General features: G+C 69.3%; 44 protein-coding genes (2 of these 44 cut by a window edge). 24 read left to right on the forward strand and 20 right to left on the reverse strand.

The window, feature by feature from the left end:
• The 5 genes from ftsH to folD all read left to right on the forward strand — a co-directional run.
• Positions 1–308, forward strand: partial view of an ATP-dependent zinc metalloprotease FtsH gene (ftsH, locus tag PVT71_RS19555; protein WP_353474124.1) — the 3' portion only. It extends 1,606 nt beyond the left edge of the window; only the last 308 of its 1,914 coding nucleotides appear in the window; the start codon falls outside the window, past its left edge; the stop codon is at positions 306–308.
• Positions 309–476: 168 nt separating this feature from the next.
• Positions 477–1,076: a sulfurase gene (locus PVT71_RS19560; protein ID WP_353474125.1), complete on the forward strand. Its 600-nt coding sequence runs from the start codon at positions 477–479 to the stop codon at positions 1,074–1,076.
• A 76-nt stretch (positions 1,077–1,152) separates the two neighbouring features.
• Positions 1,153–2,823: a formate--tetrahydrofolate ligase gene (locus PVT71_RS19565; protein ID WP_353474126.1), complete on the forward strand. Its 1,671-nt coding sequence runs from the start codon at positions 1,153–1,155 to the stop codon at positions 2,821–2,823.
• 175 nt (positions 2,824–2,998) lie between these two features.
• The gene (locus tag PVT71_RS19570) at positions 2,999–3,295 is read left to right on the forward strand and encodes a chorismate mutase (RefSeq protein WP_353474127.1); all 297 of its coding nucleotides are present in this window, start codon (positions 2,999–3,001) and stop codon (positions 3,293–3,295) included.
• A 5-nt stretch (positions 3,296–3,300) separates the two neighbouring features.
• Entirely contained in the window at positions 3,301–4,203 is a 903-nt protein-coding gene (folD, locus tag PVT71_RS19575; protein WP_353474128.1) for a bifunctional methylenetetrahydrofolate dehydrogenase/methenyltetrahydrofolate cyclohydrolase FolD, read from the forward strand.
• Positions 4,204–4,240: 37 nt separating this feature from the next.
• Here folD and pdeM read toward each other — a convergent pair whose 3' ends face one another.
• From pdeM to PVT71_RS19590, 3 genes are all read right to left on the reverse strand, one after another.
• Complete coding sequence (pdeM, locus tag PVT71_RS19580) at positions 4,241–4,906, reverse strand: ligase-associated DNA damage response endonuclease PdeM (protein WP_353474129.1); 666 nt, start codon at positions 4,904–4,906, stop codon at positions 4,241–4,243.
• Positions 4,907–4,950: 44 nt separating this feature from the next.
• Positions 4,951–6,375, reverse strand: a complete 1,425-nt coding sequence (locus PVT71_RS19585; RefSeq protein ID WP_353474130.1) for an inorganic phosphate transporter — start codon at positions 6,373–6,375, stop codon at positions 4,951–4,953.
• Between the two features lie 189 nt (positions 6,376–6,564).
• Complete coding sequence (locus tag PVT71_RS19590; RefSeq protein WP_353474131.1) at positions 6,565–8,973, reverse strand: ligase-associated DNA damage response DEXH box helicase; 2,409 nt, start codon at positions 8,971–8,973, stop codon at positions 6,565–6,567.
• 249 nt (positions 8,974–9,222) lie between these two features.
• Here PVT71_RS19590 and yghU point away from each other — a divergent pair, with 249 nt between their 5' ends.
• Positions 9,223–10,080, forward strand: a complete 858-nt coding sequence (gene yghU / locus PVT71_RS19595) for a glutathione-dependent disulfide-bond oxidoreductase (RefSeq protein ID WP_353474132.1) — start codon at positions 9,223–9,225, stop codon at positions 10,078–10,080.
• An 85-nt stretch (positions 10,081–10,165) separates the two neighbouring features.
• Here yghU and hisG read toward each other — a convergent pair whose 3' ends face one another.
• From hisG to hisS, 3 genes are read right to left on the reverse strand one after another with little or no spacing between them, the layout of a single operon-like run.
• On the reverse strand, positions 10,166–10,858 hold the full coding sequence (gene hisG, locus PVT71_RS19600) for an ATP phosphoribosyltransferase (RefSeq protein WP_353474134.1): 693 nt from the start codon (positions 10,856–10,858) through the stop codon (positions 10,166–10,168).
• The gene (locus tag PVT71_RS19605) at positions 10,855–11,937 is read right to left on the reverse strand and encodes an ATP phosphoribosyltransferase regulatory subunit (protein ID WP_353474135.1); all 1,083 of its coding nucleotides are present in this window, start codon (positions 11,935–11,937) and stop codon (positions 10,855–10,857) included. The genes hisG and PVT71_RS19605 overlap by 4 nt, the downstream gene beginning before the upstream one ends.
• Positions 11,928–13,400 carry a histidine--tRNA ligase gene (hisS, locus tag PVT71_RS19610; protein WP_353474136.1) on the reverse strand — a complete coding sequence of 491 codons (1,473 nt, stop codon included), beginning with the start codon at positions 13,398–13,400 and terminating at the stop codon, positions 11,928–11,930. Before hisS ends, PVT71_RS19605 begins: the two co-directional genes overlap by 10 nt.
• 230 nt (positions 13,401–13,630) lie before the next feature.
• Here hisS and PVT71_RS19615 point away from each other — a divergent pair, with 230 nt between their 5' ends.
• From PVT71_RS19615 to glnT, 5 genes are all read left to right on the forward strand, one after another.
• Positions 13,631–14,269 (forward strand): XRE family transcriptional regulator, encoded by a 639-nt coding sequence (locus PVT71_RS19615; protein ID WP_353474137.1) that lies wholly within the window; start codon positions 13,631–13,633, stop codon positions 14,267–14,269.
• A 142-nt stretch (positions 14,270–14,411) separates the two neighbouring features.
• Positions 14,412–15,299, forward strand: coding sequence for a glutamine amidotransferase family protein (locus PVT71_RS19620; protein WP_353474138.1), 888 nt, complete (start codon positions 14,412–14,414; stop codon positions 15,297–15,299).
• 3 nt (positions 15,300–15,302) lie between these two features.
• A complete protein-coding gene (locus tag PVT71_RS19625; RefSeq protein WP_353474139.1) occupies positions 15,303–15,986 on the forward strand; it encodes a GXGXG domain-containing protein in 684 nt (227 codons plus the stop codon).
• A 10-nt stretch (positions 15,987–15,996) separates the two neighbouring features.
• The gene (locus tag PVT71_RS19630) at positions 15,997–17,334 is read left to right on the forward strand and encodes an FMN-binding glutamate synthase family protein (protein WP_353474140.1); all 1,338 of its coding nucleotides are present in this window, start codon (positions 15,997–15,999) and stop codon (positions 17,332–17,334) included.
• Between the two features lie 75 nt (positions 17,335–17,409).
• Entirely contained in the window at positions 17,410–18,714 is a 1,305-nt protein-coding gene (glnT, locus tag PVT71_RS19635) for a type III glutamate--ammonia ligase (RefSeq protein WP_353474141.1), read from the forward strand.
• 13 nt (positions 18,715–18,727) lie between these two features.
• Here glnT and PVT71_RS19640 read toward each other — a convergent pair whose 3' ends face one another.
• From PVT71_RS19640 to hutG, 3 genes are read right to left on the reverse strand one after another with little or no spacing between them, the layout of a single operon-like run.
• Complete coding sequence (locus tag PVT71_RS19640; RefSeq protein WP_353474142.1) at positions 18,728–19,477, reverse strand: IclR family transcriptional regulator; 750 nt, start codon at positions 19,475–19,477, stop codon at positions 18,728–18,730.
• 9 nt (positions 19,478–19,486) lie between these two features.
• Positions 19,487–20,914, reverse strand: coding sequence for a formimidoylglutamate deiminase (locus PVT71_RS19645; protein ID WP_353474143.1), 1,428 nt, complete (start codon positions 20,912–20,914; stop codon positions 19,487–19,489).
• Positions 20,911–21,741, reverse strand: a complete 831-nt coding sequence (gene hutG, locus PVT71_RS19650) for an N-formylglutamate deformylase (protein ID WP_353474144.1) — start codon at positions 21,739–21,741, stop codon at positions 20,911–20,913. The genes PVT71_RS19645 and hutG overlap by 4 nt, the downstream gene beginning before the upstream one ends.
• Before the next feature lie 139 nt (positions 21,742–21,880).
• Here hutG and PVT71_RS19655 point away from each other — a divergent pair, with 139 nt between their 5' ends.
• The 5 genes from PVT71_RS19655 (at position 21,881) to PVT71_RS19675 (ending at position 33,026) form a co-directional block, all read left to right on the forward strand.
• Positions 21,881–22,855, forward strand: a complete 975-nt coding sequence (locus PVT71_RS19655; protein ID WP_353474145.1) for a TAXI family TRAP transporter solute-binding subunit — start codon at positions 21,881–21,883, stop codon at positions 22,853–22,855.
• Positions 22,855–23,358, forward strand: a complete 504-nt coding sequence (locus tag PVT71_RS19660) for a DUF1850 domain-containing protein (RefSeq protein WP_353474146.1) — start codon at positions 22,855–22,857, stop codon at positions 23,356–23,358. Before PVT71_RS19655 ends, PVT71_RS19660 begins: the two co-directional genes overlap by 1 nt.
• A complete protein-coding gene (locus PVT71_RS19665; RefSeq protein WP_353474147.1) occupies positions 23,355–25,589 on the forward strand; it encodes a TRAP transporter permease in 2,235 nt (744 codons plus the stop codon). Before PVT71_RS19660 ends, PVT71_RS19665 begins: the two co-directional genes overlap by 4 nt.
• Before the next feature lie 393 nt (positions 25,590–25,982).
• Positions 25,983–26,291 carry a hypothetical protein gene (locus PVT71_RS19670; protein ID WP_353474148.1) on the forward strand — a complete coding sequence of 103 codons (309 nt, stop codon included), beginning with the start codon at positions 25,983–25,985 and terminating at the stop codon, positions 26,289–26,291.
• 603 nt (positions 26,292–26,894) lie between these two features.
• On the forward strand, positions 26,895–33,026 hold the full coding sequence (locus PVT71_RS19675; RefSeq protein ID WP_353474149.1) for a hypothetical protein: 6,132 nt from the start codon (positions 26,895–26,897) through the stop codon (positions 33,024–33,026).
• Positions 33,027–33,073: 47 nt separating this feature from the next.
• Here PVT71_RS19675 and PVT71_RS19680 read toward each other — a convergent pair whose 3' ends face one another.
• From PVT71_RS19680 to PVT71_RS19700, 5 genes are all read right to left on the reverse strand, one after another.
• The gene (locus tag PVT71_RS19680) at positions 33,074–34,180 is read right to left on the reverse strand and encodes a P1 family peptidase (protein ID WP_353474150.1); all 1,107 of its coding nucleotides are present in this window, start codon (positions 34,178–34,180) and stop codon (positions 33,074–33,076) included.
• Positions 34,177–34,995, reverse strand: a complete 819-nt coding sequence (locus tag PVT71_RS19685) for an ABC transporter permease (protein ID WP_353474151.1) — start codon at positions 34,993–34,995, stop codon at positions 34,177–34,179. Before PVT71_RS19685 ends, PVT71_RS19680 begins: the two co-directional genes overlap by 4 nt.
• Positions 34,992–35,876, reverse strand: coding sequence for an ABC transporter permease (locus tag PVT71_RS19690; RefSeq protein WP_353474152.1), 885 nt, complete (start codon positions 35,874–35,876; stop codon positions 34,992–34,994). Before PVT71_RS19690 ends, PVT71_RS19685 begins: the two co-directional genes overlap by 4 nt.
• The gene (locus PVT71_RS19695) at positions 35,873–36,871 is read right to left on the reverse strand and encodes an ABC transporter ATP-binding protein (RefSeq protein WP_353475567.1); all 999 of its coding nucleotides are present in this window, start codon (positions 36,869–36,871) and stop codon (positions 35,873–35,875) included. The genes PVT71_RS19690 and PVT71_RS19695 overlap by 4 nt, the downstream gene beginning before the upstream one ends.
• A gap of 122 nt (positions 36,872–36,993) precedes the next feature.
• A complete protein-coding gene (locus PVT71_RS19700; protein ID WP_353474153.1) occupies positions 36,994–38,016 on the reverse strand; it encodes a spermidine/putrescine ABC transporter substrate-binding protein in 1,023 nt (340 codons plus the stop codon).
• A 112-nt stretch (positions 38,017–38,128) separates the two neighbouring features.
• On the opposite strand from PVT71_RS19700, the gene PVT71_RS19705 reads away from it, so the two are divergent.
• The 3 genes from PVT71_RS19705 to PVT71_RS19715 all read left to right on the forward strand — a co-directional run bounded on the left by PVT71_RS19705 (position 38,129) and on the right by PVT71_RS19715 (position 42,420).
• On the forward strand, positions 38,129–38,995 hold the full coding sequence (locus PVT71_RS19705; protein ID WP_353474154.1) for a MurR/RpiR family transcriptional regulator: 867 nt from the start codon (positions 38,129–38,131) through the stop codon (positions 38,993–38,995).
• 167 nt (positions 38,996–39,162) lie between these two features.
• A complete protein-coding gene (locus PVT71_RS19710; RefSeq protein ID WP_353474155.1) occupies positions 39,163–40,632 on the forward strand; it encodes a NarK family nitrate/nitrite MFS transporter in 1,470 nt (489 codons plus the stop codon).
• 21 nt (positions 40,633–40,653) lie between these two features.
• Positions 40,654–42,420, forward strand: coding sequence for a bifunctional protein-serine/threonine kinase/phosphatase (locus tag PVT71_RS19715; protein WP_353474156.1), 1,767 nt, complete (start codon positions 40,654–40,656; stop codon positions 42,418–42,420).
• Here PVT71_RS19715 and PVT71_RS19720 read toward each other — a convergent pair.
• The 5 genes from PVT71_RS19720 to PVT71_RS19740 all read right to left on the reverse strand — a co-directional run bounded on the left by PVT71_RS19720 (position 42,403) and on the right by PVT71_RS19740 (position 49,922).
• Entirely contained in the window at positions 42,403–45,021 is a 2,619-nt protein-coding gene (locus tag PVT71_RS19720; protein WP_353474157.1) for a molybdopterin-dependent oxidoreductase, read from the reverse strand. The two genes, PVT71_RS19715 and PVT71_RS19720, sit on opposite strands and share 18 nt — an antisense overlap.
• The gene (gene nirD, locus PVT71_RS19725; RefSeq protein ID WP_353474158.1) at positions 45,021–45,350 is read right to left on the reverse strand and encodes a nitrite reductase small subunit NirD; all 330 of its coding nucleotides are present in this window, start codon (positions 45,348–45,350) and stop codon (positions 45,021–45,023) included. Before nirD ends, PVT71_RS19720 begins: the two co-directional genes overlap by 1 nt.
• Complete coding sequence (gene nirB / locus PVT71_RS19730) at positions 45,347–47,785, reverse strand: nitrite reductase large subunit NirB (protein WP_353474159.1); 2,439 nt, start codon at positions 47,783–47,785, stop codon at positions 45,347–45,349. The genes nirD and nirB overlap by 4 nt, the downstream gene beginning before the upstream one ends.
• A gap of 32 nt (positions 47,786–47,817) precedes the next feature.
• Positions 47,818–48,759, reverse strand: a complete 942-nt coding sequence (locus tag PVT71_RS19735; protein ID WP_353474160.1) for a GAF domain-containing protein — start codon at positions 48,757–48,759, stop codon at positions 47,818–47,820.
• Between the two features lie 839 nt (positions 48,760–49,598).
• Positions 49,599–49,922 (reverse strand): H-NS histone family protein, encoded by a 324-nt coding sequence (locus PVT71_RS19740; protein ID WP_353474161.1) that lies wholly within the window; start codon positions 49,920–49,922, stop codon positions 49,599–49,601.
• 405 nt (positions 49,923–50,327) lie between these two features.
• On the opposite strand from PVT71_RS19740, the gene yghX reads away from it, so the two are divergent.
• Together yghX and PVT71_RS19750 are read left to right on the forward strand one after the other, a co-directional pair.
• Positions 50,328–51,221 (forward strand): YghX family hydrolase, encoded by an 894-nt coding sequence (gene yghX / locus PVT71_RS19745; protein WP_353474162.1) that lies wholly within the window; start codon positions 50,328–50,330, stop codon positions 51,219–51,221.
• Positions 51,222–51,234: 13 nt separating this feature from the next.
• Complete coding sequence (locus tag PVT71_RS19750) at positions 51,235–51,738, forward strand: cytochrome b/b6 domain-containing protein (protein ID WP_353474163.1); 504 nt, start codon at positions 51,235–51,237, stop codon at positions 51,736–51,738.
• Between the two features lie 31 nt (positions 51,739–51,769).
• On the opposite strand, the gene PVT71_RS19755 is transcribed toward PVT71_RS19750, so the two are convergent.
• On the reverse strand, positions 51,770–52,741 hold the full coding sequence (locus PVT71_RS19755) for a GlxA family transcriptional regulator (RefSeq protein ID WP_353474164.1): 972 nt from the start codon (positions 52,739–52,741) through the stop codon (positions 51,770–51,772).
• Positions 52,742–52,848: 107 nt separating this feature from the next.
• Here PVT71_RS19755 and PVT71_RS19760 point away from each other — a divergent pair, with 107 nt between their 5' ends.
• The 3 genes from PVT71_RS19760 to PVT71_RS19770 form a co-directional block, all read left to right on the forward strand.
• The gene (locus PVT71_RS19760; RefSeq protein WP_353474165.1) at positions 52,849–54,114 is read left to right on the forward strand and encodes a sarcosine oxidase subunit beta family protein; all 1,266 of its coding nucleotides are present in this window, start codon (positions 52,849–52,851) and stop codon (positions 54,112–54,114) included.
• An 86-nt stretch (positions 54,115–54,200) separates the two neighbouring features.
• Positions 54,201–54,491 (forward strand): sarcosine oxidase subunit delta, encoded by a 291-nt coding sequence (locus PVT71_RS19765; RefSeq protein WP_353474167.1) that lies wholly within the window; start codon positions 54,201–54,203, stop codon positions 54,489–54,491.
• On the forward strand, positions 54,488–57,395 hold the 5' portion of the coding sequence (locus PVT71_RS19770) for a sarcosine oxidase subunit alpha family protein (protein ID WP_353474168.1). Its footprint extends 38 nt past the window's final position; 2,908 of the gene's 2,946 nt are visible here — the first part of the coding sequence; the start codon lies at positions 54,488–54,490; the stop codon falls past the right edge of the window. The genes PVT71_RS19765 and PVT71_RS19770 overlap by 4 nt, the downstream gene beginning before the upstream one ends.

Here is a 57,395-nt window from a genome sequence, read left to right on the forward strand (position 1 = left end):
TCTCGGCGCATACCAAGGAGCTGATCGAGGAAGAGGTCCGCACCTTCATCCAGAACGCCTACGAGCGCGCCTACCAGATCCTCTCCGAGCACAACGCGGAGTGGGAACGGCTGGCGCAGGGTCTGCTGGAATACGAGACGCTGACCGGCGACGAGATCAAGCGCGTGATGAAGGGCGAGCCGCCGCAGGCCTCGGGTGACGAGGGCAGCGGGTCCGACGACGCCCCGAGCGTGACCTCGATCCCGAAGACCAAGCCCAAGGCCAAGCCCGCCGAAGAAGGCGGCATGGAGCCCGAACCCTCGGCGTGACCTGCGCCAGGCGATGAAACGGAAAACCCCGGAGCCCCGCGCTCCGGGGTTTTGCCTTTCCGGCTCGCACCTTCCGGGCAGGGCGACAGGGGCGATACCCCCTCGACGCCGCCGCCGATCTGTGGCCCAACTCGGTCCCGTAACGTCAGTCTCCGAAGGATCCCGCCCATGCCCGCGCTCATTCCCACCAGCTTCTCCGCCCGCATCACCTGGCTCGGACAGGTGCCGCTCGAGGGCGACAGCATCCGCTCGCAGGCGACCCAGGCGCTGGATCTGGGCTGGGGCGGACCCGAGGGCGAGCGGCATTCCGGGCGCACCCGCCCGTCCTGCTCGCGCGTGACCTCGCAGCACCCGCGCGGCACCGAGATCGCCAACGTCCGCCAGCTTGCCGTCATGTCGGCCGAGGAGATCGCCGAGATCGCCCGCACGCTGGGCCTCTCCGAGCTCGACCCGCAGCTGGCCGGGGCCACGCTGGTGCTCGAGGGCATTCCCGACTTCAGCCACCTGCCGCCGTCGTCGCGGCTGCAGGGCCCGGACGGGGTGACGCTGGTCATCGACATGGAGAACCGTCCCTGCAACCTGCCCGCCCGCGAGATCGAGACCGAGCACGCGGGCCACGGCAAGGCGTTCAAGGCCGCGGCCAAGGGCAAGCGCGGCGTCACCGCCTGGGTCGAGCGCCCGGGGCGGCTGGCGCTGGGGGACGAGATGCGCCTGCACGTGCCCGACCAGCGCGTCTGGGCACACCTCAAGGCCTGCCGCAAGGGCTGAGCGCTTCGCGCGTGACCGGCGCGCGGCGAGCGGCTATGGAGGGGCGGACGACCAGACGGGAAGGAGGCCCCCGCCCATGACCACCGACATCGAAATCGCCCGCGCCGCCGAGAAGCTGCCGATCCAGGAGATCGGCGAGAAGCTCGGCATCACCGGGACGGACCTCATCCCCTATGGCCATGACAAGGCGAAGGTTTCGGCGAGCTTCATCGCCGGGCTCGCGGGCCGCAGGCACGGCCGGCTGATCCTCGTCACGGCGATCAACCCGACCCCCGCGGGCGAGGGCAAGACCACCACCACCGTCGGCCTCGGCGACGGGCTGGCGGCGATCGGCAAGAAGGCGGCGGTCTGCATCCGCGAGGCCTCGCTCGGGCCGAACTTCGGGATGAAGGGCGGGGCCGCCGGCGGCGGCTACGCGCAGGTGGTGCCGATGGAGGAGATGAACCTCCACTTCACCGGCGACTTCCACGCGATCACCGCCGCGCACAACCTGCTCGCGGCGATGATCGACAACCACATCCACTGGGGCAACGCGCTCGACATCGACCTGCGCCGGATCGTCTGGCGGCGGGTGCTCGACGTCAACGACCGCGCGCTGCGCGACGTGGTGACGGGGCTCGGCGGCGTGCCGAACGGCTTCCCGCGGCAGGGCGGCTTCGACATCACCGTCGCCTCCGAGGTCATGGCCTGCCTCTGCCTCGCCGACGACCTCGTGGACCTTGAGCAGCGGCTCGGAGACATGATCGTCGCCTATCGCCGCGACAAGGCCCCGGTGCATGCGCGCGACCTCAAGGCGGACGGCGCGATGGCGGTGCTCTTGAAGGACGCGCTGCAACCCAACCTCGTGCAGACGCTCGAGCACACCCCGGCCTTCGTGCACGGCGGGCCCTTCGCCAATATCGCGCATGGCTGCAACTCGGTGATCGCCACCAAGACCGCGCTCGCCCTTGCCGACTACGTGGTGACCGAGGCGGGCTTCGGCGCCGATCTCGGGGCCGAGAAGTTCTTCGACATCAAGTGCCGCAAGGCCGGGCTGCACCCCGACTGCGCGGTGCTGGTGGCGACGGTGCGGGCGCTCAAGATGAACGGCGGCGTGGCGCGGGCCGAGCTTGGCACCGAGGACGTGGCCGCGGTCAAGAAGGGCTGCGCCAACCTCGGGCGCCACATCGAGAACCTGCGCCAGTTCGGCGTTCCGGTGGTGGTGGCGATCAACCATTTCGCCGGCGACACCGAGGCCGAGATCGCCGCGGTCAAGGCCTATGCCGAGGCGCGCGGCGCCGAGGCGCACCTCTGCCACCACTGGGCCGAGGGCTCGAAGGGGATCACGAAACTCGCCGAGCGCGTCGCCCATATCGCCGACGGCGACGCCGCACAGTTCGCGCCGATCTACCCCGACGAGATGCCGCTCTGGGAAAAGATCGAGACCGTCGCCAAGCGCATCTACCACGCCGAGGAGGTGACCGCCGACCCGCGCATCCTCGCCCAGCTTGCCGAATGGGAAGAGCAGGGTTTCGGCACCCTGCCGGTCTGCATGGCCAAGACGCAGTATTCCTTCTCGACCGATCCCAAGAAGCTCGGCGCGCCGACCGGTCACATGGTGCCGGTGCGCGAGGTCCGGCTCTCGGCCGGGGCGGGCTTCGTCGTGGCGATCTGCGGCGACATCATGACCATGCCCGGCCTGCCGCGCGTGCCCGCGGCCGAGACCATCCGGCTCAACGGAGCGGGCGAGGTCGAGGGGCTGTTCTGACGTCTCCTGCCCGATGACGCGCGGGGGCGGTTCCCAAAACCGCCCCCGGGTTTCCGATGCGGCGCGCGCTTTGTCGTCTTTGTACCGGGCTTTGCCGCACTGGTACGTTGATCATCGCGCCGCGTCGCGGCATAGGGGGCGCACCGGACCACGGTCACCCTGCAAGGAGGCGCCCATGCGCGATCCCGCAAGCCTTGGCGACATGACGGCGCTGCGCGCCGAGATCGACGCCACCGACAAGAGCCTGAGCGCGCTTCTGGCGCATCGCCAGCGCCTCATCGACCGTGCCGCCGAGATCAAGACCGGCGCGGGACTTCCCGCCCGGATCAAGGCCCGCGTCGACGAGGTCATCGCCAATGCCCGGACCAATGCCGAGGCCGAGGGGATCGATCCGGATCTGAGCGAGACGCTCTGGCGCGAGCTGGTGGAGTGGTCGATCCGCCGCGAAGAAACCGTTCTGGGACAGGAGTGAGGCGCATGAGCGCAACGATCATCGACGGCAAGGCGTTTGCCGAAAAGGTGCGGACGCAGGTCGCTGCCCACGTGGCGCGGCTGAAGGACGAGCACGGCATCACCCCCGGCCTCGCCGTGGTGCTGGTGGGCGAGGACCCGGCCTCGGAAGTCTACGTCCGCAACAAGGGCAAGCAGACGCTCGAGGCGGGGATGAACAGCTTCGAGCACAAGCTCTCGGCCGACACCTCGGAAGCGGACCTTCTGGCGCTGATCGACCAGCTGAACAACGATCCCGCCGTGCACGGCATCCTCGTGCAGCTGCCGCTGCCGGGGCACCTGAATTCGGATCTGGTGATCAACTCGATCGACCCGGCGAAGGACGTCGACGGCTTCCACATCTCCAACGTCGGCCTGCTGGGAACCGGGCAGAAGAGCATGGTGCCCTGCACCCCGCTCGGCTGCCTGATGATGCTGCGCGACCAACTCGGCTCGCTCTCGGGGCTGAACGCCGTGGTCGTGGGCCGCTCGAACATCGTCGGCAAGCCGATGGCGCAGCTGCTGCTGGGTGACAGCTGCACGGTGACCATCGCGCATTCGTGCACCAAGGATCTGGCCGAGGTCTGCCGCCGCGCCGATATCCTCGTCGCCGCCGTCGGCCGCCCCGAGATGATCCCCGGCGACTGGGTGAAGCCCGGCGCCACGGTGATCGACGTGGGCATCAACCGCATTCCCGCGCCGGAGAAGGGCGAGGGCAAGTTCCGGCTGGTGGGCGATGTCGCGTTCGCCTCGGCCGCCGAGGTCGCGGGCGCGATCACCCCGGTGCCGGGCGGCGTCGGGCCGATGACCATCGCCTGCCTGCTGGCCAACACCGTCACCGCCTGCTGCCGCGCCAACGGCCTTGCCGAGCCCGAGGGGCTGACGGCCTGAGAAACGCGCGCGCCGGGCGGCTCTCTGCCCGGCGCGCCTAGCGCGGCATCGGCAGCGCCAGCGGCGCCTCGCCGGTGAGGATCGCCTGCGCATCCGCCGCCATGAGCCCGACGAGCGCCGGGCTGTCCGTCCGCAGTCCCCCGGTATAGGCGCCATAGGCGGGCATCAGCAGCCGCGCCGCGTCGAGCAGGAAACAGGGGCGCGAGATCACCCGCCCGCCGCGCAGCACCAGCCGCGCCTTGGGGTGGTAGTGGCCGGAGATCTCGCCGGAAGCGCCGCGCTCGGCGATGTGGCGCAGCACCAGCCCGCCCAGCTCCAGCGCCGCGAGGTGCCTGCCGCCAAGGGAGACCGGCCCCGGATCGTGGTTGCCCTCGACCCAGATCCAGTCGCGCCCGGCCTGCAGCCGCGTGATCCAGAGCTGCTCGTCCTCGGGCAGCATGAGGTCGATCCCCGCGCTGTCGAAACTGTCGCCGAGGCAGACCACGCGCTTGGCGCCGGTGGCCTCGAGGTCGCGCTCGAGCCGCTGCAGCGTCTCGCGCCCTTCGTAGGGGGGAAGCAGCGCGCCGCCCTGCGCCGCCATCCGAGCCGACTTTCCGAGGTGCAGGTCCGAGACCACGAGCAGCCGCTCGGCGGGCCAGAACAGCGCCCCCGACCCCAGCGCCCGCAGCGCGGCCCCGCAAAACTCCACGTCGATCCAGCTCATGCCCGAGGCAATGCCAGAGCGCCGCGCCGCCTGCAAGCCGGGGCTCAGACCAGCATCACGTGCAGCAGGAGCGCCGCGCCGAACGACAGGATCACCGTGCCGGGCAGGGTGGTGACCCAGGCCAGCAGGATGCGCGAGATCATGTCCCACTGCATCCGGTCGCCCGAGGACTGCACCGTGCCGGCGACGCCCGAGGTCAGCACGTGGGTGGTCGAGACCGGCACGCCGCCGAAATCCGCCGCGGCGATCGAGGCCATGGCGGCGGCCTGCGCCGCCAGCCCCTGCGCCGGGCTCATGTGCCTGCTGCCCATCTTCTCGCCCAGCGTCTCGACGATCCGCCTGTAGCCGATCATCGTGCCGCAGCCGAGGGCGAGGGCCGAGAGCATCACCAGCCATGTGGGCACCTTCTCGATCAGCCGTTGCAAAGCGGTATAGGCGTCGTTCAGCCGGGCGATCTCGGTGCCGGTCAGGATCGCGGTCAGCTGCGGGGTGTCGAGCGCCCGGCCGAGTGCCTCGTGGATGTCGAGGATCTCGGCGCGGAAGCGGATGCGCTCCTCTTCCGTCACCGGTGTCGCGGCGCCGTCGAGCTCGACCACCGCGCGCAGGTGCTCGAGCTCGGTCCGGTAGCGCGCGGCGGCGGGCACCTGCGGGTCGGCAAGATGCGCGTCCACCACCTGCCGCAGCTCGGCGATCACCTGCAGGCTGCGGGCGTAGCTTGCCGGGTCGTGCACCGGGTCGAGCGCGAAATTGCCCGGCGCGAGGCCCATCAGCGCCATCAGCATCAGCCCGATCGACTTCTGCCCGTCGTTCGAGCCGTGCAGGAAGGACACGCCCGCCGCCCCGACGATGAGCGCGGCGCAGATGCCGCCGGGCGGGCGAAGCCCTTCCTCGTGCGGGCGGTAGATCTCTGGGCTCCGCACCAGCCGACGGATCAGCCGGTAGATGAGCCATCCGACGACGAAGCCGAAGACCGGCGAGACCAGCAGGGTGAGCAGGATCTTCCGCCCCTCGTGAAGGTTCAGCTCCTGCGCGACGGGCGCGCCGACCAGCAGCGCATGGGCCATCGACACGCCGATGACCGCGCCAATGTAGGTGTGCGTGGTCGAGTTGGGGATGCCGAAATACCAGGTCGCAAGGTTCCAGGTCACCGCCGTGGCGATCAGCGCCAGCATCAGCGAGGCCTCGTGCGCGGTGTTGATCCCGGCGATCATCTCCTTGGGCAGCAGGAAGACGATCGAGAAGGCCACCGCCGTGCCGCCGAGGATCACCCCGAGGAAGTTCATCACCGCCGAGAGCGCGATGGCCGGAACCGGTTTCAGCGCGTTGGCGTAGATCACCGTCGCGACGGCGTTGGCCGCGTCGTGGAAGCCGTTCACCGCCTCCTGCAGCACGATCAGCACGAAGACGAGGAGGAGGGTCAGCGTGGCCACCTGCGGCAGGTTGTGCAGGATTTCCTCGATCGCGGTCATGCCCCCTCCTTCCGCCGTCGGCGGGCGGATGACCCGCCTGCAAAGGCACCCGGAATAAAATCTTTTAAAACAATGTAGAGGGCAGGATTGCCCGGCGGCGCGGGCGAGTCATCCCCTTTCATGCGCCGCGCGGCCCTTCCGGCTGATCTTCGCCCATGCCGCGTGCGGTTACTCCCCGGAGCGGCCGCCTCAGATCGCGCCCAGCCCGGCCTCGCGCAGGAGCGCGCCCACCTCCTCCTCGAGCAGCCGCGCCTCGGCGCTGCCGCGGATCGGCACCTTGCCCGGCTCGAGGAAGAGTGGCGCCGAGAGCGGCGAGAGCCGGTCCAGCCGCACGAGGTCGATCCGCCCCTGCACCCGCGCGCACATCTCGCGGATGCGGGCGAAATCGACCAGCCCGCGCATCGCCTCCTCGCGGGTGATCTGCAGGAGCAGGTGGTCGGGGTCGTATTTCACCAGCGTGTCGTAGAGGATGTCCGAGGACATGGTCGCCTGCCGCCCGGTCTTGCGCTGCCCGCCGACGTTGCGCTCGATCAGCCCGGCGATGGTGGCCGAGGCGCGGAAGGTGCGCTTCATCACCGCGTTGCCGGCGAGCCAGCCCTCGAGCCCCGCCTCGAGCGCCGCGAGGTCGAAGAGCGGCGCGGGGTCGACCACCGCGTCGAGCCCCCAGATCAGCGTGGCATAGTCGGTGGCGACGAAGCCCATCGGGGCGAGCCCCTCCTCCTCCATGCGCTTGGTGAGCAGGAGCCCCAGCGTCTGCATCGCGTTGCGCCCGGCAAAGCCGTAGATCACCAGCTGCTCGCGCCCGTCATGCGGGAAGCTCTCGATCAGCAGCCGGCCGGGCTCGGGCAGGCGCGAGACCTCGCGCTGCAGGCGCAGCCAGTCGGCGGTGTGGCGCGGCAGGCCGGGCCAGTCCTCCTGCCGGAACATCCGCAGGATGCGCTCGGACAGCTGCGTCGAGGTGGCGAACTTGGTGCCCATGAAGGTGGCGATCTTCGGCTTGCGGTGGGCGTCGGGGCTGACCTGCACCACCATCTCGCGCAGCCCCTCGTAGCGCACGATCTGCCCGCCGATGAGGAACGTGTCGCCCCTGGTCAGCTGCGCGGCGAAACCCTCCTCGATCTCGCCTAGGGGCGCGCCGCCGCGGCCGCGGTAGCGCACTTTCAAGGTGTCGCTGTCCTGGATGGTGCCGATGTTCTGCCGGATGCGCGCCGCCGAGCGCGGGTCGCGCAGCTGCCAGAGCCCGTCCTCGCGCTGCTTCAGCCGCTGCCACTGGTCGTAGGCGCGCAGCGCGTAGCCGCCGGTGGCGCAGAACTGCAGGCAGGCGTCGAACCCGGCCCGCGTCAGCCCGGCATAGGCCCCCGCCGTGGTCATCTCGGCGTAGAGCTTGCCTGCGTCGAAGGGCCCGGCGCAGGCGGCGATGAGGATGTGCTGGCAGAGCACGTCGCGCGGCCCGGGCCCGCGGCTCTCGCCGTCGAGTTCCCGCGCCCGCACCGCCTCGAGCGCGGCGAGGCATTCCACCACCTCGAAGCGGTTTGCGGGCACCAGCAGCGCCTTCGAGGGCGCGTTGTAGCGGTGGTTGGCGCGGCCGATGCGCTGCACGAGCCGTTTGACGTTCTTCGGCGCGCCGATCTGGATCACCAGGTCCACGTCGCCCCAGTCGATGCCGAGGTCGAGCGAGCCGGTGCAGACGATGGCGCGCAGATCGCCGCGCACCATGGCGGCCTCGACCTTCTCGCGCTGGCCGCGGTCGAGGCTGCCATGGTGGATGCCGATCGGCAGCGAGTCCTCGTTGGCGAGCCAGAGCCGGTGGAAGAAGATCTCGGCCTGCGCGCGGGTGTTGTGGAAGATGAGCGTGGTGCGGTGCCGCTTGACCTCTTCGAGCACCGCCGGGATCGCGTAGGCCGCCCCGCCGCCGGACCAGGGCGGGGCGGCCTCGGTCTGCAGCATCGAGATGTCGGGCTCGGGGCCGGGATCGGCCTCGACGATCTTGCAGGGATCCGGGTGCCGCGCCAGCAGCCGGGCGATCGCCGCCGGATCCTCGACCGTGGCCGAAAGCCCGACCCGCCGCAGGTCGGGGCAGAGCGTCTGCAGCCGCGCCAGCGCCAGCATCAGCTGGTCGCCGCGCTTGCTCTCGGCGAGGGCGTGGATCTCGTCGACCACCACCCGGCTCAGCCCGGCGAAGATGCGCGGCGCGTCCTCGTAGGAGGTGAGCAGGGCAAGGCTCTCGGGCGTGGTCAGCAGGATGTGCGGCGGATCGGCCCGCTGCCGCCGCTTGCGCGAGGAAGACGTGTCGCCGGTGCGGTCCTCGACGCGGATCGGCAGGCCCGCCTCCTCGATCGGGATGAGCAGGTTGCGCCTGATGTCCGCCGCCAGCGCCTTCAGCGGCGAGACGTAGAGCGTGTGCAGCCCGGTCCGCGGCGCCTCGGTCAGCTCGGCGAGCGTCGGCAGGAACCCGGCCAGCGTCTTGCCGCCGCCGGTCGGCGCGATGAGCAGCAGCGCGGGCGCGCCGGCCCGCTCGAGCATGGCGCGCTGGTGCGGGTGCAGGCTCCAGCCGCGGGCGGCGAACCAGGTCTGAAGGGAGGCGGGCAATCCGGACATGTCCGCAAAGATAGGCGCGCCGCCCGGCTTGGGAAGCCGCCTCGGCACGCAAGCCCCGGCCCCTTCTTCTCTTTCCAAATACGCCGGGGGAGTCCGCGCGGAGCGCGGGCGGGGGCGGAGCCCCCTCCCTTTCCTCACACATCCCGCGCGCCTCACACCCCCATGTGCCGCCACGCACAGCCCGCGCTCTGGCCTTTCCGGTTCAAACCGCTACGGTTCGGGCCAATCAGACAATGGAGTCCCTCTCTCATGAACGTCGAATACACCCCTCCCAAGGTCTGGACATGGGACGCCGAGAACGGCGGCCAGTTCGCCTCGATCAACCGCCCCGTCGCCGGCGCGACCCATGACAAGCCGCTGCCGGTCGGCAAGCACCCGTTCCAGCTCTACAGCCTCGCCACGCCGAACGGCCAGAAGGTCGGCGTGATGTTCGAGGAACTGCTCGCCGCGGGGCATAACGCCGAGTACGACGCCTGGCTGATCCGCATCGGCGACGGCGACCAGTTCGGCTCGGGCTTCGTCGAGGTGAACCCCAACTCGAAGATCCCGGCGCTGATGGACCGCTCGGGCGAGAAACCCGTGCGCGTCTTCGAGTCCGGCGCGATCCTGCTGCACCTTGCCGAGAAGTTCGGCGCCTTCCTCGGCAAGCCCGAGGACCGGGCCGAGATGCTGAGCTGGCTGTTCTGGCAGATGGGCAGCGCGCCCTATCTCGGCGGCGGCTTCGGGCATTTCTACGCCTATGCGCCGTCGAAGATGGAATACCCGATCAACCGCTTCGCGATGGAGACCAAGCGCCAGCTCGACGTGCTGAACCGCAACCTCGCGGACCGCAGGTTCATGACCGGCGACGAGTACACCATCGCCGACATCGCGATCTGGTGCTGGTACGGCAACCTCGTGCTCGGGCGCGCCTACAGCGCCGGCGAGTTCCTCGACGTGGAGAGCTACGAGCACGTCCAGCGTTGGGCGAGGGAGATCGACGCGCGCCCGGCGGTGAAGCGCGGCCGCATGGTCAACAAGGCCACCGGCCCGCTGGAAGAGCAGCTGCGCGAACGCCACGACGCCTCGGATTTCGAGCTGCGCACGCAGGACAAGCTGGAAGCCTGAGGGGGGAGGGCAACGTCCTTCGAAGGACGTTGCAAATCTCTTCGAAGAGATTTGGCCCCCGCCGCGGCGGGGGCCTTTTCGTTGATCAGACGCCGAGCATTTCGGAGAGGACGCGCAGCGCCTCGCGGTCGGCCTCGGTCATCTTCGCGGTGCGCGAGCGGAAGAGCGTCGCCTGGCTGCGCAGGACCGGCTCCTCGGCCAGCACCTTGAGGTGGTTGGCGCGCAGCGTCTCGCCGGTCGAGGTGATGTCGGCGATGGCCTCGGCGGTGAGGTTCTTCACCGTGCCCTCGGTCGCGCCCTGGCTGTCGACGAGCTGGTAGTCGGCGACCCCGCCCATCCGCAGGTAATCGCGCACGAGGCGGTGGTACTTGGTGGCGATGCGCATGCGGAAGCCGTGGCGCGCGCGGAAGGCGGCGGCGGCGCCGTCGAGGTCATCGAGCGTGTCGACATCCACCCAGGCGGCGGGCACGGCGACGATGAGGTCCGCCTGCCCGAAGCCGAGCTCGGCCATCTGCTCGACCTTCTGGTCCCACTGCACCAGCTTCTCGCGGATGAGGTCGGTGCCGGTGACGCCGAGATGGATGCGCCCGGCGGCGAGCTCGCGCGGGATTTCCCCGGCCGAGAGCAGCACCAGCGACACGCCCTCGACCCCGTCGACCGCGCCCGCGTATTCGCGGTCGGAGCCGGTGCGCGAGAGCGTCACGCCGCGCGCGCCGAACCAGTCGAAGGTCTTCTCCATCAGGCGGCCCTTGGAGGGCACGCCGAGCTTGATGGTCATCGTGCCACCTCCAGAAGGATGCCCGGCCGGATCACGCCGCCGACGGCGGGGATCTCCTGCCCGCCGCCGAGCCGCCGGGTGAGCGCGTCGTAGCGCCCGCCGGTGGCGATGGGGGGCAGGTCCGGGCGGCTGTCGCAGACGAAGCCGAAGGCGAAGCCGTCGTAATATTCCATCGAGCTGCGGCCGTAGCTGGCTTCGAAGTCGAGCTCTCCGACATCGACGCCAAGCGCGGTGAGCGCCTCGCAGCGGCGCTCGAAGGCCTCGAGCGCGGGCAGCAGCGCGGGCATGTCGACCGCGATGTCATGCAGGTGCTCGAGCGCGAAGGAGCAGGTCTCGCGCACCGCGAGCACGGCGTCGATCAGCTCGACCTGGCCGCGCGGCAGGGCGGGCTCGGCGGCATCGGCACGCAGCGCGGCGATGCGCGCCTCGATCTCGCGCTCGCTGCGCAGGCCGATCACCGGGCCGGCCCTGGACAGCGGGTCGTCCTGCGCCAGCATCGCGGCGCGGGTGGCGGGCACGGCGCTCTTGCCCGAGTAGCGGTCGAGCAGGGCGCGGAAGCGGCGCGGCCGCCAGATATGGCGCAGCAGCGCGTCGCGGCGCTTCTGCGAGGTCTGCAACCCGGCCACGGCGGCGGTCAGGATGCCGATGTCGCCGGTCACCGGGCGCAGCGCATAGGGCTTCAGCACCCCGGCAAAGAGCGCGAAGACCTCGGCGTCGAGCTGCGCCTGGTCGCCGCGGTCAAAGACCTCGTAGCCGACCTGGTAGTATTCCGAGGGGCGCTCGGGATGCTCTTCCTGGCGGCGGAAGACCTCGCCCGCGTAGGTGTAGCGGGCGGGGTCGGCGCCGTGCGACATGTGCATCTCGACCACCGGCACGGTGAAGTCGGGACGCAGCATCATCTCGCCGCGGCTCGGGTCGTGGGTCACGTAGGCGCGGGCGCGGATGTCCTCGCCGTAGAGGTCGAGCAGCGTCTCCGCCGACTGCATGATCGCGCAGTCCAGCGGCTGCGCCCCGGCCTCGGCGAAGATCGCCTTCAGCCGCTCCGCCTCGGCCTTCTCGGCGGCGAAGCTCACGCCCATTGGCTCAGGATCTCGCGCACCTTGGCGACCAGCTGGTCGCGCGGCACCTCGTATTGCGAGGGACGCTCCTTCCACTCCTCGAGGCTGGCGCTCTGCGCCAGCTTGGCGCCGAGGATCAGGTCCTTGATCTGCAGCACGCCGCGCGCCTTCTCGTCGCCGCCCTCGATGACGGCCACGGGGGATTCGCGCTTGTCGGCGTACTTGAGCTGGTTGCCGAAGTTCTTCGGGTTGCCGAGGTAGACCTCGGCGCGGATGCCGGCATTGCGCAGCTCGGTCACCATCGCCTGGTAGTCGGCCATGCGGTCCTTATCCATGACCGTCACCACCACCGGGCCCTGCGCCGTGCCGCCGATGCGGCCCTTGGCGCGCAGCGCGGCGAGCAGCCGGTCGACACCGATCGAGACGCCGGTCGCGGGCACCGACTGACCGGTGAAGCGCTTGACGAGGTCGTCGTAGCGTCCGCCACCCGAGACCGAGCCGAACTGCCGCTTGCGGCCCTTCTCGTCGAGGATCTCGAAGGTCAGCTCGGCCTCGAAGACCGGGCCGGTGTAGTAGCCAAGGCCGCGCACGACCGAGGGGTCGATCTCGATGCGGCTCGAGCCGTAGCCGCCCGCGTCGAGCAGGGTGGCGATTTCCTCGAGTTCCGAGACGCCCTCCTCGCCGATCGCCGAGGCGCCGATCGCGGCGCGCAGGTTGGCGAGCGTCGCGGCGGCATCCGCGCCTTTCGAGGTCAGGAAGGCCAGCACCGGGGCCGCCTGATCGTCCGAGAGGCCCACGCCGTCGATATAGGCGCCCGAGGCGTCGAGACGGCCCTTGCCCAGAAGCTCGCGCACGCCGCTCTCGCCGACCTTGTCGAACTTGTCGATGGTGCGCAGGACCGCCTGCTGCTGCGCGTCATCCGACAGGCCCATGGTCTCGAGCACGCCGTTCAGAACCTTGCGGTTGTTCACCCGCACGAGGTAGTCGCCGCGCGGGATGCCGACCTCTTCCAGCGTGTCCGAGAGCATCGCGCAGATCTCGGCGTCGGCGGCCACGGAAGGCGCGCCCACGGTATCCGCGTCGCACTGGTAGAACTGGCGGAACCGCCCCGGACCGGGCTTCTCGTTGCGCCAGACCGGCCCCATGGCATAGCGCCGGTAGGGGGTCGGCAGATCGTTGCGGTGCTGGGCATAGACCCGCGCCAGCGGCGCGGTCAGGTCGTAGCGCAGCGCCACCCAGCCGTCGTCATGGTCTTCCCAGGCGAACACGCCCTCGTTCGGGCGGTCGACATCCGGGAGGAACTTGCCGAGCGCCTCGACGGTCTCGACGGCCGAGCTTTCCAGCGCCTCGAAGCCGTAGCGATGATAGACCCCGGCGATGGTATGCAGCATATGTGCACGCTCGGACACTTCCGTGCCGAAATAGTCGCGGAACCCCTTGGGCGTTTGCGCCCGGGGGCGGGGGGCTTTCTTTTCCTTGGCCATGGCCTCGCTCCGGCTTTCCAGATTGCGCGCATCCCATAGCCGCTTGACCACAAAGGAGCAAGCAAAGGCCTCGGGTTTGGGGTCGCGGAGCGTCCCGCGGGGGCAAATGTGGCCGGTTGGGCGCGGCGGCGCGGTGCCGCGGAGATCGGTCTTGCCGAGACGGCGGCGCTGTGCGCAGCCTTGCGGGCCATGGGGGAGCCCCCTTGAGACGGCAGGACGAAGGAACACCGATGGCCAAGCGGGACGAGAAGGCGCTGCAGCAGAATCCCCATGCGGTGCGCGAGCTGCGCGAGAAGAACCTCGAGGTGGCGATCGGTCGGCAGGTGCGCGAGCTGCGCAAGCGCCAGCGGATGACCGTGGCCGATCTCGCCACCCAGACCGGCCTGTCGGTGGGGATGCTCTCGAAGATCGAGAACGGCGTCATCTCTCCGTCGCTCACCACCATCTCGACGCTCGCCCATGCGCTGCGCGTGCCGCTGGTGCAGCTCTTCTCGGGCTACGAGGAAGAGCGCGGCTGCATGCACGTGAAGGCGGGCGAGGGGGTGGAGATCGAGCGTGCCGGCACCCGCGCCGGGCACCAGTACCACCTGCTCGGCCATATCGGGTCGAACAACTCGGGCGTGGTGGTCGAGCCCTACATGATCACCCTCGACAGCGAGAGCGACCAGTTCCCGGTCTTCCAGCACGAGGGGATCGAGCTGCTCTACATGCTCGAGGGCGAGATGGGCTATCGACACGGCGACCGGCTCTACCGGATGGAGCCGGGCGACTCGCTGCTTTTCGATTCCGACGCGCCGCACGGGCCAGAGGAGCTGGCGCGCCTGCCGATCCGCTACCTGTCGGTCATCACCTACCCGCAACAGCGCTGATCTGCCCAAATCCCCGGCATTCATTCCCGTGCGGAAGATATTCTTCCCTGTAAGGATGATTTTCTTGGAGGGAATAAAGTTTTCTCGATAGTGATCTGGTGAGAGGGCGCCCGCGCCCGTCCCGGAACCCTATGGAGGACCCATGTGCGGCATCGTTGGCCTGTTCCTGAAAAAGGATGACCTGCGCCCGAGGCTGGGCGACATGCTCACCGACATGCTCATCACCATGACCGATCGCGGCCCCGACAGCGCCGGGATCGCGATCTACGGCGATGCGGCGGGCGGGCTGAAGATCACCGTCCAGTCGGACACGCCGGAGGCGGATTTCGCCGGTCTCGACGCGGCGCTGTCGGACGCGCTCGGCGCAGAGGTGACGATGCGCGTCGCCAGCACCCACGCCGTGCTGACCCTGCCGCTGGAGCAGGAGGCCGAGGCGCTTGCCGTCCTCGAGGCGCGCGGCCTGCGGGTCATGGGCTCGGGCGAGAGCATGGAGATCTACAAGGAAGTCGGCCTGCCCAAGGACGTCGCCGCCCGCTTCGGCATCCGCGCGATGGGCGGCAGCCACGGCATCGGCCACACCCGCATGGCGACCGAAAGCGCGGTGACCACGCTCGGCGCGCATCCGTTCTCGACCGCCGGGGACCAGTGCCTCGTGCACAACGGCTCGCTGTCGAACCACAACGCCATGCGCCGCAAGCTGGCGCGCAAGGGCGTCTTCACCAAGACCGAGAACGACACCGAGGTGGGCGCGGCCTACATCTCGTCGCGCATCGCCGAGGGGGCGACGCTGGGCGAGGCGCTCGAGGGCACGCTGAAGGACCTCGACGGCTTCTTCACCTTCGTCACCGGCACCAAGACCGGCTTCGGCGTCGTGCGCGACCCCGTCGCCTGCAAGCCCGCCGTGATGGCCGAGACCGAGGATTACGTCGCTTTCGCCAGCGAATACCGCGCCTTCGCCGACCTGCCGGGCATCGAGGCCGCCCGTGTCTGGGAGCCCGAGCCCGCCACCGTCTACTTCTGGGAGCGCTGATCCATGCCCGTTCTGGATATGCTGAAAACCGAGCTGCGCGAGGTCAACGCCACGCTGCAGGCCGCCGCGAAGGCCAAGGGCAACGAGGCCTTCACCATCGAGAACCCGCGCGGGGCGCATGCCATGGCGGTCGGGCTCGACGGGCCGCTGCGCGTCACCGTGAAGGGCTCGACCGGCTATTACTGCGCCGGGATGAACCAGCACGCCACGGTGCATGTCGAGGGCTCGGCCGGGCCGGGCGTGGCCGAGAACATGATGTCGGGCGAGGTGATCATCGAGGGCGACGCCAGCCAGTACGCCGGGGCGACCGGCCGGGGCGGGCTGCTCAACATCAAGGGCAACGCCAGCTCGCGCTGCGGCATCTCGATGAAGGGCATCGACATCGTCGTGCATGGCAGCATCGGGCACATGTCGGCCTTCATGGCGCAGCGCGGCAACCTCGTGGTGCTGGGCGACGCCGGGGACGCGCTGGGGGACAGCCTCTACGAGGCGCGGCTCTTCGTGCGCGGATCGGTGAAATCGCTGGGCGCCGACTGCGTCGAGAAGGAGATGCGGCCCGAACATATCGAGATCCTGCGCGGCCTGCTCGCGCGGGCGGGCGCGGAGGCGCGGCCGGAGGAGTTCCGCCGCTACGGCTCGGCCCGCAACCTCTACAATTTCAACATCGACCACGCCGACGCCTACTGAGGAGCGGACCATGGACAAGACACCCCAGCACACGCCCCAGACCGAGCCGCGCCAGTCCTGGACCTTCTCGCGCGAGGTCAACGCCGAGATCCGCCGCGCGGCGGCGACCGGCATCTACGACATCCGCGGCGGCGGGGCGAAGCGCCGCGTGCCGCATTTCGACGACCTGCTGTTTCTCGGCGCCTCGATCAGCCGCTACCCGCTCGAGGGCTACCGCGAGAAATGCGACACCTCGGTGGTGCTCGGCACGCGCTTTGCCAAGAAACCGATCGAGCTGAAGATCCCGATCACCATCGCGGGCATGTCCTTCGGCGCGCTCTCGGGTCCGGCCAAGGAGGCGCTCGGCCGCGGCGCGACGCTGGCCGGCACCTCGACCACCACCGGCGATGGCGGCATGACCGAGGAAGAGCGCGGGCACTCGGAAAAGCTGGTCTACCAGTACCTGCCGAGCCGCTACGGCATGAACCCCGACGACCTGCGCCGCGCCGACGCGATCGAGGTGGTGGTGGGGCAGGGCGCCAAGCCCGGCGGCGGAGGCATGCTGCTCGGCCAGAAGATCACCGAGCGCGTCGCCGGGATGCGCGACCTGCCCGTGGGGATCGACCAGCGCTCGGCCTGCCGTCACCCCGACTGGACCGGGCCGGACGATCTGGAGATCAAGATCCTCGAGCTGCGCGAGATCACCGGCTGGGAAAAGCCGATCTACGTCAAGGTCGGCGGCGCGCGGCCCTACTATGACACTGCGCTGGCGGTGAAGGCCGGGGCCGACGTGGTGGTCCTCGACGGGATGCAGGGCGGCACCGCCGCGACGCAGGACGTGTTCATCGAGAACGTCGGCCTGCCGACGCTGGCCTGCATCCGCCCGGCGGTGCAGGCGCTGCAGGACCTCGGGCTGCACCGCGAGGTGCAGCTGGTGGTCTCGGGCGGCATCCGCAGCGGCGCCGACGTGGCCAAGGCGCTGGCGCTCGGTGCCGACGCGGTGGCCATCGGCACCGCCGCGCTGATCGCGCTGGGCGACAACGACCCCAAGTGGGAGGACGAGTACCGCAAGCTCGGCACCACCGCCGGGGCCTATGACGACTGGCACGAGGGGCGCGACCCGGCGGGCATCACCACGCAGGATCCCGCGCTCATGGCGCGGCTCGACCCGGTCGCCGCGGGCCGCCGCCTGCGCAACTACCTCAACGTGATGACGCTCGAGTGCCAGACCATCGCGCGGGCCTGCGGCAAGAGCCATGTGCACAATCTCGAGCCGGAAGACCTCTGCGCGCTCACTATGGAGGCCGCCGCGATGGCGCAGGTGCCGCTTGCCGGCACAAGCTGGTGGCCGGGCAAGGGCGGGTTCTGACCCGCTGCACCGGAAGCGATGCGGCGAGGGCGGCCAACGCCCCGCCGAGCTCAACAGGGAATGAAAGGGACTGTCATGGCTGACCTGGCCGAATTCGCCCGTGCGCGTGGCGTGAAGTACTTCATGATCTCCTACACCGACCTTTTCGGCGGCCAGCGCGCCAAGCTGGTGCCGGCGCAGGCCATCACGGCCATGCAGGAGGAGGGGGCGGCCTTCGCGGGCTTTGCCACCTGGCTCGACCTCACCCCGGCGCATCCCGACATGCTGGCCGTGCCCGATGCCGAGGCGGCGATCCAGCTGCCGTGGAAGCCCGAGGTGGCCTGGGTACCCTCGAACTGCGTGATGGAGGGCGACGACGTCGAGCAGGCCCCGCGCAACGTGCTGCGCCGCCTCGTGGCCGAGGCGGCCTCGGAAGGGCTGCGGGTGAAGACCGGGATCGAGGCCGAGTTCTTCCTGCTGAGCCCCGAGGGCGAGCAGATCTCGGACCCGTTCGATACCGCCGAGAAGCCGTGCTACGACCAGCAGGCGGTGATGCGCCGCTACGACGTGATCGCCGAGATCTGCAACTACATGCTCGACCTCGGCTGGGGGCCTTACCAGAACGACCACGAAGACGCGAACGGTCAGTTCGAGATGAATTGGGAATATGCCGACGCGCTGGTCACTGCCGACCGCCACAGCTTCTTCAAGTTCATGGTGAAGTCGGTGGCCGAGAAGCACGGGCTGCGCGCCACCTTCATGCCGAAACCGATCGAGGGGCTGACCGGCAACGGCTGCCACGCCCATATCTCGGTCTGGAACAGGGAGGGCACGGTCAACGCCTTTGCCGACCTCGGCAGGGAGCTTGGCCTGTCGGAACAGGGGCGGCATTTCCTCGGCGGCATCATGAAACACGCCGAGGCGCTGGCGGCGATCACCAATCCCACGGTGAACAGCTACAAGCGGATCAACGCGCCGCGCACCACCTCGGGGGCGACATGGGCGCCCAACACCGTCACCTGGACCGGCAACAACCGCACCCACATGGTGCGCGTGCCGGGGCCGGGCCGGTTCGAGCTGCGCCTGCCCGACGGCGCGGTGAACCCCTACCTGTTGCAGGCGGTGATCATCGCGGCGGGCCTCTCGGGGCTCCGATCCAAGGCCGATCCGGGCAAGCGCCACGACATCGACATGTATGCCGAGGGGCACCTCGTGAAGGACGCGCCGCGCCTGCCGCTGAACCTGCTCGACGCGGTGCGCGCCTATGACGCCGATGCCGAGCTGAAGGCGATGATGGGCGAGGGCTTCTCGGCCTCCTACACGCGGATGAAGATGCAGGAATGGACCTCGTTCGTCTCGCATTTCTCCCGCTGGGAGCGCGAGAACACGCTCGACATCTGACCGCGCGGGCGGCTCAGAGCATCTTCGAGACCTCGCGCGCGGCGTCGAGGACCTTGCCGATCAGCGCGGCGTCGGGGCGGAGTTGCTGCTCATGGCCCGAGAGGTTCATCGCCGCGACGTAGCGGCCATGGCGCGAGACCAGCGGCGCGGCGATCGAGAAGGTGCCGGTGGCAAGGTGCGAGCTTTGCGCCACATAGCCGCGTTCGCGGTCGGCCCTCAGCAGCGGCTTCAGCTCGGCCAGCGAGCCGGGCGCGGCGGAGCTCATCCGGCTGAATGCGTAGCCCGCGAAACGGGCGTCGAGATCCGCCTCGGGCAGGTCGCTCAGCAGCACCCTGCCCATGGTGGTCGAAAAGGCCGGCAGGCGCGAGCCCACCGGCACGTTCGAGACCATCGCGCGGTCCGACAGCGCGCGGTAGACGTAGATGATCTCGGTCCCCTCGAGGATCGAGACATGCACGGTAAAGCCGGTCTCGTTGCGCAGCGCGTCCGCCGGCAGGCGGGCAAGGTCGCTGACGTCGAGCGAGGCGAGGTAGCGGTAGCCCAGATCCATCGCGCGCGGGGCGAGCCGGTAGCGGTTCTCGTGCCGGGTGAGGTAGCCCTCGCGCTCCAGCGTCACGACGAAGCGGTAGGCCGCGGAACTCGTCACCGAGATCGCCTCGGCGATCTCGGTGAGGGTCATCTCGGGGCGGCGCAGGTTGAAGCATTCGAGGATGCTGAGGCCGCGCAGCAGCGAGTTGGATCGGTAGTCGGGTTCCTTGGCCATCGCCCCTCCTCAGGCTTTCGTGCCGGTGCCCGGGTTGCGCGCGGCCAGCCGCTCCGAGACGCGGCCCATGGCGGCGGCGTAGTCGGCGAGGATTTGCGCCTCGAGCGGGTGATGCCCGGCGCTGACCACCTTGCGGCCGCGCACCACCACGTCGCCGACATGCAGGCCGCGCCCGGCGAAGACGTGGAAATCGAGGGCCGCCTCGGGCGCGACGGGGGCCATGGCCTCGGGCTCGGGGCTGGTCAGCTCGACGAAGCTGGCCATGCCGCCGACCGCCAGCCCCTGCTCGGGGCGGCCCGCCGCGCGCGCGCCGCCCTGCACCGCGCGGGTCCAGAGGTTGGCGGCGACGCTCGGCTGGTCGGGCGAGGCGAGCACGTTGCGCTGCCGGTCGCGCAGGCGCTGGCTGTACTCCAGCATCTGCAGCTCCTGCGCGGCGGAGGTGGCGATGTTGGAATCCGAGCCGATGCCGAAGACCCCGCCCTCGGCGAGGAAGTCGGTGGCGCGGAAGATGCCGTCGCCGAGGTTGGCCTCGGTCATCGGGCAGAGACCCACCGTGGCGCCGGAGCGGGCGATCTGGCGCACCTCGGCGTCATCGAGATGGGTGGCATGGATCAGGCACCAGCGCTGGTCGACCGGCGCGATGTCGTAGAGCTGCTCGACCGGGCGGCGACCGTTCCAGGCCAGCGCCTCGTTCACCTCGGGGATCTGCTCGGCGACGTGGATGTGCACCGGGCAACCGGGCAGCAGGTCCGCGCGCAGCTCCATCAACCGGGCCATCTCCTCGGACGTGACGGCGCGCAGTGAATGCGGCGCGATGCCGAGCTTGTGCCCGGCCGCGGCGGCGGGGGCCTTCAGCGCCTCGAGCATCGCGGCGTAGCCGTCGAGATCCTGGATGAAGCGCCGCTGCCCGTCGGTGGGGGGCAGGCCGCCGAAGCCGGAATGGGCATAGAAGACCGGCAGGTGGGTGAGCTCGAGCCCGGTCGCCCGCGCCGCCTCGAAGATCGCCAGCGACAGCTCCTCGCGCCGGGCGTAGGGCGTGCCGTCGAGGTCGTTGTGGACGTAGTGGAACTCGGCGATGCCGGTGTAGCCGCCCTTCAGCAGCGACAGGTAGAGCCGCGCGGCGATGGCCTGCATGTCCTCGGGCGACACGGTCAGCGCGAAGAAATACATGATGTCGCGCCAGGACCAGAAGCTGTCGACCGGGTTGCGGCGCACCTCCGAGAGCCCCGCCATGGCGTATTGGAAGGCATGGCTGTGCAGGTCGGTGATCCCCGGCACCACCGGGTTCTCGTAGACCGGCAGGCCCAGCGGGTTGGCGTCTTCGGCGATGGCCGAGATCGTCCCGTCCGCGGCGAACTGCACGGAGAGGTTCCGCTTCCAGCCCTCCGGCGTGAGGGCCTGGCGGAAGTGGGCGCCGGTGAGAAGGGCAGAGGTCATTGATGCGGCTCCAGCTCGGGAATGAAGGATGTCATGGCGGCGACGAGCGCGGCAAGCGCGGTCTTCAGCCGGTCCGCGCGCTCGGGCAGGTAGGTCCAGGGGCTCTCTTCGAGCATGTAGCACTCCTGCGCGATCTCGATCTGCAGCGCGTGCACGTTGCGCGCCGGATCGCCGTAGTGGCGGGTGATGAAGCCGCCCTTGAAGCGCCCGTCGCGCACGGCGCTGAAGCCGCTGCCGCGCAGCGCGGCATAGGCGGCGTCCGAAAGCGCGGGAGCGCAGGCGGCGCCGGAATTGGTGCCGAGGTTGAGATCGGGCAGGCGCCCCTCGAAGAGCCGCGGCACGCGGCTGCGGATCGAGTGCAGGTCGAGCAGCAGGCAATAGCCATGCGCGGCGCGGATGCGCGCGATCTCGGCGGAGAGCGCGGCGTGGTAGGGTTCCCAGTAGGCGGCGATGCGCGCGGCGCGTTCCGCGGCATCCGGCTCGGCGCCGTCGCGGTAGAGCGGGGTGCCGTCGAAGTCGATGGTCGAGATCAGCCCGGTGGTCGCGCCGCTGTAGAGCGGGGTGTCGTCCTTCGGCCGGTTGAGGTCGACCGCGTAGCGCGAGACCCGTGCCGCCAGCAGCGAGGCGCCGGCGGGCAGGATGTCGCGGGCGATGCGGTCCATGTGCCAGTCGGTATCGCGCAGGTCGCGTGCCTCGGACGTGAGCGCCTCCGCAAGGGCGGGGGGCAAAATTTCCCCTGCGTGAGGCACGTTCAGAAGCAGGGGCGAGCTGCCGGATGTCCTGATTAACAAAGCATCTTCAATAGCTTGGTTCGTGTCGTTGGTCATGTCCGCCCCTTTTGCATTTAAAAACGGTTATTGACATGCAAAAACCCAGCGTCAAGAAGCAACTCGCGCAACCCCGCGACAGGCGCGCTTCCGGCGCGTTCAGAATGGGGGCTTCACAACAGTCCATGGAGGATTTCCCATGACCCTTTCCCGGCGCCTTTTCCTTGGCACCTCCGCAGCCGCGCTTGCCGCGGTGACGACCCCGGCCTTCGCCGCGGGCCGCACCTTCTTCGGCATCGCGACCGGCGGCACCGGCGGCACCTACTACCCGCTCGGCGGCATGCTGGCGCAGCTGATCTCGAACACCGCTGAACTGCCGGACACCAAGCTCTCGGCCACCGCCGAGACCGGCAACGCCTCGGTCGCCAACGCGCAGCTGCTGGGCCGCGGCGAGATCGAATCCGCCTTTGCCGCCGCCGACATCCTCGATGCCGCCTTCAAGGGCGTGAACCAGTTCGAGGGCGAGGCGCTCGAGAACCTGCGGGCCATCGGCGCGCTCTACCCCGAGACCGTGCAGCTCGTGGTCCGCGCCGACAGCGGCATCGCGACCTTCGAGGACCTCAAGGGCAAGTCGATCTCGTCGGGTTCGCCGGGTTCGGGCCAGTGGCAGCTGCTGGGCGACCTGCTGACCGCCCATGGCATGACCCGCGAGGACGTGTCCGAGGACTATTCCTCGTTCGCGCAGTCGGTCGACAAGATCAAGGACGGCAACCTCGACGCCTCGCTGATCACCGCCGGCCTGCCGACCTCGTCGGTCACCGACCTTGCCAACGGCCATGATGTCCGCATCGTGCCGCTGAACGGCCCGGCGATCGCCAAGCTGCAGGAAACCCAGCCCTACTATGCCAACGCGCTGATCCCCGCGGGCAGCTACAAGGGCGTGGACGCGGATGTCGAGACGCTGGCCGTGCGCGCCATCTGGGCGACCCACGCGGACGTCTCCGACGACATCATCTACGCGGTGACCAAGGCGCTCTACGAGAACACCGAGACGCTGGGCAACGTGCACCCGATGGGCAAGCAGATCTCGCTCGACAAGGCGCTCGAGTCGGTCTCGATCCCGGTCCACCCCGGTGCCGAGAAGTACTACGCCGAGAAGGGCATCACCCAGTAATGGCGCTGCGCAGTCCTCTGCGCGGCACGGGGAGGGCGGCTCTGGCCGCCCTCCTGCTGCCATGCCTTCCCGCCATGGCCCTGGCCGGGGCTGGGAACGGCTGGCTGTGCCTGACCGAGACCCGCGGCGAGGGGCGCGAGATCGCGCGGCTGCCGCTGGGGCCGGACGGCACCTTCGAGCTGAGTTTCATCCATTCCGTGTCGCGCACCCCGGTGACCGACGCCTACCGCGTCGAGGAGGGCGAGATCGTGCAGACGCGCGAGACCTTCATGGCGCATGGCGCGGGCCTGCCGTCGATCGCGAATGACATGGATGCCACCGGCTGGCGGCACGAGGACGGGCATTTCATCCTCGACATGCGCCGCAAGACCGGACCGATCCCGCTGCGCATCCAGGCGCAGTTCAAGAACACCCTACACGTTGCCGGGACCGATCTGCCGCTGGCGGATCTGGGCCAGTCGGCGCTCACCCTTGCCCCCTGCGACGAGGAGACACCGCTTTGACCCAAGGGATTCCCCCGAAGGACAGCCATGGCCACACCGCGGCCGATGGCGATCACGAATTTACCGCCGACGAAGTCGAGGCGCTGGTCCGCGAATACGATTCCGAGTCGAACTTCCGCAATCTTGCCGGACCGACCGCCATCCTCGTGACCGTGGCCTCGGTCATCCTGTCGCTGTTCCACGTCTACACGGCGGGCTTCGGCCTGCTGAACGAGGTGATGCACCGCACCATCCACCTAAGCTTCGTCATGGGGCTGATCTTCCTCGTCTTCCCGCGCAAGCGCGCGACGCCGACGGGCAAGATCTGGGCGGAGTCGCTGGTCTTCGCCGCCTTCTACCTCTACCTGCTCTACGGCATCACCACGGCGCTGCCGGCAAGCACGTTGAAGACCGTCTTCGTCGGCGTCATGCTGGTGCTGATCGCGCTCACCCTGCCGTTCAACCGCCGCGGCGCGGACCCCGAGAAGGTGGCGCTGCGCGACTGGGTCTTCGCGGCCTTCGGCGCGGGCTTCTCGGCCTACCTGTCGATCTTCTTCAAGCACATCTTCATCGACAACGTCGGCAGCCCGCCCGAGCCGGTCTACATGATGGGCCTCATCGCCATCGTCATGACGCTGGAGGCGACGCGCCGCACTATGGGCCCGACGCTGGCCTGGATCGGCGTCGGCTGCCTGCTCTACGCGCTGGCGGGGCCCTACCTGCCGGGCATCCTCGCGCACCGCGGCTACTCGATCACCCGGATCATCAACCACCTCTTCGTGGGGACCGAGGGCATCTACGGCGTCGCCGTGGGCGTGGTTGCGACCTACGTGTTCCACTTCGTGCTCTTCGGTATCCTCGCGCAGATGAGCGGGCTCGGGCAGCTCTTCATCGACCTCGCGACGATCATCGCGGGGCGCGCCTCGGGCGGTTCGGCCAAGGTCTCGGTGGTCTCGTCGGGCTTCTTCGGGATGATCTCGGGCTCGCCGATCGCCAACACGGTGACCACGGGCGCCTTCACCATCCCGCTGATGAAGAAGTCGGGCTTCTCGGGGCGCTTTGCCGGCGCGGTCGAGGCCTCGGCCTCCTGCGGCGGGCAGATCACCCCGCCGATCATGGGCGCCTCGGCCTTCGTGATGACCGAGATGCTGGGCATCCCCTACAACGAGCTCATCCTCATCGCCATCGTCCCGGCCTGCTTCCACTACATCGCGATCCTGCTGATGGTCCATCTCGAGGCCAAGAAGCTGGGGCTCGAGGGCCTGTCCAAGGACAAGATCCCGCAGTTCCGCGCGGTGCTGGCGCGCTCGTGGCACCTCTTCGTGCCGCTCGGCGTGATGGTCGCGATGCTGCTGATGCAGTACACGCCCTTCCTCGCCGCCTTCTGGGGCATCATCCTGACCATCGTGTTCAGCTACGTGCCGCTGCTGATGCGCGCGCTCGGCAACACCTCGATGGACACCTCGACCGTGCTGACCCCGCCGCGCCTCGTGCGCGGGTTCGAGGACGGCGCCAAGTTCGCGCTGGCGATCGGCGCGGCCTGCGCCTGCGTCGGCTTCCTGCTGGGCATGACCACGCTCACCGGGCTCGGCTTCAAGTTCTCGGCCGCCGTGGTGCAGCTGGCGCATGACGTCGCCACCTTCGTCATCAGCATGGATTTCACCGGGCTGCTGTCGGAAAACGGGCTGGCGCTGTTCTTCGGGCTGATCTTCGTGGCGCTGGCCTGCATCATCATGGGCGCCGGCATCCCGACCACGCCGACCTACATCATCCTCGCCTCGATCGCGGCGCCGGCGCTGATGGAGTTCGACGTGCCGCTCGTCGCCACGCACTTCTTCGTCTTCTACTTCGGCGTCCTCGCCGACGTGACGCCGCCGGTGGCGCTGGCCGCCTACGCGGCGGCGGGGCTGGCGCGGGCGGAGCCGATGACCACGGGCACGACCGCCTTCCGGCTGTCGATGGGCAAGGCGCTGGTGCCGTTCATGTTCATCTACGCGCCGAGCCTGCTCTTCGTGAACTTCACCTGGGTGGAGTTCATCACGGCGCTGATCTCGGGGCTGATGGGCGTGCTGGCGCTGTCGGCGGCCTATATCGGCTGGTTCCGCCGCGACCTCGTGCTGTGGGAGAAGCTGATGCTGACCGCCGCGGGCCTGCTGCTGATCTCGACCCACTGGGGTGCGATCGCGGTGGGGGCACTGGTCGTGCTCGGCATCCTGCTGCGGCCCGCCCCGGCCCGGCGCAGCGCCGCCTGAGGCGCAGCCGCACCGCAATGATCCTGTCGCCCGCCGGAGTGATCCGGCGGGCGATCTTCTTTCCGGGGGTGATGCGCAACTTCCTGCCGAGCGTCGCGGCGGGTCTCGAGGCGGCCGCTCGTTGCGCGACAAGACCCATCGGTGCCTGCTCCGGCGGGGAACCTTTGCGGCCTTCGTTCCGGGAATTGCGGATCCGCGCCGGTTCGGCCCCGGAAATCGCCTCGTCAATCACCGGGAAGTGCCGGTCCGGGCGCAGCAGCTTCGGTCCGAAGATCCCGTCAGGGGAGACCATTCCGAAAAGCCGTTCAATCCCAGATAGTTTACGCAAGGTGAAGTGGCGTGATATGCTGGGCCGTCTTCGAATGAACGCGGAAACCGAAAAGGAAGTCGCTCATGGAAGGTATTGCTGCGCTGATCGTCCAGGCAATTGCGGGCATGGTCGGCGGTGGATTGGCGGGACAGGTGGTCAAGAGCGTCGGCATGGCGATCCTGCCGAAGCTGCTCTCGGGGGCGATCGGCGGCATCGCCGGCGGCTCGGCCATAGGCGCATTGCTCGGCGGAGGCGATCCGGCCGCGGCAACCGACGTGGTCAACGCCGCGGGAGGGCTCGATATCGGCGCGCTGATCGCACAGCTCCTTGGCGGTGCGGCCGGGGGCGGCGTTCTGACCGCGATCGTCGGCCAGTTCCTCGGCAAGAAGTAGGCTCTCCGTATCCTCGGGGCGAGTCCGTCCGCGCGGCGGCGCTAGCGCCGTGCGCGGGCTTTCCAAGCTGTGTCTTCGTCACCGCCGGCGGCGGGTTTCGGGTCGCGTCGCGGCACCCGAAGGCCGCGCGACGCTGCGCTGCGCCGGGTGACCGGCCACCGGTGACCGTTCCGGATCGGCGGCCGCCCGAGATTATTCAGGGCCTTATCCCTCTTATTTGCCCGCGCACCATTTTCGCCTTATTTCCGGGACAAGAGAATCCGCCCTTTCTCCTGATATACGCAGCGCTCGGCGGGAAATGGCCCGCGAGTTATCCGCCTTTCCCGGAATACGTCCTGGGCCTCGAGGTCGCTCCCGCCGGGCGGCCCCGGCATCGCGGCATTCGGCGGGGAGCCGCCCATGCGCCGCCCGTTGTTTTGTTGGGGAACGACAGGGGTTTCCCCGTCATATGCACAGGGATTGCGCAGCTCGACGGAGCGTCTGCCATTCAAATGACCTTGACCGGGGCTGATATGTCGAACAGCCTATAGGTGAATTTCATTTCTGAATTCAGCTCCAGATAAATCGCTCAAACCATTTTGAACTCAGGCTCGGGAGGGTGATATGTCCAGCGATCCCGTTTCCAAGATTGTGCCTTCATTTCCGGCCGCTGTGCCTGTCGGCGCGGGCCTCCGCATCGGCGCGGACGGGCAGGACGTCCCCGAGGGCGTCGACCGCTTCCCAGGCGAGGCTGCGGCGGTGCTGAAGGCGGTGCCGGGCGGCGGCACCGGGCGCGCGGCCCACAGCGTTGAACAGGACGGCACCTTCGATCTGGCCCCTGCCACCGCGCCGGGCAGCGTTCTCGAGGCCGAGGATTTCGAGATCCTCTCGGGGTTCCGGGTGGAACAAGTCGGCGGTGCCTCGGGAGGGGCGGTGCTGCACGACACCGGCACCGGCGCGCCGCGCGCGCAGGTGGTCCTCACCGAGAGCGGGCTCTTCGACATCACCATCGGCTATTTCGACGAGACCGACGGCGTGTCCTTCCTGCAGGTGCTGCTCAACGGCGAGGAGATCGCGGCCTTCGACTGGGACGGCACCGGTGGCAGCGCGCTGGCCGATGGCCGCAGCGCGGCGGAATACGTGATCGAGGCGGTGGAGCTGCGGGCGGGGGATGTGCTCGAGCTTGGCGGTGACGGCGACCGGGGCGAGCCCCTGCGCGTGGACCGCGTCACCCTGAGCCCCCGGCAGGCAGACGTGCCGGGCGATCTCACCACCCCCTACGTGCTCGGCCCGGACGCGCCGCAGGCCAACCGGCTCGAGACCGCGGGCGACCGGGACTGGTTCGCGGCCGACCTGCTGGCGGGACACACCTACATCTTCTCGCTGACCGGCGATCCGGACTCCCCGGACGCGCTCGGCGATCCCTACCTGCGGCTCTACGACGAGGATGGCCAGTGGCTGGCCGAGAATGACGACTGGATCGACCTCAATTCGCTGCTCTTCTACACCCCGCAGCAGGACCAGCGGGTCTATGCTGCCGCCGGGGCCTTCGGGGACTATTACGCCGGCGACTACCTGCTGCGGCTGTACAGCACGGACGGGGCGGACAGCATCCCCGGCTCGGTCGATACCGGGGAGGTGCTGCTGGCGGGCGAAACCGCGGGCAGCCGCATCGACTATCCCACCGACGAGGACTGGTACGCGGTCGACCTGCAGGCGGGCTACACCTACACTTTCTCCCTGACCGGCGATGCGACCTCCGCCGATCCGCTGCTCAACCCGATTGTGCAGCTCTACGATGCCGAGGGCTACTGGCTGGCGGATGCCTGGGACTGGAAGGGCCCCGGCTCGGTGCTGGAATACACGCCCTACGGGGACGAGAGGGTCTATGCCTCGGCTGGTTCCGCCGGGGACGGAGGGACTGGTGACTTCCTGCTGTCCTTCGAAGGCGAGGCCTACAACGACACGATTTCCGGCTGGATCGACACCCAAGAGGTGCTGGTGGCAGGCGAGGCGCAGGCGAGCCGGATCGACTATGGCTACGACGAGGACTGGTACGCGGTCGACCTGCAGGCGGGCTATACCTACACCTTCACGCTGACCGGCGATCCGGCCTCCGCCGACCCGCTGCTCAACCCGCTCATGCAGCTCTACGATGCGGATGGTTACTGGCTGACCGATGCGTGGGGCTGGGAGGGGCCCGGCTCGGTGCTCGAGTACACGCCGTTCTGGGACGAGCGGGTCTATGCCTCGGCCGGTTCGGACTGGGACGGCAGGACCGGGGATTTCCTGCTGACCCTCGCGGCGGAGGAGAACAACGACACCATTCCCGGCTCTGTCGCCACGGCGGAGGTGCTGCAGACCGGCGAGACGCAGGGGAGCCGCATCGACTATGCCTATGACGAGGACTGGTACGCGGTCGACCTGCAGGCGGGCTACACCTACACCTTCACGCTGACCGGCGATCCGGCCTCCTCCGATCCGCTGCTCAACCCGCTCATGCAGCTCTACGATGCCGAGGGCTACTGGCTGACCGACGCCTGGGACTGGGACGGACCGGGCTCGGTGCTCGAGTACACGCCCTTCTGGGACGAGCGCGTCTATGCCTCGGCCGGGTCCGCATGGGACGGCGGGACCGGCGACTTCCTTCTGTCCTTCGAAGGCGAGGCCTACAACGACACGATTCCCGGCTGGATCGACACCGACGAGGTTCTGGTGGAGGGCGAGGCGCAGGCGAGCCGCATCGACTACAGCTACGACGAGGACTGGTTTGCCGTCGATCTGCTGGCGGGCTTCACCTACACCTTCACGCTGACCGGCGACCCGGATTCCTCCGATCCGCTGCTCGATCCCATGCTGCAGCTCTACGATTCCGAGGGCTACTGGCTGACCGATGCCTGGGACTGGACCGGTCCGGGCTCCGTCCTCGAGTACACGCCGGTCGGAGACGCGCTTGTCTATGCCTCGGCCGGGTCCGCGTGGGACGGCAGGACCGGGGACTTCCTGCTTTCTGTCACCGCGGCGGAGAACGGCGACACCATTCCCGGCTCTGTCGCCACCGAGGAAGTGCTGGTGGAAGGCCAGACGCAGGGAAGCCGCATCGACTATGCCTACGACCAGGACTGGTACGCGGTCGACCTTCTGGCTGGCAATACCTACACCTTCACGCTCTCCGGAGATCCGGCGTCCTCCGAGCCGCTGGGAGACCCCATCGTGCTGCTCTACGACGTCGATGGCTATTGGCTGGACGATGCCGCGGACTGGTATGGCTCCGAGTCGGTCCTCGACTTCATGCCGAACTGGGATCAGCGGGTCTATGTCGCCGGGGCCTCGAGGCACGGGACGACAGGGGACTTCCTGCTGTCCTTCTCGGCCGAGGTGAACAACGACACGATTCCCGGCGGGACCGACACCGGCGAGGTGCTGCTGGTCGGCGAGACCGAAGGCAGCCGCATCGACTATGCCTATGACCAGGACTGGTACGCGGTCGATCTGCAGGCGGGCTATATCTATACCTTCACCCTGACCGGCGACGCCGCGTCCTCCGATCCGCTGCTCAACCCCCTGGTGCAGCTCTACGATGCCAACGGCCACTGGCTGAGGGATGCCGGGATCTGGACCGCAGAGGGGGCGATGCTCGAGTACACGCCGGATCAGGATGCGCGGGTCTACGCCTCGGCCGGGTCCGATTGGGACGAAGGGACCGGAGACTTCCTGCTGTCGCTCGCGGCCGAGGTGAACAACGACACCATTCCCGGCTCCATCGCCACCGGCGAGGTGCTGGTGGAGGGCGAGACGCAGGGGAGCCGCATCGACTATGCCTTCGATCAGGACTGGTACGCGGTCGACCTGCAGGCGGGCTACACCTACACCTTCACCCTGACCGGGGACCCGGCCTCCGGCGATCCGCTGCTCAACCCGCTGATGCAGCTCTACGATGCCGAGGGGTTCTGGCTGGCCGAAGCCTGGGACTGGGAGGGGCCGGGCTCGGTGCTCGAATACTCGCCGGGGGCGGAGACGCGGGTCTATGCCTCTGCAGGCGCCGCGTGGGACGAGGGAACCGGAGACTTCCTCGTCTCCTTCGCAGCTGAGCAGAATGGCGACACCATTCCCGGCTCCATCGCCACCGGCGAAGTGCTGGTGGAAGGCGAGACTCAGGGCAGCCGTATCGACTATGCCTATGACGAGGACTGGTTCGCCGTCGATCTGCAGGCGGGCTACACCTATACCTTCACGCTGACCGGCGATCCGGCCTCCGCCGAGCCGCTTGGCGACCCGCTCCTGAAGCTTTTCGACGCGGACGGCTACTGGCTGGGGGATTCCTACGACTGGGCCGGCCCGGGCGCGGTGCTCGAGTACACGCAGGGCGAAGACGTGCGGGTCTATGTCTCGGCCGGGTCCTGGTCGGACGGCGGCGCGGGGGATTTCCTGCTGACGCTCTCGGCAGAGGCGAGCGAGGACGCCATCCCCGACACCGTCGATACCGAAGAGGTCCTGCCAGTGGGCGGCGTTCAGGCCAGCCGGATCGACCATTCCGGCGACCGCGACTGGTTCGCCGCCGACCTGCTGGCCGGGCACACCTACGTGTTCTCGCTGACCGGCGATGCGGCCTCGCCCGACCCGCTCGCCGATCCCTACTTCCGGCTCTACGACGCGGCGGGAGACTGGCTGGGCGAGAACGACGACTGGACCGGCCTCGACTCGCTGCTCTACTTCACCGCGCCGGAGGACCAGCGGGTCTACGCCTCGGCCGGGGCCTACGGCGACTACTACACCGGCGACTACCTGCTCTCGCTGGAGACGCTCGAGGTCGAGGACGCGGTCCCGGGCTCGATCCAGACGCTCGAGGTGCTGCTGGCGGGCGGCGCGCAGGCCAGCCGGATCGACCACGCCGCCGACCAGGACTGGTACGCGGTCGACCTGCAGGCGGGCAACACCTACACCTTCACCCTGACCGGCGATCCGGACTCCGCCGATCCGCTCGGCAACCCGCTCCTGCAGCTCTACGACGGTGACGGTTTCCTGCTGCTGGAGAACGACGACTGGCTCGGGCTCAATTCGCTGATCGAGTATACGCCGGTCGCGGACCTGCGGGTCTACGTGGCCGCCGGCACCTCGGGCGAGGAGGGGACGGGGGACTTCCTGCTGTCGCTCGCGGTGCAGGCGCATGAGGACGGGGTGCCGGACGATACCGGCACGACCGAGGAGCTGGTCCCCGGCGTCGAGCTTGCCGGGCGGATCAACTACGAGGGCGACCGCGACTGGTATGGCGTGCAGCTCGTGGCGGGCACCACCTACGTGTTTGACCTGACGCGGGATTACGCCTCGGCCGAGCCGCTGGTCGATCCCTATTTCCGCCTCTACGACGCCGCCGGCGAGCTGCTTGTCGAAAACGACGACTACGACGGGCTGAACTCGCGGATCTACCTCACCGCGGAGAGCGACGCGCGCGTCTACGCCGCCGCCGGGGCCTTCTCGGACAATGCCACCGGGGACTACATTCTGTCCGTCGCCGACAGCGCGGATCTCGACACGGTGCCCGGCGACGCCAGCACCGCAGAGGACCTGCCGCTGGGGGGCGAGATCGCCGGACGAGTCGATTTCCAGGGCGACGACGACTGGTACCGCGTCCAGCTGGTGGGCGGCACGACCTACCGCATCGACCTGCTTTCGGACGCGGACTCGCCCGATCCGCTCGCCGATCCCACGCTCTATCTCTACGACGCGGAGGGCGGGCTGGTCACCTCGGACGACGACGGCGGCGAGGGGCTGCAGTCGAGCCTTGTCTACACGCCCGTGGCGGACGAGGTGGTCTACGCCTCGGCCCGCGCCTTCGGCGACACGGGCACGGGCGACTACCGGATCTCGGTGGCCGAGGACCTGCCCTCGGTCGCGGTCCTGCTCGAGGACGTGCCGGCCTACGACTGGTACCACGGCTGCTCGCCCACCGCCGCAGCGAGCATCTTCGGCTACTGGGACCTGCAAGGCTATTCCGGCCTGTTCGAGGCCGAGGGCTGGGACGAGATCTCGCTCACCGCCAACGTGCAGGACCAGATCTCGAGCCCGGCCCACAACGCGCGCTACGATCCGACGCCCGACGACACGTCGCAGCCGGTGCCGCCGGACACCTCGATCGCGGATTTCATGGGGACCTCGGTCGATCCGCTGGGCTACGGCGGCAGCTACCTGAGCGGCTTCGACCAGGCCTTCGAGGCCTATGCGAGCCTTGGCGGTTACGAGTTCGTGGCGCAGACCCTCTCCAACTATGCCACCGGCACCCCCGGCGGGCAGCTGTGGGACGCCTATGTCGCCGAGATCGACGCCGGGCGGCCGGTGCCGATGGCGGTGGACAGCAACGGCGACGGCATCGTCGATCACTCGGTCCCCGGCATCGGCTACGAGGACCGCGGCTCCGAGGGCGTCTGGTACGCCGCCTACACGACGTGGAGCGAGAGCGAGACACCGATCTGGCGCGAGTTCCAGCCGGTCACCTACGGCGAGAGCTGGGGCGTCAGCCACCTGACCTTCGTGCAGCCCGCCGACCTCGGCGAGGGCGGCATGTCGGAAGAGGTCGCGGCGGTGCTGGCCCTGGGCTTGCCCGAGGACGATCTCGACGACATCAAGCTGCGCGGGGTCGTCGACATCTCGGAGGCGCTGGCGAGCGACGGCGTGCTCGACCCGGAGGACCTGAAGATCCTCGCGCAGGCGAAGCTGATCGACTTCGCCCCGGTGGTCGACGACCTGCTCTTTGCCTGAGCGCAGCGGTCCCGCGCCCGGCCGGAGCCGGGCGAGGGGCTCGGGTCTCAGCCTGCCAGCAGCGCCATCATCCTGTCTGTGTCGAGCGCCCGGCAGATGCCGTTGGCGGGCCGGGCAAGCGGCACGTCCTCGGCGGCGCAGAGCGCGTTCAGCACCGCCTCGTCCACCGCTTCGACCGCCGCCATGTAGACCGGGTCCAGCAGCTCGTCGTTGAGGCAGGTCATCTGCCGCCACGGGCCCGAGAGCTGCGGCAGCGGCATCTCGTTGGCGGTGGAGAAGGCAAGGAAGATGTCGCCCGAATTGTTGCCGCCCGGCGTGCCGGCGCGGCCGATGCCGATGGCGGCGCGGCGCGACAGGCGCTCGAGCTGGCTCGACGAAAGCGGCAGGTCGGTGGCGAGGATCACGATGATCGAGCCGCGTTCGGTCATCATGTCGGTGATCCGGTGCTCGGTCATCTTCTCGCCGACGCGGCGGCCCGCGACGGTGAGCCAGGGCCGCAGCCCGTGGTTGGCCTGCACCAGCGCGCCGAGGGTGAAGCCCTGCCCGTCCACCTCGAGCCGGCGCGAGGCCGTGCCGGTGCCGCCCTTGTACTCATAGCAGATCATCCCCGCGCCGCCGCCCGAGTTGCCCTCGCGCACCGCGCCGGGCCGCGCCGCGTCGAGCGCCTCACGCGCCAGCGCCTCGGTCACGTGCAGTCCGTTGATGTCGTTGAGCACGCCGTCATAGGTCTCGGCCACCACCGGCATCGCCCAGAGGTGGTTGTTCTCCCAGGTCTCGCCGTAGGTCTCGACCATCCAGCGCACCGCCGCGGTGTGGCAGGGGCCGATGGCGTGGGAGTTCGAGATCATGATCGGCCCGGCCAGCCAGCCGCCGTCGCGCACCCAGTGCGCACCGGTCATCTCGCCGTTGCCGTTGAGGCTGAACTGCCCCGCCCAGACCGGCTTCGGCTCGGGGTCGCGGCCACGCGGCAGGATTGCCGTCACCCCGGTCTGCACCTGGATGCCGCGGGTGGCGAGCGCCGGATCTCGGGACGAGAGCAGCTCGGTGGTGCCCACCTCGATGCCCGGCACGTCGGTGATGGCGTTGAGCGGTCCGGGGGTGCCGGGCAGGGGGATGCCGAGCTCGCGCGCGCGGGGTTTGGTCGTCTGGGTCATTTCTGTCGTCTCGATCTGAAGTAGAGGCCCGCGGCGGCGATCAGCAGGGTGAAGAGCAGCATCAGGGTCGCGATGGCGTTGATCTCGGGCTTGATGCCTCGGCGGAGCAGGCCCCAGATGTGAATGGGCAGCGTGGTGTTGCCGGTGCCGGCGATGAAATAGGTGATGACGAGGTCGTCCATCGAGATGATGAACGCCAGCAGCCAGCCGCCAAGGATGCCCGGCGCGATGCCCGGCAGGGTCACCTTGCGGAAGGTCTGTGCAGGCGTGGCGCCAAGGTCGGCCGAGGCCTCCTCGACGCTGGTGTCGAACTCGGCGAGGCGCGCCGAGACCGTCACGAAGACGTAGGAGATCAGGAAGGTCGACTGGCCGATGATGATCGTCACGATCGACAGGTTCATGCCGATGGTGATGAAGAAGATCAGCAGCGCGATCCCCAGCACGATGTCGGGCATGATCATCGGCAGCATCATCAGCGTGCGGTAGAACCGCGCCAGCCGGAAGCGGTAGCGGGCGACGGCCAGCGCCAGCGCGGTGCCGAAGACGGTCGAGAAGACCGAGGTCGACAGCGCGACGATCAGGCTGGTGCGCACCGCGCCCCAGAGCTGGTCGGTGCTGTCGACATAGGTGGCGCTTTCCGCCAGCGAGGTCTCGAACCCGAAGATCTGCCGGTACCAGTCGAAGGTGAACCCGTCCCAGATCATCATGTTGAGCGTGTTGGCGTTGAACGAATAGATCACCACCAGCAGGATCGGCGCGTAGACGAAGGCGAAGAAGAGCAGCCCGTAAAGGCTGAGGAGGCGGCGCAGGATCATGCTTGCGCCTCCCGCCGGGCGAGCCGGAACTGCGCGATCAGCAGCACCAGCACCGCCGTCATCACCAGCATCGCCAGCGCCGAGCCGAAGGGCCAGTTTCGCGCCGAGAGGAACTGCTGCTCGATCAGGTTGCCGATCATCAGCACCTTCGCCCCGCCCAGCACCGAGGGCACGATGAAATTGCCGAGCGCCGGGATGAAGGTGATCACCGAGCCGCCGACGATGCCGGGCAGGGTCGCGGGCAGAACCACCTTGCGGAAGGTCTGGAAGCGGGTGGCGCCCAGATCCGACGAGGCCTCGATCTGCGCCATGTCGAGCTTTTCGATCGAGCCGTAGAGCGGCAGGAACATGAAGGGGATGAAGACGTAGGTCATCCCGAGGATCACCGCGAAATCGGTGTAGAGGAACTCGATCGGCTCCGAGGTCAGCCCCAGCCCCATGAGCCCCTGGTTGAGAAAGCCCGTGGGACGCAGGATCAGCACCCATGCGAAGAGCCGGACGATCAGGCTCACGAAGAAGGGCAGGGTGACGAGAAAGATCGCGAAGTCGCGCAGCCCGGGGCGCATCCGGCTGATCCAGAATGCGGCCGGGTAGCTCACCAGCAGGCTCGCCACCACCGTGAGCGCCGCCAGCCGCAGCGAGCGCAGGAAGATCGAGATGTAGACCGGGTCGAACTTCTCGTAGCGCGTGTCGGCCCAGCCGAGGATGCGCCCGTAGTTGAGATGCGAGAAGATCCAGTCCACCCCGCCGTAGAGCCCCGGCGTCAGCAGGCTGTAGACCAGCATGATCAGCAGCGGCCCGAAGAAGAAGACCAGCAGGAAGACCGTCGGCGCGCCGAGGAGGCCGACGAGCTGCAGCAGCTTGCGCCGGGCGAGGCTCATGGCAGCACCTCGTCGATCAGGTGCAGACCCTGCGCGGGGGCGTGCAGGGTCATCGGGCTGCCGAGGCCCGGCAGCGCACTGCCCGAGCGCAGCAGGGCGCGGATCGTGCCGAAGGCGGGGGTCTCGAGCGCGACCTGGTGGTCGGTGCCGGTGTAATAGGTCTCGCGGATGGTGCCGGTGAAGCTGAGCGCGTGGCCCTCGGGCGGCGCGGCCGAAGGCGCCTCGGGGCGCAGCAGCAGCGTCGCCTCTCCGGCGGCATGGGGCGTGGCAAAGCTCTGCCCGTCGCGCAGGCCGGCCCGGCCGCCCTCGACCGTCACGGGCAGCAGGTTGCTCTCGCCAAGGAAGTCGGCGGTGAAGAGGTTCGCGGGGGTCCGGTAGAGATCCGTCGGCGCGCCGATCTGCTGGATCCGCCCATGCGCCAGCACGGCGATCCGGTCCGACATGGTCAGCGCCTCTTCCTGGTCGTGGGTGACGAAGATGAAGCCGATGCCGAGCTCGCGCTGCAGCGCCTTCAGCTCCTGCTGCATCTTCTGGCGCAGGTTCTTGTCGAGCGCCGAGAGCGGCTCGTCGAGCAGCAGCAGCTTCGGCTTGCCCGCCAGCGCCCGCGCCAGCGCGACGCGCTGCTGCTGGCCGCCCGAAAGCTGCTGGATCGAACGTTTCTCCATCCCCGCCATGCCGACGAGCTCGAGCATCTCGCCGACGCGGGCGCGGATCTCGCGCTTGTCTCGCCCGGCGATCTCGAGCGCGTAGCCGACATTGCGGGCGACGCTCATGTGGCCGAAGAGCGCGTAGCGCTGGAACACGGTGTTCACCGGTCGGCGATGCGCCGGCAGCTGCGTGACCGCCGCGCCGTCGATCATCACCTCGCCCGCGTCCAGCGCCTCGAAGCCGCTGATGGTGCGCAGGAGCGTGGTCTTGCCGCAGCCCGAGGGGCCGAGAAGGGTGACGAACTCGGCGCTGGCAAGCTTCAGGGAAATCCCGTCGAGAGCGGTCATGGTGCCGCCTTCGGGGGTCCGGAAGGACTTGCGGGCGCCGATGATTTCAAGGGGGGAAGGCATGGTCGTCGGGTCCTGCGTGCCGGCGGGGATCACCCCCGCCGGGCTGGTGTCAAAGGGCATCATTGCGCGGTCTTGATGCGCGTCCACTCGGAGTTGTAGAGTTGCAGGTCGCGGCCGAGATCCTCGAAGATCTGCAGCTTTTCCATCACCGCCGCGGGCGGGTAGATCGTCTCGTTCGACGACAGCTCGACCGGGATCAGCTTCTGCGCGGGCACGTTCGGCGTGCCGTTCATCTGCTGCTCGACGTTCAGCGCGGCGATCTCCGGGCGCAGGTAGAACTCGAGGAACTTCTTCGCCGCGTCCTTGTTCGGCGCGGAGGCAAGCACGCAGATGTCCTCCTGGTACATGGTCGCGCCTTCCTCGGGGATCATGTAGCCGATGGTGTCGGGGTTCTCGGACACGTAGAGGTTCGCGCCGACGTACCAGTGCGCCGCCGCCACGTCGCCCGAGATCACCTGCGGCACGGAGTCGTAGGTGAAGGCGGTGACACCGGCGATGTGGTCGATGATGTAATCCGCCGCCGCGGTGACCTCGTCGGGGTCTGTGGAGTTCACCGACTTGCCGTTCTTGATCAGGCCGATGCCGATGGTCTCGCGCAGGTCGTCGAGCAGGGTGATCTTCTTGCCCGCCGCGCCGAGCGCGAAGAAGTCGTCCCAGCTCTTGATGTCGCCCGCCAGCGCCTTGTTGTAGACGATGCCGACGTTGCCCCAGGCGTAGGGCAGGCAGTACTCGGCGTTGGGGTCGGTCTTGGCGCGGACGAACTGCGGGTCGATGTTCTTGAACTCGGGCGAGGCGCCGATGTCGGTCTTCGCCAGCAGGCCGAGCTGGAACATGATGTCGTGCATGTGCACCGAGGGGAAGACAATGTCGTATCCCGTGGCGCCGGCCTGGATCTTGGCCAGCATCTCCTCGTTCGAGCCGTAGCTGTCGAGGGTGATCTCGATGCCGGTCTCCTTGGTGAAGGCCTCGAGCACGGCGGGGTTGATGTAGTCCCCCCAGTTGTAGATCGACAGCGTCTCTGCGGAGGCGGCCAGAGGCGCGAGGACAAGTGCCGTGGTTGCGGCGAGATGCATCTTCTTCATGGTTTCGGTGGCTCCCTGTCAGGCCGTTTTTCGGTTTTCCCTTGAGTCGCCAAATTGGTTCGATACTGTCTTTTTCGTCAAATGTTAGTTTTCTGTCATCTGGAGATCCGCCATGTCGCACGGCTTTGCATCCTATGCCGAGGCTCCGATTGATGATTTCGTGAGCAAAGTCGAGGAAGGGCTGCCCTCGCTGCCCAAGCAGGAGGCAAAGGTCGCGCAGTACTTCCTGCTCAACCTGAACTCGATCTCCTTCGAGACCGGCAAGTCCATCGCCCAGAAGGCGGGGGTGGCCGAGATCACCGTGGGCCGGATGCTGCGCCGTTTCGGCTGCGCCGGGATGAAGGAGTTCAAGGCTATGCTGCGGCACCGCTACTCTGTCACCGGCGAGAACCTCGCCGACGACGGCTTCGAGCTGCCCGAGGACTGGCAGGAGCAGATGAACGCCGAGCTGCGCGCGGTCAGCACGGTCTACGCCAAGATCAACAGCCCGGCCTTCGAGGCGGCCGAGCGCTACCTGCTCGAGGCGGACGAGGTCTATGTCACCGGCTTCCAGACCGTGCGCGGGCTTGCCGAGGACACGGCGCGGCGGCTGGCGCTGGCCCGTCCGCGCGTGCGCTTCCTGTCGGGCCATGACAGCATGCTCTCGGAATGGCTCGACCCTCCGGCGAAGGCCAGCAGCTGCCTGCTGATCATCGACGTCATCCCCTACGCGGCGGAATGCGAGACCCTCGCGCGGCTGGCGCGCGAGCAGGGCCGGACGGTGGTGGTGGTGACGGACGAATACTGCCACTGGGCGCACGAGGTGACCGACGCGGTGATCAACACGCCCTCGAAGACCGGCCTCTTCCTCGAGTCCATCCTCGGCCTCAACGCTGCCGCCAGCCTGCTGATCCACGCCACGGCGCGTGGCACGGGGACCGACCTCGACAAGCGGATGCGCGACTGGAAGCGGCTGGCGCAGCGGATCGGGATCTTCTGAGGACGCCCGGCCCGCCCCGCCCGCCATCCGGCATGCTGCGCATTCTCTGGGCGAAGGGCGGCGCGAACGGGAAATTTGCCGCGGTTTCTGCACCTGCAGCATGACGCGCCTTTCCCGGCCGCGCGGCTCGGCGCAGAGTCGGGACGCGCCCCCAGCCGGAGACCCTCATGCCCAGCGAGAAGTTCAACCTCCTCTCCTTCAGCGGCAAGATGCGCATCCTGCACCTGACGTGGTTCGCCTTCTTCCTGACCTTCGTGATCTGGTTCAACCTCGCGCCGATGCTGCAGGCGATCCGCGACAGCCTCGGGCTCGACCAGGCGCAGGTGACGACGCTGCTGGTGCTGAACGTCGCGCTGACCATCCCCGCCCGGATCGTTGTCGGCATGCTGACCGACCTCTACGGGCCGCGCCGGGTCTACTCGGGGCTGCTCATCCTCTGCTCGATCCCCTGCTTCGTCTTCGCGCTGGCCGAGAACTTCACCCAGCTGGCGCTGGCGCGTTTCGCGCTGGGCTTCATCGGGGCGGGCTTCGTCATCGGCATCCGCATGGTCTCGGAATGGTTCCCCGCCGAGGAGCTTGGCACCGCCGAGGGCATCTACGGCGGCTGGGGCAACTTCGGCTCGGCGGCGGCGGCCTTCACCCTGTCCACCCTCGCGATGTGGTTCGGCGGCGAGGACGGCTGGCGGTGGGCGATCGGGCTCACCGGGGCGCTGGCGCTGGTCTACGGCTTTGTCTACTACGCCTCGGTGCAGGACGTGCCCAAGGGCTCGCGCTACTTCCGCCCGAAGAACGCCACCGCGATGGAGGTCACCTCGAAGGGCGACCTGATCTTCCTGCTGGTGATGAAGGTGCCGCTCTACATCGCGCTCGGCGCGCTGGCATGGCGGCTGCGCAACGTGGCGATCTTCACCACGGCCACCATGTACGCGGTCTGGGCCGGGCTGCTGCTGCTCTATCTCTACGACTCGACACTGGCCCTGCGCGCCAACCGCCGCGTGCTGACCGAGGAGGTTCCCGCCTTCCAGCGCTACAGCTTCAGGCAGGTGGCGATCCTCAACATCCTCTACTTCGCCACCTTCGGCTCCGAGCTCGCGGTGGTCTCGATGCTGCCGCTGTTCTTTGCCGAGACCTTCGGCCTCTCGCCGGTGGTGGCGGGCATGGTCGCCTCGGCCTATGCCTTCATGAACCTGATGTCGCGCCCCGGCGGCGGCTGGATATCGGACCGGTTCGGGCGCAAGCCGACGCTGCTGATCCTGACCGCGGGGCTGGCGGTGGGCTATGCCGCCATGGGGATCATCGGCCCCGGCTGGCCGGTCTGGCTGGCGGTGGTCGTCGCCATGGCCTGCTCGTTCTTCGTACAGGCGGGCGAGGGCGCGGTCTTTGCCGTGGTGCCGCTGATCAAGCGCTCGCTCACCGGGCAGATCGCCGGGATGACCGGGGCCTACGGCAACGTCGGCGCGGTGATCTACCTCATCGTCTATGCCATGGTCGATGCCTCGACCTTCTTCCTCGTCATTGCCGGGACCGCGGTGCTGGGTTTCGCCGCGCTCCTCTTCCTCGAGGAGCCGACGGGCGAGATCGCCGAGGTTGACGAGGACGGCACCGTCACCATGATCAACGTGGGTCTCAGGGCCTGAACCCGCAGCACCGGTGAGTACATGGACGAACCCGCCAACCTCTTCCCGAAGCGGGCCCTGAAGGGCGTGCTCGGAGGCTGGAGCCACGCCGGGGTCAAGCCGAGGAACGACGACGCCATTGCCGGGAAGGTGCCCGGGAGCGCCTGGGAGATGCAGGCCAAGGGCATCGTCGCCTGCATCGCCGACGGCATCTCGACCGGGCGCAACTCGGACAAGGCGGCGCAGATCTCGGTGATCCAGTTCGCGCGGGACTATTACTCGGCGCCGGAAAGCTGGCCGGTGCGCGACTGCGCGGGGCGGCTGCTGACCGCGCTCAACAGCTGGTTCCACGCGCAGAACCGCTCGGGCTCGCCCGAGGCCGAGGGGCAGGTCACCACCTTCACCGCGCTGATTGCCCGGTCGCAGACGCTGCACGTCGTCCATATCGGCGACACCCGCGCCTCGCGCCTGCGCGGCGGGCGGTTGCAGCGGCTGACCGAGGACCACGCGGCGCGGTTCATGGGCGGCCCCGAGGCGCTGACGCGCGCGCTGGGGATCGAGAGCGACATCCGGGTCGACTACCTGTCCGAGGCGATGGCGGCGGGCGATCTCTACCTGCTGACCTCGGACGGCGTGCATGGGGTGCTCGGCGGGGCCGAGATCGCGCAGCAGCTGGACGGCGCACCGCTCGAGACGCAGGCAGAGCTCGAGGCCGCCGCGCGCCGGCTCTGCGAGGCGGCGCTGGCGGCGGGCAGCAACGATAACGTCAGCTGCCTGCTGCTGCGGGTGCTGGAGCTGCCCGCCGAGACGCTCACCGAGGCGCACGACCGCCTGACCGCGCAGGCGATCCCGCCGCGCATGGTGCCGGGCAACCGGATCGACGGCTGGGAGGTCATGGAGGTGCTGCACGCCTCGCCGCGCAGCACGGTCTACCTCGTGCGCCGGGCGGGTGAGGAGGGGGTGCAGGTGCTCAAGGCGCCGTCGCGGAATTTCGAGGACAACCTGCATTACCTCGAGGGCTTCTCGCTCGAGCAATGGGTCGGGCGGCGGATCGCGCATCCGCAGGTCATGAAGATCCGCCCGCACGAGGACAGCCGCTTTCTCTACTACGTCGCCGAGCATGTCGAAGGGCAGACGCTGCGCGACTGGATGGGCCGGAACCCCGCGCCCGGCATTGCCACAGTGCTGCCGCTGCTCGGCTCGCTGGCCGCGGCGCTGCGGGTCTTTCACCGCATGGGCATGGTGCACCGCGACCTCAAGCCCGAGAACGTGATCCTCGGCCCGGACGGCACGGCGAAGATCATCGACTTCGGCTCGGTGCAGGTCAGCGGCTTTCGCGAGATCGCCCGCGCCGGGGCCGAGGAGCTTCCCGAGGGCTCGCTCAACTACATCGCCCCCGAGGTGCTGACCGGGCAGGAGGCGACACCGAGATCCGACCTCTACTCGCTGGGGGTGATCGCCTGGGAGATGCTGGCCGGGAGGGTGCCGGTCGATCTCGAGACCCGCGCCCGCCTGCCCGCGCGGCCCGCCGACTGGGCCTTGCCGCAACTGGCCGAGCGGCGGCCCGACCTGCCCGAGGGCACGCAGGCGGTGCTGGCGCGGGTGCTCTCGCCGGATCCGGCACAGCGGCCGCGGGCCATGTCGGAATTCCTCGCCGACCTGCAGGACCTCTCGCGCCGGCAGGGGGCCGGGCGGCACGGGTCCGTGCCGCTCTTCCGCCGCGGCTCCGCCGGGTTCTGGCGTCTCTGGGCGCTGGTCAGCACGGCGCTGGCGGTTTTGCTCGCGCTGCTGCTACTCGGCCGCCTCTGAGACGCCCTCGTTCAGCAGCGCCGCCAGTTCCGCCTTGCACGAGCCGCAGTTGGTGCCCGCCGAGAGGCTGGCGCCGATCGCCTGGACGCTCCGCAGCCCCTCGGCCGAAATCGCCCGCAGGATGGTGTTGCGGCCGACGGCGTAGCAGGAGCAGACCACCGCGCCGGGATCGGGCATGTCGCCGCGCGCCTTCCCGGCCAGCGCCCAGCAGGTCTCGGTACCCGGAAGACCGGCAAGGAAGTCCCGCATCAGCCGCACCGGCGCGCGGTCGAGGTAGAGCGCCGCCAGCAGGGTCTCGCCCCGCAGGAAGGCCATGCGCCAGCGCCCCTTGCCCGCGTCTCGGCTCATCTGCAGCGCGGCGTCGGGCAGGCCGAAGAGCGCACGGGCAAAGGCCTCGGGGTCGGCGATCGCCTCGGTTCCGGCAAGTTCGGCGCGGTAGCCGCGCGTCGTTCGCGCCAGCGCCCAGTAGGCGCAATCGGGGGCGGGCCGCGTGGTGCTGATGGCAAAGCCGTACCAGGCTGCGTCGAACCTTGCGGCGGCGACCGCCGCGGCCTTGCTCTCGGGCTGGCCCGAGAGCGGGTCGGTGACCGCCGCCACGAGCGCGTCGATGCGCGCGGCGGGGGCGGTCTCGCCGGTCCAGTGCATCGGCGCGAAAAGCTGGCCCGGCCGGACGTCGGAGGTGATCCGCAGCCGCAGGATCGCGCTGCCCTGCGGGCTCGTCAGCCGCACGAGATCGGCGGGGGAGAGACCCAGCCGCGCGGCGTCCTCGGGGTGCATGTCGGCGAAGGGCTCGGGCAGGTGCGCCGAGAGCCGGGGCGAGAGCGCCGTGCGGGTCATCGTGTGCCACTGGTCGCGCAGCCGCCCGGTGTTGAGCCGGAACGGGTGCTCGGGCGTCAGCGCCGCGGCGGGCGGGCGCGGCACCAGTGGCAGCATCCGCGCCTTGCCGTCCGGATGGTAGAATCCGCCCTCGGCGAAGAACCGGCCGCCCTGTTTCGCCGGGCCATCGGGCCAGCGGAAGGGCGGCATCGCGTCATAGTCGGCGGCGCTGAGCCCCGCCCGGTTCGAGATGTCGAAATCGAGCCCGAAGCCCCCGGCGATCCCCGAGAGCGCCGCGTGCTCGGCGAAGACCTCGGCCTCGGAAGTCCAGCCGAAGCCCTCCTCGAAGCCCATCCGCCGCGCGACCTCGGCGAGGATGCGCCAGTCGGGCCGCGCCTCGCCCGGCGCGGCAACCACGGCGCGCTGGCGCGAGATGCGGCGGTCGGAATTGGTCACCGTGCCGCTCTTCTCGGCCCATGCGGTGGCGGGCAGGAACACATGCGCATGGCGCGCCGTGTCGGTGCGCGTGGTGACGTCCGAGACCACCACGAAGGGGCAGGCGGCGATGGTCTCGCGCACGAGGTCGGCCTCGGGCAGGGTGACGGCGGGGTTGGAATGGATCACCCAGAGCGCCTTGATCCGCCCGTCCGCCACGGCGCGGAACATCTCGACCGCCTTCAGCCCCGGCGCCTCCGGCATCGCCGGGGACCGCCAGAACGCCTGCACCGCCGCCCGGTGCGCGGGGTTTCCGATCTCGAGATGGCAGGCGAGCGTGTTGGTGAGCCCGCCCACCTCGCGCCCGCCCATGGCGTTGGGCTGGCCGGTGACGGAAAAGGGCCCCATGCCGGGCCTGCCGATCCGCCCCGTCGCGAGATGGCAGTTGAGGATGGCGTTCACCTTGTCGCTGCCGGAGGAGGACTGGTTCACCCCCTGCGAGAAGATCGTGACGACCCTTTCGGTGCCGATCCAGAGGTCGCAGAAGTCCCGCACCTCCTCCGGCGAAAGGCCGGTGATCGCCGGATCGCTGGCCTTCGCCGCCGCCACGGCCTCGGCATAGCCGCTCACATGCGCCGCGACATAGGCCGGGTCATCTGCGCCGCGCCGGGCGATCTCGGCCAGCAGCGCGTTGAAGAGCGCGACGTCCGAGCCGGGCTCCAAGGCAAGGTGCAGGTCCGCCCCCTCGCAGCTGGCGGTGCGCCGCGGATCTACGACCACGAGCCGGAGCGGGCGCCGCTCGCGCGCCGCCATGATCCGCTGGTAGAGCACCGGGTGGCACCATGCGAGGTTGCTGCCGACCAGCACCACGAGATCGGCCTCGTCGAGATCCTCGTAGGTGCCGGGGACGGTGTCGGTGCCGAAGGCGCGCCTGTGGCCCGCCACGGTCGAGGCCATGCAGAGCCGCGAATTGGTGTCGATGTTGGCCGAGCCGATGAAGCCCTTCATCAGCTTGTTGGCGACATAGTAATCCTCGGTCAGCATCTGGCCCGAGACGTAGAAGGCCACGCTGTCCGGCCCGTGCGCCTCGACCGTCTTGCGCAGCCGCGTCGCCACGAGGGTCAGCGCGTCCTTCCATGCCGCCTCGGTGCCATGTACCAGCGGGACGAGCTGGCGCTCCCCGAGCCCGACCGTCTCGGCAAGCGCCGAGCCCTTGGAGCAGAGCCGGCCGCGGTTGGTGGGGTGGTCGGGATCGCCGCGCACCGAAAGGCCGCCCGCGCCGTCCGGGCTCAGCAGCACGCCGCAGCCGACGCCGCAATAGGGGCAGGTCGAACGGACCTCGGCCCCCATCAGGCGGCGCGGGTGGCGACGGCGGCCCCGTCGAGCAGGATGCGCCCGTCCGCGATCTTCACCGGGTAGGTCGCGATGCGCCCCTCGTCCGCGCCCTGTGCCTCGCCGGTCTCGAGCGAGTAGACCCAGCCGTGCAGCGGGCAGGTGATGTTGCGGCCATGGACCATGCCCTCGGCCAGCGGCCCGCGCCGGTGGGCGCAGCTGTTGGAGGTGGCGAAGATCTCGTCCTCGCCGGTGCGGAAGATCGCCACGCAGCCGGCGCGGGTCTTCACCACGCGCGCCCCGCGCAGCGGAATGTCGTCGAGCGCGCCCACGTCGATCCAGCTCATTCCGCCGCCTCCTGCGTGAAATCCGCGAGGGGGTGGAACTTGCGCGCCTCGGCGGGCGCGGCGCGCTCGGCCCAGGGATCCTTCTGGTAGACGCTCTGCGACAGGTCGAAGCGGTCGACCAGCGCCTGCCGCCCGGCGGGATCGGCCAGCGCCTGCTTCACCCAGTCGAGCCCGACCTTGGCGACCCACTTGTAGGGCCGGTCCAGATATTTCGCGTGCTCGCGGTAGAGCTGGACGAAGGCGACGGTCCACTCGATCGCCTCCTCTTCGGTTGCGACGTCGACCAGCCGCTCGGTCTCCTTCACGTCCATGCCCGCGGCGCCGGCGACGCCGATCTGGTAGCCGCTGTCGACGCAGATGATGCCGACGTCCTTGCAGGTCGCCTCGGCGCAGTTGCGCGGGCAGCCCGAGACCCCGAGCTTGACCTTGTGCGGCGTCCAGGAGCCCCAGAGCCGCTTTTCGAGCCTGATGCCGAGCCCGGTGCTGTCCTGCGTGCCGAAGCGGCACCAATCCGAGCCGACGCAGGTTTTCACCGTGCGCAGCCCCTTGGTATAGGCGTGGCCCGAGACCATTCCGGCGGCGTTGAGATCGGCCCAGATCGCCGGAAGGTCCTCCTTCTTCACGCCAAGCAGGTCGATCCGCTGGCCGCCGGTCACCTTCACCGCCGCGCCGTACCTGCGCGCCGCCTCGGCGATGGCGATCAGCTCGTCGGGCGTGGTCATCCCGCCCCACATGCGGGGCATCACCGAATAGGTGCCGTCCTTCTGGATGTTTGCGTGGTTGCGCTCGTTCACCAGCCGCGACTGCGGGTCGTCGCGGTACTCGAGCGGCCAGTCGGCGAGCAGGTAGAAGTTCACCGCCGGGCGGCAGACGTGGCAGCCGTTCGGGGTCTTCCAGCCCAGTTCCTGCCAGACCGCGGGCTGCGACTTCAGCGCCTTGCTGCGGATCAGCAGCCGCAGGTCCTCGTGGGTGAGATCGCAGCAGGCGCAGACCGGCTTGGCGGCGGGCATCTCGAAGGCCTCGCCCAGCGAGACCGCCAGCACCTGCTCGACCAGCCCGGTGCAGGTGCCGCAGGAGGCCGAGGCCTTGGTCCGCGCGCGCACCGCGTCGAGCGACTGCGCCCCGCCCTCGATCGCCGCGAGGATGTCGCCCTTGCACACGCCGTTGCAGCCACAGATCTCGGCCTCAGCCGGCAATGCTGCAACGGCTGCCAGAGGGTCCGCGGCGGCACCGCCACCCCCCTGGAAAGCCGGGCCGAAGATGAGCGTCTCGCGCATCTCCTCGATGTCGGTGCCGTCCTTGATCAGGCCGAAGAACCAGCTGCCGTCGGCGGTGTCGCCGTACATCACCGCGCCGACCAGCCGGTCGGCCTCGATCACCAGACGCTTGTAGATGCCGCGCGCGGGGTCGCGGTAGACGATGTCCTCGCGGCCCTCTGCCTCGGCGAAGTCCCCGGCCGAGAAGAGATCGCAGCCGGTGACCTTGAGCTTGGTGGACAGCTCGCGCAGGGCAAAGGCGTCGGCCTCGCCGAGCAGGGTCTTCGCCAGCACCCGGGCCTGGTCGTAGAGCGGCGCGACAAGGCCGAAGAGCGCGCCGGCGAACTCCACGCATTCGCCCAAGGCGAAGATGTCGGGATCCGAGGTGCGCATCTGCGCGTCGACCCTGATCGCGCGGCCCATCTCGAGTCCTGCCGCATGGCCAAGCCCCGCCGCGGGCCGGATGCCCGCCGCCATGCAGACGATGTCTGCCCGCAGCCTGGTGCCGTCCTCGAGCAGCACCCGCTCGACCCTGCCCGCGCCCTCGAGGCTGCGGGTCTTCGCGCCGGTGATCACCCGGATGCCGCGCTTCTCGAGATCCCGTTGCAGCAGGTAGCCGGCGGTCTCGTCGAGCTGGCGGTTCATCAGGTGCGCCGCGTTGTGCAGCACCGTCACCTCCATGCCGCGCAACCGCAGCCCCGCCGCCGCCTCGAGGCCGAGAAGCCCGCCGCCGATGATCACCGCGTGGGAGCCGGGCGTCGCCGCGGCCCGGATCATCGCGTTGGTGTCCTCGAGGTCGCGGTAGCCGAGGACGCCCGGCAGGTCATGTCCGGGCAGCGGGGGGATGAAGGGCGTCGAGCCGGTGGCGATGACCAGCCGGTCGTAGGGGGTCTCGCCGCGCTCCGAGGTGACCACCCTGCGCGCGGCGTCGATGCCGGTCACCGGCTCGCCGAAGCGCGTGCGCACGCCCCGCGCGGCGTACCAGGCATCGTCATGGGTGACGATCTCGTCGAAGCCCTTCTCGCCCGAGAGCACCGGAGAAAGCATGATCCGGTTGTAGTTGCCGCGCGGCTCGGCGTTGAAGAGGGTGACCTCGAAAGCGTCCGGCGCGGCATCGAGGAGGTGTTCGAGCATCCGGCCCGAGGCCATGCCGGCACCGATGACAACCAGTCTTTGCATGTGCGTCCTCCTGTGCGGGGGCTCGGGGATGGTCAGAGATACCAGGCGACCACGTAGGCCAGCCCGGTCTCGCGGTGGATGGGCAGGGCGATCATCTGCGTGTAGCCCGCCGGCAGGCCCGCGCTGCCGGTCTGCACCAGCGGCAGGCCCGAGCCGAGCACGCGCCCGACCGGCCCCTGCCAGGCGGTGACCGCGACCGCGTCGAGCGGCGGGTTCTCCTTCGGGGCAAGCGGTCCCTCGCGCGCGCAGAGCCCGTCGATGCGGAGCGCCTTCCGCTCGGGCCCGACCCGTTCCGGCCGCGCGTCCCAGATCTCGAAGCGCTGCGCGATCGGCGTGCCGGGGGCCGAGAGCAGGGTGAGCACGTAGGTCTTGTCTCCCGGGGTCGGGATCGGCAGGCCGAGGCCGGTCTTCAGCCCCGCGCGCCCCGCGCTCTCTGCCCGCAGGAAGCCGTAGGAGGCGCCGAGATCGCGCATCAGGATCGGCGTGCCCGAGGCCCAGACCCCGCCCGGCAGCCCCTGCCCATGGCCGAAGCGCGTGCCGCGCGAGACTGCCTCGAATTCCTCGGCACTGCCGTAATAACCGTCGCTCAGCGCGAGCGCGCCGTCGGAGTCCTCCCAGACCTCGATCGCGCCGCTATGGTTCGCCTCGGCAAAGAGGACGACGAGCACCGCCTTCAGCTCCGCGCCCGCAAAGACCGGGATCGCCACCGCCGCCGTCAGGTTGGCCTTCGCCGCCGCCTCGGCGCGCCGGAAATCGCTGCCGTCGAGCCGGCCCAGCACCACCGGCCGCGCCTCGTCCCAGGCCCGGCCCGGAAGGCCGGCGCCCTTCGCGAAATCCGTGCGCTCGGAAACCGTGCCGAAGTCCTCGAGACCGGCATAGGTTCCGCGCTCGAGCACCAGCCTGCCTTTCTCCGGCACCCAGACTTCCGCGACGCGGATGAAGGTCCGGGTCTTCGGGTCCAAGAGATCGTCCATCGCCTGCTCCTGTGCCGCGGGTGTCGGGCGCGCCGGGATCTGCCGGCCGGTCTGGCTTCATCGGACGCCAGCGGAAGGCGGGCTGGCAAGGATTCCGGGCGCCGGGGCGCCCATCCCCGCGTCAGGCGCGCCCGCGTGGCGCGAAATTGGGCGATGCCCGGGGTTTTCGGGGAAGGACCGGGTGCAGGGGGGCGGAGGGCTGTTCCATCGCCTAGCAGGGGTGCGCGGGGATCGGGTGCCCTTTCGGAAGGGTTTGCACCTGGGATGTCACCCTGAATGGGGCGATGCACGGCTGTGCGTTATTGCAGGGTGCCTGCTGGCAATGTGCAATTGTACCGTTGCGGAAATGTCGGAGTGTCTTCGAATTTACTCAACTCCGCCGCGTCTCGCGATTGGTGGTGGAGTTATTCCATCGCCGCGAGGTGATCCGGTCTGGAGCGCGGAGGATTTTACCGCGTGCTCTCCGGTGTTATGGAGAGGTGTCCAATCATTCCTCGGACAGCGTGCAGGTTGAAATGGAGGATGTTCCACGCGTCACAATTGATAATTTTCAATTAATGCAAATGTGCAATTGCGCGGATGAAATGGGGTTGATCCGAGGCCAATGGATGTACAGGCAGCCGGGCTTGGGTGCGGGCGATCTTCAAGGGATACCCGGTGACACCGAAATGCGAGAGATTACCCCCAATCCTCGCCCCTCTTTACCGACTGACCGGCGGCAAAGCCGGTGGATTTGAAACCGCGATCTTGTGCCGGATCATCCGTCCGGTCGACAGGCGGGTCTTGCGCGACATTGCCTTGTTTCTGTCGCGCTGCCCGCCTTTCGCCAGACGGAAGGATCAGGACGCGATCGCGAGATCGTCCAGCTCGCCGCCGGAAGAGATGTGCGCCGTGACCCACTTGGGTTTCCGCCCCCGGCCCGTCCAGGTCTGCTCGGGGTTTTCCGGATGCGCGTATTTCGGGGCACCCTTCGAGACTTTCGATCCCGAGCTCGCGATCAGGTCGGAAAGGGAATAGCCGAGCTCCTTTGCGAGCGCTTCCGTCGCCGCCCGCGCTTCGGCCTTCTTTCGGGTGTCGTACTCGTCGAGAGCTTTCGAGATACGCTTGCTGAGCGCAGTAAGCTCGTCCTTGTTCATTTCCTGAAGGTTAAAGTCAGTTCTCATAATTCGCCTCCGTCGCGTTTATGATTGACCAAATATATCGCGAATGGTTTCCGACAAGATAATCTCTTTCGTGTCAGCAGCAACTTTTCGCTCAATCGTGAAGGGACGTTTATTTCCCTGAGGGGGTATCCATTGCATGGGAGCGGCAACCCGGAGCCTTTGCCGATTTTCGGGCGCCTCACGACAACGAGAAGCGCCGCGGCGGTGGCCAGCGGTGCGGAAAGGAACGCGCCCCACATCGCCCCGACGCGCCGGACGGCAAGGCTCGGGCCGGTTGCAGGACGAAATGCGCCCCGAGCCGGGTGTTGCGGGCGCGCCCGGCGGGTGGCGGCCCGCACACCAGAGCGTGAAAGACTCCTGCCCGAAGGATGCTACTCTCTTCCCGTGCGCAGAGGAGGACAGCCCATGACCGACCAGACCCGGATGACCGCAAAGGACTTCAGTCCCGAGCTTCTCGAGCTCTACGACTTCTACGCCCATGGCATGATCACCAAGCGCGAGTTCCTCGACCGCGCCGGCAAGTTCGCGGTCGGAGGCCTCACCGCGGCGGCGATCCTCGGGATGATGAGCCCGGATTACGCGCTGGCCGAGCAGGTCAGCTTCAACGATCCCGACATCCTCGCCGAGTGGATCACCTATCCCTCGCCGAACGGCCATGGCGAGATGCGCGCCTATCTGGTCCGCCCAACCGGCCGCGAGACCGCGCCCGGAGTCGTTGTTGTGCACGAGAACCGCGGGCTCAACCCCTATATCGAGGACGTGGCGCGGCGGCTCGCCAAGGCGGGGTTCATCGCGCTGGCCCCGGACGGGCTGACGCCGCTCGGCGGCTATCCGGGCAATGACGAGCAGGGCCGCGCGCTGCAGCAGCAGGTGGATGGCGAGAAACTGATGAACGACTTCTTCGCCGCGGTGGAGTTCCTGATGGCCCATGAGGATGTCACCGGCAAGGTCGGCATCACCGGCTTCTGCTACGGCGGCGGCGTCGCCAATGCCGCGGCGGTGGCCTATCCCGAGCTTGGCGCCGCGGTGCCCTTCTACGGGCGCCAGCCCGACGCCGCCGACGTGCCGAAGATCGAGGCGCCGCTGCTGCTGCACTACGGCGGGCTCGACGAGCGGGTGAACGCCGGATGGCCCGCCTACGAGGCGGCGCTGAAGGCGAACGGAAAGGCCTTTGAGGCGTATATCTACGAAGGCGCGAACCACGGGTTCCACAACGACTCGACGCCGCGCTACGACAAGGTCGCGGCCGAGCTTGCCTGGTCGCGCACCATCGACTGGTTCACCACGCACCTCGCTTGAAGGAGACAGGGGCATGAGCATGCACGAGACCGGCGATCCCCTCGCCGCGGCGGAATACACCAGGGCACAGAAGATGCTCCACTGGGCGATCGTGATCCTGATCGCGGTGCAGTACCTGCTCTTCGATCACATGGGGCGCGAGTTCCGCGCGGTGATGGAGGGCACGGGCACGGCCTATGACAGCACCTCGGTGGTGCATATCCTGATCGGCGCGGCAGTGCTGCTGCTGATGGTCTGGCGGCTCGGGCTGCGGCTGCGGCGCGGCACGCCCGCGCTGCCCGAGGCCGAGCCCGACTGGGCCAGCAAGGTCTCGAAGGCCGTGCACTGGCTGTTCTACGCGCTGCTGATCGCGCTGCCGCTGCTGGGGCTCCTCGCCTGGTTCGGAAAGGTCCGCGTCGCCGCCGAGGCGCACGAGATCGGCACCACCGTGCTGCTCTGGGTGATCGGCCTGCACCTCGCGGGGGTGCTCGTCCACCAGTTCTGGTGGCGCACCGGGCTGCTGCGCCGGATGGTCTGACGGCGGCGCGCGCAGGCGCGGCGCAGGGCGGTCACGTCGCCGGGCGCGTCTGGCCGGCCCTGCGCCGCGCCGCCGGGCCGCAGCCGAAGCGGCGGCGGAAGGCGCGGCTGAACGGGCTGCGTTCGCCGAAACCGGTGGCCTGCGCCACCGCGTCGATGCCCATGCCCGAGTGGCGCAGGATCTCGTCGGCCTTGTCGAGCCGCAGCCCCCGGTAGAAGGCCATGACGCTCGCGCCGAGCTGCGCGCGGCTCAGCCGCTCCAGCTGCCGCGCGCTGACGCCGCTCAGCTTCGCCAGATCCTCCAGCGTCAGCGGGTCGGCGATATGGCTGCTCATCAGCTCGAGCATCGCCTCGAGCGCCGGGTGGGTGACGCCGAGGCTGAGCGCCACGCTCTGCTGCTGCGGCGCCTCGGCCTGCCGGATGCCGGTGTGGATGAACCAGTCGCTGACCGCACGCGCGAGATCCGCGCCGTGCTCCATGGTGATCAGCGCATGCATCATGTCGAGCGGCGCGACACCCCCGGCACAGGTGTAGCGGTCGCGGTCGATGACGAAGAGCCGGCGCTCGATCAGCGCCTCGGGGTGCAGGCTGCGCATCTCGTCGACATGCATCCAGTGGATCGTGTAGCGCCGGTCCTGCAGCACGCCCGCCGCGGCGAGCAGCGCGGCCCCGCCCGAGATGCCGCCCAGCGGCACCCCCTGCCGCGCCATGCGGCGCAGCCAGGCAAGCACGGCGGGATCCGTCGCCTGCATCGGATCGCCGCCCGAGACCACGAAGAGCAGGTCGAGCCGGCCCTGCGCCTCGGCCAGCGCCTCGGTCTCGAACCCTCCCGTAACCGAGCTGCGCAACCATCCGCCCCGCGCCGAGAGGAACACCAGCTCGTAAAGCGCCTTGCCGCTCAGCAGGTTGGCGGCGCGCAGCGGCTCCACCGCCGCGGCGGCGGACATCAGCGCGTAATCCGGCGTCAGCAGGAAGCCGATGCGGCGGGTTGGGGTCTGGGACATCTCGGCTCCGGTCGTCTCATGTCCTGAAATGTCACAAGTATGTCCCGTGTGGAACGATGAATTCGCGCCACCTCTGCGATTTTGCGGCCAAGCAAGGAGGGACGGACATGCGAGTCTCGCGCCAGAAATTCTCGGGCCTTCGGGTGCTGAAGGAGGCCCTCACCGGGCATCGCGGCTGGGCGCCGCTGTGGCGCGATCCCGAGCCGAAGCCGGCCTATGACTTCGTCATCGTGGGCGGCGGCGGGCACGGGCTGGCCACCGCCTTCTACCTCGCCAGGACCTTCGGGCAGGCCAGGGTGGCGGTGCTGGAAAAGGGCTGGATCGGCTCGGGCAACATCGGGCGCAACACCACGATCATCCGCTCGAACTACCTGCTGCCCGGCAACGAGCCCTTCTACGAGTTTTCGATGAAGCTCTGGGAGACCCTCGAGCAGGAGACCAACTTCAACTCGATGGTCAGCCAGCGCGGGATCATCAACCTCTTCCACACCGACGCGCAGCGCGACGCCTACCGGCGGCGTGGCAATGCCATGCTGCTCGCCGGGGCGGATGCGCGGCTGCTGGGGCAGGAGGAGCTGCGCGCGCGGCTGCCCTATCTCAACTTCGACAACGCCCGCTTCCCGATCAAGGGCGGGCTGCTGCAGGACCGCGCCGGCACCGCGCGGCATGACGGCGTGGCATGGGGCTACGCGCGCGGCGCCGACATGCGCGGCGTCGACATAATCCAGAACTGCGAGGTCACCGGCTTCCGCATCGAGGGTGGCGCGGTGAAGGGCGTCGAGACGACGCGCGGCTACATCGGCGCGGGCAAGGTCGGCGTGGCGGTGGCGGGCTCGTCGAGCCGGGTCATGCAGATGGCCGGGATGCGCCTGCCGATCGAGAGCCACGTGCTGCAGGCCTTCGTGTCGGAGGGGCTGAAGCCGCTGATCGACACGGTGCTCACCTTCGGCGCGGGGCATTTCTACATCAGCCAGTCCGACAAGGGCGGGCTGGTCTTCGGCGGCGACATCGACGGCTACAACTCCTACGCGCAGCGCGGCAACCTGCCGGTGGTCGAGGACGTGGCCGAGGGCGGCATGGCGCTGATGCCGATGATCGGCCGGGCGCGGCTGCTGCGCAGCTGGGGCGGCATCATGGACATGTCGATGGACGGCTCGCCGATCATCGACGCGACGCCGGTGGACGGGCTCTACCTCAACGCCGGCTGGTGCTACGGCGGCTTCAAGGCAACGCCCGCGAGCGGCTATGCCTTTGCCCACCTGCTCGCCACCGGCCGCCCGCACGAGACCGCGACGGCCTACCGGCTCGACCGTTTCGCCCGCGGGCATCTCATCGACGAGAAGGGCGCGGGCGCCCAGCCGAACCTGCACTGAGGCCCGCCCATGCGCGCCGCTCCACTCCTCCCGTTCGCCCCGCGTTACGCCGGGCGGCCTCACAAAGCTCCATCGGACAGGCCCCAATGCTGATCCCGCACCCGCTCCTCGGCCTTCGCGACGCGCAGGAATTCACCTATCTCGGCGATGCCGCGCTTCTGGACCGGCCCTCGCCCGAGGGGGAGGGCGACGAGGCCGCCTTCTGCGACTACGTCTACCTGCGCTGCAACCCGGCGGGCGTGCACCGCGAGCTCTGGTTCCACGAGCAGGGCGACCGCTCGTGGCTGGTGGTGACCCGCAACACGCTCACCCATGAAATTCTCGGCGCCGAGCTCGCCTCGGACGTCGCGCTGGCCCGCAAGGGAGCCGCCGAATGACCCGCATCCCCGGCGGCCTGATCGACCGCAACCGCAGCCTGAACTTCACCTTCAACGGCAGGTCCTACACCGGCCATCCCGGCGACACGCTGGCCTCGGCGCTGCTGGCCAGTGGCGTGCGCCTCATGGGCCGCAGCTTCAAGTATCACCGCCCGCGCGGGCCGATCTCGGCCGGCTCGGAGGAGCCCAACGCCCTCGTCACCCTGCGCGAAAGCGCCCGCGCCGAGCCCAACACCCGCGCCACCGTGGCCGAGCTCCACGACGGGCTCACCGCGCGCAGCCAGAACCATGTGGGCCCGCTCGGCTTCGACGCGATGGCGGTGAACGACCTGCTCTCGCCCTTCTTCGCGGCGGGCTTCTACTACAAGACCTTCATGTGGCCGCGCGCCTTCTGGGAAAAGCTCTACGAGCCGATGATCCGCCGCGCCGCGGGGCTCGGCGCGCTCTCGGGCCTGCCCGATCCCGACGCCTATGACCGCGCCTACCTGCATTGCGACCTGCTGGTCATCGGCGCGGGCGCGGCGGGGCTTGCCGCGGCGCTGACCGCCGCGCGCGCCGGGGCGCAGGTGGTGCTGGCGGACGAGGACTTCCGCCTCGGCGGCCGCCTGCTGGCCGAGAGCGACCCGCTGGGCGGCGCGCCCGCGACCGACTGGGTGGCGGAGGTCGAGGCCGAGCTGCGCGCCCTGCCGAACGTCCGCATCCTCAGCCGCACCACGGTCTTCGGCACCTATGACCACGGCATCTTCGGCGCGGTCGAGCGCGTCGCCGACCACCTGCCCGAGCCGGGCGCGCGGGTGCGCCAGACGCTCTGGCGGATCACCGCGAAACGCGCCGTGCTGGCGGCGGGCGCGACCGAGCGGCACATCCCCTTCGCCAATAACGACCGCCCCGGCATCCTGCTCGCGGGGGCGCTGCGCGCCTATGCCAACCGCTGGGCGGCGCTGCCGGTGGCGAGGCCGCAGGACCGCATCGCCATCTTCACCAGCACCGACGACGGCCACCGCACCGCGCTCGATCTCCTCGGCAAGGGCGCGAACGTCCTCGGCGTGATCGACCCGCGCCCGGACGCGCCGCGCTTCGGCGACTACCAGCTCTTCGCCGGGGCGCAGGTGACCGGCGCGCGCGGGCGGCTTGGCCTCGGCTCGATCGAGATCAGCCGCGACGGGCGCGCCGACTGGCTCGAATGCCATGCGCTCGGCGTCTCGGGCGGCTGGAACCCCAACCTGCACCTCGCCTCGCACCACCGCGGCCGCCCGGTCTGGAACGAGGAGCTTCTGGCCTTCGTGCCGGGCGAGGGTGGCCCGCGGGGGCTCATCCCCGCCGGGGCCTGCGCCGGGCGCGGCTCGACCTCTGCCGCGCTTGGCGATGGCGCGCGGGCGGCGCAGGCGGCCCTGTCGGACCTCGGGATCAGCGCGGCGCTCCCCCGCCTGCCCGAGGGGGAAGACAGGCCCCTGCGCCAGTCCGCCCTCTGGCACGTGCCCGGCAAGGCCCGCGCCTGGGTGGATTTCCAGAACGACGTGACGGTCAAGGACATCGCGCTGGCGCACAAGGAGAACATGCGCCCGGTCGAGCACCTCAAGCGCTGGACCACGCTCGGCATGGCCACCGATCAGGGCAAGACCGCCAACGTCACCGCGCTCGCCGTCATGGCCGAGCTGACCGGCAAGAGCGTCGCCGAGACCGGCACGACGATCTTCCGCCCGCCCTACACCGGCGTCTCGCTCTCGGTGCTCGGCGGCGGCGACACCGGCAAGGACTTCCGCCCCACGCGCCTCACCCCGACCCACCACTGGGCCGAGGCGCAGGGCGCGCCCTTCGTCGAGGTCGGCCCCTGGCTGCGCGCGCAGTATTTCCCGCGCCCCGGCGAGACCCACTGGCGCGAGAGCGTTGACCGCGAAGCGAAGGCCGTGCGCAGCGCCGTCGGCCTCTGCGACGTGACCACGCTCGGCAAGATCGACGTGCAGGGCGCGGACGCCGCCACCTTCCTCGACCGCATCTACGCCAACACCATGGCGACCCTGCCGGTCGGACGGGTGCGCTACGGGCTGATGCTGCGCGAGGACGGGCATCTCTACGACGACGGCACCTGCGCGCGGCTCGCCGAGACCGACTTCGTGGTGACCACCACCACCGGCAACGCCGGGCTGGTCTTCCGCAACATGGAATTTGCCCGCCAATGCCTCTGGCCCGAGCTCGACGTGCAGCTCGTCTCGACCACCGACGCCTGGGCGCAGATCGCCGTGGCCGGGCCGAAGTCGCGCGCGCTGCTGGCCCGCGTCGTGGACGGGTTCGACCTCTCGAACGAGGCCTTCCCCTTCATGGCCTGCGCCGCGCTCACCGTCTGCGGCGGCCTGCGCGCGCGGCTCTTCCGCATCTCCTTCTCGGGCGAGTTGGCCTACGAGATCGCGGTGCCCGCCCGCTACGGCCACGCGCTGATGCAGCGCCTGATGGAGCAGGGGGCCGACCTCGGCGTCACCCCCTACGGCACGGAAACGCTCGGCGTGCTGCGCATCGAGAAGGGTCACGCCGCCGGGGCCGAGCTCAACGGGCAGACCACCGCCGCGATGATCGGCCTTGGCCGCATGGTCTCGGCCAAGAAGGACTCGCTCGGCGCGGTGATGTCGCGGCGCGAAGGGCTGGCGGGCGAGCGGCGCCGCCTCGTCGGGCTGCTGCCGGTGGACCCGGAGGCCCGCGTCGTTCCGGGCGCGCATCTCTTCACCGCCGGCGCGGCGCAGGACACCGAACGCGATCAGGGCTGGATCACCTCGGCCTGCTTCTCGCCGCATGTCGGCAGCTCTATCGGCCTCGGCTTCCTTGAGAACGGTGCCGAGCGCCTCGGCGAGGTGATCACCGCCGCCAACCCGCTCGAGGGCACCAGCGCCGAGCTGCGCGTCGTGTCCCCGC

It is taken from the genome of Salipiger sp. H15 (assembly GCF_040409955.1).
Taxonomy (GTDB): Bacteria; Pseudomonadota; Alphaproteobacteria; order Rhodobacterales; family Rhodobacteraceae; genus Salipiger.

Bases quoted from the DNA above. Each gene is read 5' to 3' on its own strand.
- hutG (WP_353474144.1), bottom strand. From the start codon at position 21,741: ATGACCAACGACACGAACCAAGCTATTGAAGATGCTTTGTTAATCAGG.
- PVT71_RS19615 (WP_353474137.1), top strand. From the start codon at position 13,631: ATGGCCAAGCGGGACGAGAAGGCGCTGCAGCAGAATCCCCATGCGGTG.
- folD (WP_353474128.1), top strand. From the start codon at position 3,301: ATGAGCGCAACGATCATCGACGGCAAGGCGTTTGCCGAAAAGGTGCGG.
- nirB (WP_353474159.1), bottom strand. From the start codon at position 47,785: ATGCAAAGACTGGTTGTCATCGGTGCCGGCATGGCCTCGGGCCGGATG.
- PVT71_RS19675 (WP_353474149.1), top strand. From the start codon at position 26,895: ATGTCCAGCGATCCCGTTTCCAAGATTGTGCCTTCATTTCCGGCCGCT.
- PVT71_RS19560 (WP_353474125.1), top strand. From the start codon at position 477: ATGCCCGCGCTCATTCCCACCAGCTTCTCCGCCCGCATCACCTGGCTC.
- PVT71_RS19565 (WP_353474126.1), top strand. From the start codon at position 1,153: ATGACCACCGACATCGAAATCGCCCGCGCCGCCGAGAAGCTGCCGATC.
- PVT71_RS19625 (WP_353474139.1), top strand. From the start codon at position 15,303: ATGCCCGTTCTGGATATGCTGAAAACCGAGCTGCGCGAGGTCAACGCC.
- hisS (WP_353474136.1), bottom strand. From the start codon at position 13,400: ATGGCCAAGGAAAAGAAAGCCCCCCGCCCCCGGGCGCAAACGCCCAAG.
- PVT71_RS19705 (WP_353474154.1), top strand. From the start codon at position 38,129: ATGTCGCACGGCTTTGCATCCTATGCCGAGGCTCCGATTGATGATTTC.
- PVT71_RS19660 (WP_353474146.1), top strand. From the start codon at position 22,855: ATGGCGCTGCGCAGTCCTCTGCGCGGCACGGGGAGGGCGGCTCTGGCC.
- hisG (WP_353474134.1), bottom strand. From the start codon at position 10,858: ATGACCATCAAGCTCGGCGTGCCCTCCAAGGGCCGCCTGATGGAGAAG.
- PVT71_RS19655 (WP_353474145.1), top strand. From the start codon at position 21,881: ATGACCCTTTCCCGGCGCCTTTTCCTTGGCACCTCCGCAGCCGCGCTT.
- PVT71_RS19570 (WP_353474127.1), top strand. From the start codon at position 2,999: ATGCGCGATCCCGCAAGCCTTGGCGACATGACGGCGCTGCGCGCCGAG.
- PVT71_RS19680 (WP_353474150.1), bottom strand. From the start codon at position 34,180: ATGACCCAGACGACCAAACCCCGCGCGCGCGAGCTCGGCATCCCCCTG.
- PVT71_RS19585 (WP_353474130.1), bottom strand. From the start codon at position 6,375: ATGACCGCGATCGAGGAAATCCTGCACAACCTGCCGCAGGTGGCCACG.
- PVT71_RS19645 (WP_353474143.1), bottom strand. From the start codon at position 20,914: ATGACCTCTGCCCTTCTCACCGGCGCCCACTTCCGCCAGGCCCTCACG.
- PVT71_RS19685 (WP_353474151.1), bottom strand. From the start codon at position 34,995: ATGATCCTGCGCCGCCTCCTCAGCCTTTACGGGCTGCTCTTCTTCGCC.
- PVT71_RS19735 (WP_353474160.1), bottom strand. From the start codon at position 48,759: ATGGACGATCTCTTGGACCCGAAGACCCGGACCTTCATCCGCGTCGCG.
- PVT71_RS19630 (WP_353474140.1), top strand. From the start codon at position 15,997: ATGGACAAGACACCCCAGCACACGCCCCAGACCGAGCCGCGCCAGTCC.
- glnT (WP_353474141.1), top strand. From the start codon at position 17,410: ATGGCTGACCTGGCCGAATTCGCCCGTGCGCGTGGCGTGAAGTACTTC.
- PVT71_RS19765 (WP_353474167.1), top strand. From the start codon at position 54,201: ATGCTGATCCCGCACCCGCTCCTCGGCCTTCGCGACGCGCAGGAATTC.
- PVT71_RS19605 (WP_353474135.1), bottom strand. From the start codon at position 11,937: ATGGGCGTGAGCTTCGCCGCCGAGAAGGCCGAGGCGGAGCGGCTGAAG.
- yghU (WP_353474132.1), top strand. From the start codon at position 9,223: ATGAACGTCGAATACACCCCTCCCAAGGTCTGGACATGGGACGCCGAG.
- PVT71_RS19740 (WP_353474161.1), bottom strand. From the start codon at position 49,922: ATGAGAACTGACTTTAACCTTCAGGAAATGAACAAGGACGAGCTTACT.
- PVT71_RS19700 (WP_353474153.1), bottom strand. From the start codon at position 38,016: ATGAAGAAGATGCATCTCGCCGCAACCACGGCACTTGTCCTCGCGCCT.
- PVT71_RS19715 (WP_353474156.1), top strand. From the start codon at position 40,654: ATGGACGAACCCGCCAACCTCTTCCCGAAGCGGGCCCTGAAGGGCGTG.
- pdeM (WP_353474129.1), bottom strand. From the start codon at position 4,906: ATGAGCTGGATCGACGTGGAGTTTTGCGGGGCCGCGCTGCGGGCGCTG.
- PVT71_RS19640 (WP_353474142.1), bottom strand. From the start codon at position 19,477: ATGGCCAAGGAACCCGACTACCGATCCAACTCGCTGCTGCGCGGCCTC.
- nirD (WP_353474158.1), bottom strand. From the start codon at position 45,350: ATGAGCTGGATCGACGTGGGCGCGCTCGACGACATTCCGCTGCGCGGG.
- PVT71_RS19620 (WP_353474138.1), top strand. From the start codon at position 14,412: ATGTGCGGCATCGTTGGCCTGTTCCTGAAAAAGGATGACCTGCGCCCG.
- PVT71_RS19710 (WP_353474155.1), top strand. From the start codon at position 39,163: ATGCCCAGCGAGAAGTTCAACCTCCTCTCCTTCAGCGGCAAGATGCGC.
- PVT71_RS19590 (WP_353474131.1), bottom strand. From the start codon at position 8,973: ATGTCCGGATTGCCCGCCTCCCTTCAGACCTGGTTCGCCGCCCGCGGC.
- PVT71_RS19750 (WP_353474163.1), top strand. From the start codon at position 51,235: ATGAGCATGCACGAGACCGGCGATCCCCTCGCCGCGGCGGAATACACC.
- yghX (WP_353474162.1), top strand. From the start codon at position 50,328: ATGACCGACCAGACCCGGATGACCGCAAAGGACTTCAGTCCCGAGCTT.
- PVT71_RS19690 (WP_353474152.1), bottom strand. From the start codon at position 35,876: ATGAGCCTCGCCCGGCGCAAGCTGCTGCAGCTCGTCGGCCTCCTCGGC.
- PVT71_RS19720 (WP_353474157.1), bottom strand. From the start codon at position 45,021: ATGGGGGCCGAGGTCCGTTCGACCTGCCCCTATTGCGGCGTCGGCTGC.
- PVT71_RS19760 (WP_353474165.1), top strand. From the start codon at position 52,849: ATGCGAGTCTCGCGCCAGAAATTCTCGGGCCTTCGGGTGCTGAAGGAG.
- PVT71_RS19695 (WP_353475567.1), bottom strand. From the start codon at position 36,871: ATGACCGCTCTCGACGGGATTTCCCTGAAGCTTGCCAGCGCCGAGTTC.
- PVT71_RS19670 (WP_353474148.1), top strand. From the start codon at position 25,983: ATGGAAGGTATTGCTGCGCTGATCGTCCAGGCAATTGCGGGCATGGTC.
- PVT71_RS19755 (WP_353474164.1), bottom strand. From the start codon at position 52,741: ATGTCCCAGACCCCAACCCGCCGCATCGGCTTCCTGCTGACGCCGGAT.